The 57,671-nt window shown below is 53.8% G+C and carries 52 protein-coding genes and 1 pseudogene (2 of these 53 only partly in view); 35 read left to right on the forward strand and 18 right to left on the reverse strand.

Going from position 1 to position 57,671, the window contains the following annotated elements; genetic code table 11:
• Positions 1–450 carry the 3' portion of an IS21-like element helper ATPase IstB gene (istB, locus tag ERD84_RS04875; RefSeq protein WP_130038478.1) on the forward strand. It extends 321 nt beyond the left edge of the window, so only the last 450 of its 771 coding nucleotides appear in the window; the start codon falls outside the window, past its left edge; the stop codon is at positions 448–450.
• Between the two features lie 55 nt (positions 451–505).
• On the opposite strand, the gene ERD84_RS04880 is transcribed toward istB, so the two are convergent.
• Together ERD84_RS04880 and ERD84_RS04885 are read right to left on the reverse strand one after the other, a co-directional pair.
• Positions 506–1,711 (reverse strand): O-antigen ligase family protein, encoded by a 1,206-nt coding sequence (locus tag ERD84_RS04880; RefSeq protein ID WP_167667250.1) that lies wholly within the window; start codon positions 1,709–1,711, stop codon positions 506–508.
• A gap of 220 nt (positions 1,712–1,931) precedes the next feature.
• Positions 1,932–3,203 carry an exopolysaccharide biosynthesis polyprenyl glycosylphosphotransferase gene (locus ERD84_RS04885; protein ID WP_130038480.1) on the reverse strand — a complete coding sequence of 424 codons (1,272 nt, stop codon included), beginning with the start codon at positions 3,201–3,203 and terminating at the stop codon, positions 1,932–1,934.
• A 329-nt stretch (positions 3,204–3,532) separates the two neighbouring features.
• On the opposite strand from ERD84_RS04885, the gene ERD84_RS04890 reads away from it, so the two are divergent.
• The 22 genes from ERD84_RS04890 to ERD84_RS04995 all read left to right on the forward strand — a co-directional run bounded on the left by ERD84_RS04890 (position 3,533) and on the right by ERD84_RS04995 (position 28,843).
• A complete protein-coding gene (locus ERD84_RS04890) occupies positions 3,533–4,753 on the forward strand; it encodes a hypothetical protein (RefSeq protein WP_130038481.1) in 1,221 nt (406 codons plus the stop codon).
• Positions 4,753–6,030: an oligosaccharide flippase family protein gene (locus ERD84_RS04895; protein ID WP_130038482.1), complete on the forward strand. Its 1,278-nt coding sequence runs from the start codon at positions 4,753–4,755 to the stop codon at positions 6,028–6,030. Before ERD84_RS04890 ends, ERD84_RS04895 begins: the two co-directional genes overlap by 1 nt.
• A gap of 26 nt (positions 6,031–6,056) precedes the next feature.
• A complete protein-coding gene (locus ERD84_RS04900; RefSeq protein WP_280634394.1) occupies positions 6,057–7,142 on the forward strand; it encodes a glycosyltransferase in 1,086 nt (361 codons plus the stop codon).
• Positions 7,136–7,939: a glycosyltransferase family A protein gene (locus ERD84_RS04905; RefSeq protein ID WP_130038484.1), complete on the forward strand. Its 804-nt coding sequence runs from the start codon at positions 7,136–7,138 to the stop codon at positions 7,937–7,939. The genes ERD84_RS04900 and ERD84_RS04905 overlap by 7 nt, the downstream gene beginning before the upstream one ends.
• Before the next feature lie 3 nt (positions 7,940–7,942).
• A complete protein-coding gene (locus ERD84_RS04910) occupies positions 7,943–9,064 on the forward strand; it encodes a glycosyltransferase family 4 protein (RefSeq protein ID WP_130038485.1) in 1,122 nt (373 codons plus the stop codon).
• A gap of 264 nt (positions 9,065–9,328) precedes the next feature.
• Positions 9,329–9,685, forward strand: coding sequence for a MarR family EPS-associated transcriptional regulator (locus ERD84_RS04915; protein WP_130038486.1), 357 nt, complete (start codon positions 9,329–9,331; stop codon positions 9,683–9,685).
• A gap of 109 nt (positions 9,686–9,794) precedes the next feature.
• Complete coding sequence (wecB, locus tag ERD84_RS04920; protein WP_130038487.1) at positions 9,795–10,931, forward strand: non-hydrolyzing UDP-N-acetylglucosamine 2-epimerase; 1,137 nt, start codon at positions 9,795–9,797, stop codon at positions 10,929–10,931.
• A gap of 40 nt (positions 10,932–10,971) precedes the next feature.
• Entirely contained in the window at positions 10,972–12,243 is a 1,272-nt protein-coding gene (wecC, locus tag ERD84_RS04925; protein ID WP_130038488.1) for a UDP-N-acetyl-D-mannosamine dehydrogenase, read from the forward strand.
• Entirely contained in the window at positions 12,240–13,313 is a 1,074-nt protein-coding gene (gene rfbB / locus ERD84_RS04930) for a dTDP-glucose 4,6-dehydratase (protein ID WP_130038489.1), read from the forward strand. The genes wecC and rfbB overlap by 4 nt, the downstream gene beginning before the upstream one ends.
• The gene (rfbD, locus tag ERD84_RS04935; protein ID WP_130038490.1) at positions 13,310–14,203 is read left to right on the forward strand and encodes a dTDP-4-dehydrorhamnose reductase; all 894 of its coding nucleotides are present in this window, start codon (positions 13,310–13,312) and stop codon (positions 14,201–14,203) included. The genes rfbB and rfbD overlap by 4 nt, the downstream gene beginning before the upstream one ends.
• Positions 14,204–15,085 carry a glucose-1-phosphate thymidylyltransferase RfbA gene (gene rfbA, locus ERD84_RS04940; RefSeq protein ID WP_130038491.1) on the forward strand — a complete coding sequence of 294 codons (882 nt, stop codon included), beginning with the start codon at positions 14,204–14,206 and terminating at the stop codon, positions 15,083–15,085. It abuts the gene before it with no gap.
• The gene (gene rfbC, locus ERD84_RS04945; protein ID WP_130038492.1) at positions 15,082–15,648 is read left to right on the forward strand and encodes a dTDP-4-dehydrorhamnose 3,5-epimerase; all 567 of its coding nucleotides are present in this window, start codon (positions 15,082–15,084) and stop codon (positions 15,646–15,648) included. The genes rfbA and rfbC overlap by 4 nt, the downstream gene beginning before the upstream one ends.
• Before the next feature lie 102 nt (positions 15,649–15,750).
• A complete protein-coding gene (locus ERD84_RS04950; protein ID WP_130038493.1) occupies positions 15,751–17,013 on the forward strand; it encodes an oligosaccharide flippase family protein in 1,263 nt (420 codons plus the stop codon).
• Positions 17,006–18,340, forward strand: coding sequence for an O-antigen polymerase (locus ERD84_RS04955; protein WP_130038494.1), 1,335 nt, complete (start codon positions 17,006–17,008; stop codon positions 18,338–18,340). Before ERD84_RS04950 ends, ERD84_RS04955 begins: the two co-directional genes overlap by 8 nt.
• Positions 18,283–19,182 carry a glycosyltransferase family 2 protein gene (locus ERD84_RS04960; protein ID WP_180001912.1) on the forward strand — a complete coding sequence of 300 codons (900 nt, stop codon included), beginning with the start codon at positions 18,283–18,285 and terminating at the stop codon, positions 19,180–19,182. The genes ERD84_RS04955 and ERD84_RS04960 overlap by 58 nt, the downstream gene beginning before the upstream one ends.
• A 184-nt stretch (positions 19,183–19,366) precedes the next feature.
• Complete coding sequence (locus ERD84_RS04965) at positions 19,367–21,502, forward strand: bi-domain-containing oxidoreductase (RefSeq protein WP_130038495.1); 2,136 nt, start codon at positions 19,367–19,369, stop codon at positions 21,500–21,502.
• The gene (locus ERD84_RS04970) at positions 21,499–23,346 is read left to right on the forward strand and encodes a heparinase II/III family protein (RefSeq protein ID WP_130038496.1); all 1,848 of its coding nucleotides are present in this window, start codon (positions 21,499–21,501) and stop codon (positions 23,344–23,346) included. The genes ERD84_RS04965 and ERD84_RS04970 overlap by 4 nt, the downstream gene beginning before the upstream one ends.
• Positions 23,343–24,572 carry a glycosyltransferase family 4 protein gene (locus ERD84_RS04975; RefSeq protein WP_130038497.1) on the forward strand — a complete coding sequence of 410 codons (1,230 nt, stop codon included), beginning with the start codon at positions 23,343–23,345 and terminating at the stop codon, positions 24,570–24,572. Before ERD84_RS04970 ends, ERD84_RS04975 begins: the two co-directional genes overlap by 4 nt.
• A gap of 4 nt (positions 24,573–24,576) precedes the next feature.
• Entirely contained in the window at positions 24,577–25,173 is a 597-nt protein-coding gene (locus ERD84_RS04980) for a sugar transferase (protein ID WP_130038498.1), read from the forward strand.
• A complete protein-coding gene (locus tag ERD84_RS04985; protein WP_130038499.1) occupies positions 25,170–25,799 on the forward strand; it encodes an acetyltransferase in 630 nt (209 codons plus the stop codon). The genes ERD84_RS04980 and ERD84_RS04985 overlap by 4 nt, the downstream gene beginning before the upstream one ends.
• Complete coding sequence (locus tag ERD84_RS04990) at positions 25,800–26,975, forward strand: DegT/DnrJ/EryC1/StrS family aminotransferase (RefSeq protein WP_130038500.1); 1,176 nt, start codon at positions 25,800–25,802, stop codon at positions 26,973–26,975.
• A gap of 32 nt (positions 26,976–27,007) precedes the next feature.
• Positions 27,008–28,843, forward strand: coding sequence for a polysaccharide biosynthesis protein (locus ERD84_RS04995; RefSeq protein WP_130038501.1), 1,836 nt, complete (start codon positions 27,008–27,010; stop codon positions 28,841–28,843).
• A 32-nt stretch (positions 28,844–28,875) separates the two neighbouring features.
• Here ERD84_RS04995 and ERD84_RS05000 read toward each other — a convergent pair whose 3' ends face one another.
• From ERD84_RS05000 to ERD84_RS05020, 5 genes are all read right to left on the reverse strand, one after another.
• Positions 28,876–29,964, reverse strand: coding sequence for an LPS O-antigen chain length determinant protein WzzB (locus ERD84_RS05000; RefSeq protein WP_130038502.1), 1,089 nt, complete (start codon positions 29,962–29,964; stop codon positions 28,876–28,878).
• A gap of 128 nt (positions 29,965–30,092) precedes the next feature.
• Positions 30,093–31,160 (reverse strand): LPS O-antigen chain length determinant protein WzzB, encoded by a 1,068-nt coding sequence (locus ERD84_RS05005; protein ID WP_130038503.1) that lies wholly within the window; start codon positions 31,158–31,160, stop codon positions 30,093–30,095.
• A 726-nt stretch (positions 31,161–31,886) separates the two neighbouring features.
• The gene (locus ERD84_RS05010) at positions 31,887–32,867 is read right to left on the reverse strand and encodes a Bug family tripartite tricarboxylate transporter substrate binding protein (protein WP_130038504.1); all 981 of its coding nucleotides are present in this window, start codon (positions 32,865–32,867) and stop codon (positions 31,887–31,889) included.
• Positions 32,868–32,916: 49 nt separating this feature from the next.
• Positions 32,917–33,723, reverse strand: a complete 807-nt coding sequence (locus ERD84_RS05015) for an SDR family NAD(P)-dependent oxidoreductase (protein ID WP_130038505.1) — start codon at positions 33,721–33,723, stop codon at positions 32,917–32,919.
• 55 nt (positions 33,724–33,778) lie between these two features.
• Complete coding sequence (locus ERD84_RS05020; RefSeq protein ID WP_167667252.1) at positions 33,779–34,531, reverse strand: IclR family transcriptional regulator; 753 nt, start codon at positions 34,529–34,531, stop codon at positions 33,779–33,781.
• 171 nt (positions 34,532–34,702) lie between these two features.
• Between ERD84_RS05020 and ERD84_RS05025 the strand changes: the two genes are divergently transcribed.
• Positions 34,703–35,518, forward strand: a complete 816-nt coding sequence (locus ERD84_RS05025) for a hypothetical protein (protein WP_167667254.1) — start codon at positions 34,703–34,705, stop codon at positions 35,516–35,518.
• A 44-nt stretch (positions 35,519–35,562) separates the two neighbouring features.
• Positions 35,563–37,302: a thiamine pyrophosphate-binding protein gene (locus ERD84_RS05030; protein ID WP_130038508.1), complete on the forward strand. Its 1,740-nt coding sequence runs from the start codon at positions 35,563–35,565 to the stop codon at positions 37,300–37,302.
• A 214-nt stretch (positions 37,303–37,516) separates the two neighbouring features.
• Here ERD84_RS05030 and ERD84_RS05035 read toward each other — a convergent pair whose 3' ends face one another.
• On the reverse strand, positions 37,517–38,413 hold the full coding sequence (locus tag ERD84_RS05035) for a LysR family transcriptional regulator (RefSeq protein ID WP_130038509.1): 897 nt from the start codon (positions 38,411–38,413) through the stop codon (positions 37,517–37,519).
• Between the two features lie 124 nt (positions 38,414–38,537).
• Between ERD84_RS05035 and cuyA the strand changes: the two genes are divergently transcribed.
• Genes cuyA through ERD84_RS05055 form a run of 4 tightly spaced genes read left to right on the forward strand, consistent with a single transcriptional unit; the run spans position 38,538 to position 42,850 of the window.
• Positions 38,538–39,536, forward strand: a complete 999-nt coding sequence (cuyA, locus tag ERD84_RS05040; protein ID WP_167667327.1) for a D-cysteate sulfo-lyase — start codon at positions 38,538–38,540, stop codon at positions 39,534–39,536.
• A 23-nt stretch (positions 39,537–39,559) separates the two neighbouring features.
• Positions 39,560–40,558 carry a Bug family tripartite tricarboxylate transporter substrate binding protein gene (locus ERD84_RS05045; RefSeq protein WP_130038510.1) on the forward strand — a complete coding sequence of 333 codons (999 nt, stop codon included), beginning with the start codon at positions 39,560–39,562 and terminating at the stop codon, positions 40,556–40,558.
• A 20-nt stretch (positions 40,559–40,578) separates the two neighbouring features.
• Positions 40,579–41,538: a M14 family metallopeptidase gene (locus tag ERD84_RS05050; protein WP_167667329.1), complete on the forward strand. Its 960-nt coding sequence runs from the start codon at positions 40,579–40,581 to the stop codon at positions 41,536–41,538.
• A 31-nt stretch (positions 41,539–41,569) separates the two neighbouring features.
• Positions 41,570–42,850, forward strand: coding sequence for a Zn-dependent hydrolase (locus ERD84_RS05055; RefSeq protein WP_130038512.1), 1,281 nt, complete (start codon positions 41,570–41,572; stop codon positions 42,848–42,850).
• Positions 42,851–42,902: 52 nt separating this feature from the next.
• Here ERD84_RS05055 and ERD84_RS05060 read toward each other — a convergent pair whose 3' ends face one another.
• Complete coding sequence (locus tag ERD84_RS05060) at positions 42,903–45,059, reverse strand: autotransporter outer membrane beta-barrel domain-containing protein (RefSeq protein WP_130038513.1); 2,157 nt, start codon at positions 45,057–45,059, stop codon at positions 42,903–42,905.
• 137 nt (positions 45,060–45,196) lie between these two features.
• Here ERD84_RS05060 and ERD84_RS05065 point away from each other — a divergent pair, with 137 nt between their 5' ends.
• Entirely contained in the window at positions 45,197–45,718 is a 522-nt protein-coding gene (locus tag ERD84_RS05065; RefSeq protein WP_130038514.1) for a gamma carbonic anhydrase family protein, read from the forward strand.
• On the opposite strand, the gene ERD84_RS05070 is transcribed toward ERD84_RS05065, so the two are convergent.
• Positions 45,719–45,931, reverse strand: coding sequence for a hypothetical protein (locus ERD84_RS05070; RefSeq protein WP_130038515.1), 213 nt, complete (start codon positions 45,929–45,931; stop codon positions 45,719–45,721).
• 115 nt (positions 45,932–46,046) lie between these two features.
• Here ERD84_RS05070 and ERD84_RS05075 point away from each other — a divergent pair, with 115 nt between their 5' ends.
• The 4 genes from ERD84_RS05075 to ERD84_RS05090 all read left to right on the forward strand — a co-directional run bounded on the left by ERD84_RS05075 (position 46,047) and on the right by ERD84_RS05090 (position 51,454).
• Positions 46,047–46,973: a DMT family transporter gene (locus ERD84_RS05075; protein ID WP_130038881.1), complete on the forward strand. Its 927-nt coding sequence runs from the start codon at positions 46,047–46,049 to the stop codon at positions 46,971–46,973.
• 8 nt (positions 46,974–46,981) lie between these two features.
• Positions 46,982–47,980 (forward strand): lipopolysaccharide heptosyltransferase I, encoded by a 999-nt coding sequence (gene waaC / locus ERD84_RS05080; RefSeq protein ID WP_130038516.1) that lies wholly within the window; start codon positions 46,982–46,984, stop codon positions 47,978–47,980.
• A gap of 71 nt (positions 47,981–48,051) precedes the next feature.
• Positions 48,052–50,037 (forward strand): BCCT family transporter, encoded by a 1,986-nt coding sequence (locus tag ERD84_RS05085; protein WP_130038517.1) that lies wholly within the window; start codon positions 48,052–48,054, stop codon positions 50,035–50,037.
• Between the two features lie 88 nt (positions 50,038–50,125).
• The gene (locus ERD84_RS05090; protein ID WP_130038518.1) at positions 50,126–51,454 is read left to right on the forward strand and encodes a 3-deoxy-D-manno-octulosonic acid transferase; all 1,329 of its coding nucleotides are present in this window, start codon (positions 50,126–50,128) and stop codon (positions 51,452–51,454) included.
• Here ERD84_RS05090 and ERD84_RS05095 read toward each other — a convergent pair.
• The 4 genes from ERD84_RS05095 to ERD84_RS05110 are packed head-to-tail and all read right to left on the reverse strand — an operon-like array spanning position 51,438 to position 54,157.
• Positions 51,438–51,950 carry a DoxX family protein gene (locus ERD84_RS05095; protein ID WP_209019812.1) on the reverse strand — a complete coding sequence of 171 codons (513 nt, stop codon included), beginning with the start codon at positions 51,948–51,950 and terminating at the stop codon, positions 51,438–51,440. The genes ERD84_RS05090 and ERD84_RS05095 overlap by 17 nt on opposite strands.
• Before the next feature lie 12 nt (positions 51,951–51,962).
• A complete protein-coding gene (locus ERD84_RS05100) occupies positions 51,963–52,442 on the reverse strand; it encodes a DUF1097 domain-containing protein (protein ID WP_130038519.1) in 480 nt (159 codons plus the stop codon).
• Positions 52,435–53,358, reverse strand: a complete 924-nt coding sequence (locus tag ERD84_RS05105) for an SDR family oxidoreductase (protein WP_130038520.1) — start codon at positions 53,356–53,358, stop codon at positions 52,435–52,437. The genes ERD84_RS05100 and ERD84_RS05105 overlap by 8 nt, the downstream gene beginning before the upstream one ends.
• A gap of 34 nt (positions 53,359–53,392) precedes the next feature.
• Entirely contained in the window at positions 53,393–54,157 is a 765-nt protein-coding gene (locus ERD84_RS05110; RefSeq protein WP_130038521.1) for an SDR family oxidoreductase, read from the reverse strand.
• Positions 54,158–54,313: 156 nt separating this feature from the next.
• On the opposite strand from ERD84_RS05110, the gene ERD84_RS05115 reads away from it, so the two are divergent.
• A complete protein-coding gene (locus tag ERD84_RS05115) occupies positions 54,314–55,282 on the forward strand; it encodes a LysR family transcriptional regulator (protein WP_209019813.1) in 969 nt (322 codons plus the stop codon).
• On the opposite strand, the gene ERD84_RS05120 is transcribed toward ERD84_RS05115, so the two are convergent.
• The 4 genes and pseudogenes from ERD84_RS05120 to ERD84_RS05135 form a co-directional block, all read right to left on the reverse strand.
• Entirely contained in the window at positions 55,260–55,997 is a 738-nt protein-coding gene (locus ERD84_RS05120) for a sulfite exporter TauE/SafE family protein (protein ID WP_130038522.1), read from the reverse strand. The two genes, ERD84_RS05115 and ERD84_RS05120, sit on opposite strands and share 23 nt — an antisense overlap.
• A 9-nt stretch (positions 55,998–56,006) precedes the next feature.
• Positions 56,007–56,174, reverse strand: a pseudogene (locus tag ERD84_RS05125) (VOC family protein); the annotation flags it as partial.
• A gap of 6 nt (positions 56,175–56,180) precedes the next feature.
• Positions 56,181–57,359 (reverse strand): FAD-dependent monooxygenase, encoded by a 1,179-nt coding sequence (locus ERD84_RS05130; protein WP_130038523.1) that lies wholly within the window; start codon positions 57,357–57,359, stop codon positions 56,181–56,183.
• Positions 57,360–57,362: 3 nt separating this feature from the next.
• On the reverse strand, positions 57,363–57,671 hold the end of the coding sequence (locus tag ERD84_RS05135) for a LodA/GoxA family CTQ-dependent oxidase (protein ID WP_130038524.1). The gene runs 1,692 nt beyond the window's last position; the window shows 309 of its 2,001 coding nt (coding positions 1,693–2,001); its start codon lies beyond the right edge, outside the window; it ends in the stop codon at positions 57,363–57,365.

The following is a 57,671-nucleotide window of genomic DNA, read 5'->3' on the forward strand; positions in this document are numbered from 1 at the left end:
GGCCCGAGCGGGGTGGGCAAGAGCCACCTGGCGCAGGCCTTGGCCTACCGAGCTGTGATGGCGGGCATTAAAACCCGCTTCTTGACTGCCGCCGACCTGATGATGCAACTGGCCACGGCGCATAAACAAGATCGGCTCCAGCAGTACTTCAATCGCGCCATCATAGGGCCGCGACTGTTGGTCATTGATGAAATCGGCTATTTGCCCTTTGGGCGGGAGGAGGCAAACCTCTTCTTCAACGTGGTGGCTCAGCGCTATGAGCGAACCAGCATCATCGTCACCAGCAATCTGCCCTTTAGCCAATGGTCGTCATGCTTTGCGGAAGACCAAACCCTCACCGCCGCCTTGCTTGATCGGTTGCTGCACCACGCCCATATCGTGCAAATTGCCGGCGAAAGCTACCGGCTTAAAGACAAACGAAAGGCTGGGAACATCAAGGTAAGAAACTAAATTTCGGGATGCCGGGGTGGGTCAGATTTACTCCGACGATTCCGACGAAAGTGGGTCAGATTTCAACCGGCGTTGACACTAAAGCCTCTTCCCGTTTCATGCATGCCCACACTACCATCAATGTAATAAAGAAGAACAGCAAGGTGTCATTGCGGTACAGCACGGTATGCGACAAGCCTAATATGCCAAACACGGTCAGATGGCTAGTGCCGGCAATAGCCAGAATGCGTACGTTCCTGGTGCGCGATCTTAGCCGCTTACAGAAGAACCAAAAAGGGAATATGAATAGCGCCAGGATGGGGACCAAACCCGCAATGCCTTGGTACCGCAAGGTTTCTGTATACAGGTTGTGTGTGTGCGGGATTGTCAGAACGATAGGTTCGAGTTCTTTGGCTGCTACCTGCTGTTCAAGTCGCGCTTTGTAGTCTTTAACGCTCCACCCCAATATAGGTTTCTCTGGAAAGTTGATGAAGACCGCGCGCCATGCCTCGAGGCGCCCAGCTATTGATCCGCTGGTATTGCGATGAACAAAGTATTGGCTAACGTCTTCGGTGGCGCGTTCGTAACCCGCCCGGATTGGATTGTTCGGTACGGCGACATACCAAGTGCTGACTGCTACCAACAGCGCCACAGCTAGGGTACAGCCGAGGTACATATTACGTTTGCTTAGTAAGCCTGCGCAGAACAATATAAACACCACAGGTACAGAAATCCAGGCGCCGCGCGTTCCCGAAGCAATGGCTCCATAGGCAGCCGCCAGCGCGCCTGAAGCTAGGAGTAGCCTCCACAGCCATATGCGTCGCACATTGCTGCGTTGTGCCCAAAGCAGACCAGCCACGCACAGCACACTTAAAATGGTGCAAATGCCCCCATAGCGGACTCCGTTGCTTAAGCCGTCAACATCGGTCCATCCGTATACATTCTGCTGCCACAGAGCCACGCCAAAAGCGGAATACGCGCCGATCGCCACTCCTGCCCACAACCAGGATTGTCTTGGCGGATACTTAATCAGCAGCAAGAAAATGGGTATGGCAAGCAAAAAACGGCTTGGGGAGTCGAGCGTAGGCAAAGGGTTGTCGTGCAATATAAACACCAAAGCAGCCACGGCAAAAAAGCATGCTAGAGCATAAACAATGGCTTTGTCTTCTGCGCTTAATCGCAGTGCTGGACGTTCTGCCAAGTAGTGCAAGCTGGTTAGCAGCAAAAGCGCCGAACCATAGGAAGAGCCCGACGGTACCGACTGATTTATAGCGTAAAACAAAAAAACACTAAAAGAAATAATTAGTGTATATCGGTTACTTTTAATATCCACGGCAAGTATCAAGCTGTTGTTGGGGTTTTTTGAGGAGCAGGGCGCTATTGTAGTCTGTGCTGGATAGTGCGTTCGAATCCCTCTTCCTGAATTGTTACGCCAGGTGACCCCTGCGGTCTTTTAGTGCAAAGCATTTCGTCAATAGCCAGAGTCAGGGAGATGCCTCTTGCTATCGTGCTCCAAAACCCGTACACATGGTGCGGATGGTCAAGAGTAATATAAAAATGTCCAGAAACAATGAGCAGTGTTTGATGTAGTAAAAGTCATGCTCGATCTTCTCACGCGTTTGGTCAACATTGTCGGCGTAACCATGTAGCACCTGTGCCCAACCTGTAATCCCAGGCTTGACCACGTGCCGATAAACGTAAAAAGGCAGCTCCTGATCAAAATACTGCACAAAGGCGGGCTGCTCTGGCCGTGGGCCAATCAGGCTCATGTCACCCTTTAGCACATTAAAGAATTGGGGTAACTCGTCTATACGATATTTGCGAATAACGCGTCCTATTCGGGTAATCCGCGGATCTTCTTCACCAGCAAACTGCGTGGAGGCGTTTTGATCGAACCGCATGCTGCGCAGTTTGTAAATGGTAAAAGGCCGGTTGCCGCGCCCAATTCGGGTTTGGGTGAAGAATGCAGGCCCGGGGCTTTCCAGCTTAATCAACAAGGCTGCAACGGCGACAATCAGCAAGGTAACAGGGAGCGAGGCTAGAATCAGGCTCCAATCCATAACAATCTTGGTCAGCCCGTACAAGCGTGAGGGTAATAAAGAGCCTAGATCATTTTCCGACATTCGGTTGATACGGACGCGCCCCGTCACGGATTCGTACACGGACAGGGCGTTATGCACGGGTATACGATTTAAGGCACATTGAGCAAGAAATCGTTCCCATTCCGGTGTCAGACATTCAAAATCGGCGACGACAGCATCGTAGCGTACACCTTGTAGATCAGGCTCGGTTAATGCCCGAGCATCCACGTGGCGCAGACTCAAGAGCTCGCCCGCGTGGCCCGTATCTACAACAGCCAACTTAGGTCTTCGATAGCGCTCAGTTAATATAATTTCAATTTGAAACCATAAAATAGCCATCAGCGCGCTGAAACCCAGCAAAAATCGTGATACTTCAGTGTGAAAAATCAGTGGGATTAGCGCAGCTAGCAGGTAGATAGCAACCACTTGCGGGACGACCAAACCAACACTGCGCGCGCCTGGAAAGCGCGCCATAATGCGCGAAATACTAAAATTGGCAATCACTAGCGCACTGCTAGATACAATAAGGGCTTGTTTTTGTCCATTATTCGGATTCAGAAATACGTCGCTTCCCCAGTATGCGAACGAAGGCAAGGCGACTGTTAAAACCCAGCCGATCACGACTAGAAAAAAAGGCGATAGCAGTAAAAGTTCGTAAGGTTTGTCGTGCCGACGGTGACGTAGTCTAGCCATGGGATCCGGTTTAGTTAATGCGGTAATTCAAGAACCGAAAATGCTCTTGAAGATGTGAGAATTTTAGGAAGCCATGTTTTTCAAGTAGTGGCCGTAAGCATAGATGCGCGTTCTCAGGGTGTTAATTGTATCAATTTGTGTGGTTCGTTTCTGACAAAAGCTTAGCGGAACGATCCACCATGCTAGAATTTTCAACTCATTTCGTGGGCGTTCTATGTGCTAACCGTAATAAAGCATCTCAACGGTATTCCTTAGCATCTGAGTAACGTAATGGATTCCAGAATATATGCCAAGTAAGTTGTGCCATGGTTAGGTCATGGTTCTCTACCATGTTGTTGGTGGTACCGCTAGCGTTAATGGCTGCAGGTAGTTTAAGGGATTTAATTACACCGCTCGGCTATTGGGCGGCGTGGTTGCTGTGGGCGGCCGTTACTGCAGTCTTGATGCGCCCGCAGGCGGGCTCCTGGGCTAAATCATGGCCACCATTAATAATCTCTGTATCGTACGGTGTCTTACTACTGGGCATGGTGATTGCAGGGGTAGTCAACTACGATGGTGCGACTATCTATCAAGCACTAAAGATCATCGTGATTGCGGGGATATTTGTCGCAATGTGGTGGATGGTGCTGCGTGCGCAATGGCGGCAGCTTATGACAGCACTCTATTGGGTTGTGGGTTTAATGGCTGTAAGCCTGGCCCTGACGGTGGATGTAAATCGGGTGCTTGCGATAGGCAGTCGTCACGGTTCCAGTCTGGCGGCTTATGGGGTCCTTTGGAAGGTCGGGGCGCTGTTTCTACCCCTCTTTGTATCTGACTTCATAGTGCGCCCGAAAGCTCGGAAGATCAACGCACTGATGGCTACGCTATGCGCTTGCTTCGTGATGCTTGACGGCAGCCGGACGGCTCAGCTTGTTGTGTTGGCTACGTTGACTGGGTTGTTGGTTTTTTTGGGGTGGGGCCATGGTTGGTGGTCATTGTTCAAAAAATCTCGTTGGTGGTTACTGCTCCTAATAGCTGCTGCAATGCTGATACTAAGCATTGGAGAGAATCAATTTTCAAAAGAGCGGCCCACCAACCAAGCGGTGACCGGAGCAGCGTCTTTAATTAACAAAATCGAAGGTGGCTTCACAAAGACCTTCAGAACACGGTTTGGCAAAGGTGATCCAGCGCGCATCAAACTGCTGCGGGTAGGGGTTCAGCAATCAATTGCATGCTTGCCTGTAGGCTGTGGCTTTGGCAAAACAGCAACGGAAGTTAAGGGTGGCACGATTATGCCAGTACATAATGCCTACCTGGCAGCGCTAGGTGATTTTGGCGTACTCGGGCTGCTGGGTATGCTGGGTTTTGTGTTAGCTGCTTGTTTGCCCATCCGTAGGGTCATGCGACGTGCCGTTGACTCGAAGCAAGACTATTATGTAGTGGCGGTAGCCGGTTCGGCCTTGGGTTATGTCATGGCACTTATGTTGAACACTTTTACAACTGAAATGTCTGAGTGGGGCTACCTAATGGTGATGCTGGCCTTTGCTTGGGCGCCAGCCAAGGCCGCGTAATGCCAACTGCCTCAGCCAAAGCGGGGGTGGCGCGTAATGCAAGTGCCATGTACGCCGTTCAGTTGGTGTCTTACTTGGTACCCATTTTTGAAATCCCCATCTTGGCCCGTGCACTGGGGGTGGAGCAGTATGGCCAAATTCTTTTTTGTCAGGCTCTGGCGTTGACGTGTTCCCTGTTGGTTGAGTACGGTTTTAATATCAATGCGGCGCAGCAGGTGGCGGTGGCCGACCAACGTCCAGAGGAACTGAATAAACTATTTTCTCAGGTGGTGCTGGCCAAGCTGCTGCTAGCAGGACCAGTGGTGGCTCTCATGCTGCTGGTTTGGGCTACAGGCATGGCGAATGCCTATCTGGGCCACACCGGGCTGGTAGCTTTCGTTCTAGCCTATTTCTTTGCTTTCGGCTTTAGCCCCATGTGGTATTTTCAGGGTCAAGAGCGTATGGTGCGGCCAGCCCTATTGGACGTCGTGTTGCGTTTGTGTGGTTTGGCGTTGTTGGCGGTATGGGTGCGCGGCCCTCAAGACTTTGCCTTGGCTTTGCCACTTTTGGCCATTCCGCCATTGCTTAATACCAGCCTGACAATGTGGTGGTGTCGATGCGAAGTCGGTGCCGTATCGTGGGATATTAGTGGTGCATGGCGCCAAATTCGAGATGGTTTTCATTTTTTTGTCTATCGTAGCGCCAGCAATCTAGTCATGTCGGCCGTGCCGGTGTTGTTGGGGTTAAGCTCGGGTAAGCGTGCGGTAGGCGAGTTCGGCCCGCCTGAAAAACTGATCAAAGGCATGACTAGTCTGGCCATGCCTTTTTTGATGGCGGTATTCCCGATATTTTCGAGGCGCTTGGCGGTTGGGAGCGATGCGGTATCTTTGCGTGCACCACTGATCACGATTACGGCCATTGCCGTGCTGGCAGTATTGGGAACTGGTCTGGGTATTTGGCTGGGACCCTGGGCGTTAAGTGTACTGCTTGGTAGTGGGTTCGCGGGATCGCAACTGATTTACGATATGCTGATTGGCGTAGTGCCCCTACGCATCGTTAACCAAAGCATCACGCTCATTCTGTTGATACCGACGGGGCATGCCAAGCCCGCTAGTTATGCGATATCGATCATGTCCATTTTGGCGGTATTGGTAGGTGCCGGACTATCGGTACCGTACGGCGGCTTAGGTATGGCGGTGGGTTTACTGGTTGTCGAGGCCATATTATTAGTGGTGTTGACGGGCATGTTGATACGCGTAGTCAAAAAAGGTCGGGCAACCGATCAGCAAGAAATATAGCAGGGGTGATATTGAGAATTTTGCTGGTGGCAACGGGTTTGCGGTTGGGGGGGGCAGAACGGCAGGTGGTTGACCTGGCAGACCGTTTGGCCGTGCGTGGTTATCAGGTTGCCATTGCCTATTTTGTGGATAATGCCACGCAGTTTCCGAAAGAGGCGGCGGTGGGATTGTACCCTTTGTACTTCCGAAAATCGTTCCTGGGAATGCTGGGTGGTTGCCTGCGCCTTCGGCGTCTGATTAAGCAGTGGCGGCCCGATGTGGTGCATAGCCATATGGTGCATGCCAATCTTGTCACTCGGCTGCTCCGTCTGGTGACCTTCATGCCACGCCTAGTTTGCACGGCACATAATACGGTAGAGGGTGGACGGGGTGTAACCTGGGCGTACCGCCTGACCGATAGGTTGGCTAGTATTTCCACCAACGTCAGTCGCGAAGCTGTCCAAGCCTTCGAGCATATAGGGGCCGTCCCGAAAGGGCGAATGCTACCAGTACTGAACGGAATTGATACGCAGCAGTTTTCTAACGATCCTGATTTACGGAAAAACGCTCGCCAGCGTTTGTTTCCCAAGCCGGAAGCAAAATTGGTGTTGTCCGTAGGGCGACTGGCTGAGCAGAAAGATCATGCTGCTTTATTGAGGGTTTTTGCTGGGCTGGCGACCGACTTTCCGCAGGCCGAGCTGTGGATCGCGGGCGATGGTCCCTTGCGTGAGCAGTTGATGCAACAAAGGGCTGTGTTGGGACTGGATGAGCGCGTAACGCTATTGGGAGCGCGGCATGATGTGCCCGATTTGATGCATGCGGCAGATGTCTTTGCGTTATCGTCTCGCTTTGAAGGCTTTGGTCTAGTGGTAGCTGAAGCTATGGCGTCCGGGACTCCAGTGGTGGCAACAGATGCTGGTGGTGTAGCCGAAGTCATGGGTGGCATCGGGTTTTTAGTGCCAGTAGGCGACGAAGCGGCACTCAGACAAGGTTTGATCCAAGCATTGTCTATGGCGCCACACCAAGCACAGGCCATGGTTACCGCAGCAAGGCGTCACGTTGAAAACACGTTGAATATTGACCAGGTCATTGACAGATGGTTGAAGATTTACAGTGGTGATTACACATGTTGACCATTTTGACGCCAACCTATAACCGAATTGATACATTACCCAGGCTTTATCAAAGCCTGCTGGCGCAGCGTAACCGGAATTTCGAATGGCTGATTGTCGATGACGGCAGCACCGACGATACGGCAAGCTGGGTTGCCGCGTTGGAGCATGAAGCCGACTTCCCCATTCGCCTGATCAGGCAGGATAACGGTGGCAAGCACGTTGCACTGAACACCGGTGTTGTCGCGGCACATGGTGATTGGGTGTTTATTGTGGATAGCGACGATCTGTTGACCAACGACGCCACCCAGGTTGTGGCCGACGCTTTGGGCAACATAGCCGGACAGCAGTCGGTGGTAGGCCTGTGTTTTCGCAGGGGAGATCTGAATGGACGCCTGTTGGGGCGAGAATGCCACGATATGCCAATGCCGTTCGCTAGCACGCCGACTCGGGTGGGTCGTATGGTGCAAGGGGATTTGGCCTATATCTTTCATCGCGACACCATGGCATTACTGCCGTTCCCCGTGATAAGCGGTGAAAAATTCGTACCTGAGCTCTATATCTGGAACAAGATCAGCGATCAGGGGCAGATTTGGTTCTATCTGGATCGCATAGTGTATTGGTGCGAATACCTGGACGACGGCTACACCCGGAACTTTGCTCAACATTTGAAGCGGCACCCACGCGGATTTTTATTATTCTATTGGGCGCAGATTGCCCGGGAACCGCACTGGCTGGGTAAGATCAAGGCTATGGTACGCAGCACCCAATGCTTGATTTATTGTCTATGCAAGACATCGCATGGAGGGCGTGAATAGCCCATGCAAACTATCGTGATAATTGCGCATCACGCAGTGTCGCTCTTGAATTTTCGCGGCCTTCTTATCCGCGATTTGGTGAAGGCGGGAAATCGAGTGTATTGCCTAGCACCCGATTACGATGCAGTTACTCGCCGTGCGCTACAAGCGCGGGGTGCTACACCGGTGGATTATGGCTTGCAGCGCACGGGTATGAACCCCCTACGAGATGTCAGGGATGTAGCTCGCTTAACACGAACCTTACGACGACTGCGTCCAGATGTGGTGTTTTCATTTTCAACCAAACCCATGGTGTATGGTACGGTGGCTGCATGGCTGGCCCGTGTGCCCAGACGCGTGGCCATGGTGGAAGGTGCAGGCTATGTCTTTACAACAACTACGAGCAGGCAAACATGGCGCCGCCGAGCATTGCGTGGCATGGTCGAGAAGCTATATCGGTTTGCGCTTCAGCGTGCGCATCGGGTCATTTTTTTGAATCCTGATGATCTGGGTGAGTTCGTTGGATTGGGCCTGGTGCCGGCTGGGCGCGCTGCCTTGCTGGGAGGTATTGGCGTAGACCTGGACGCGTGGCGGCTTGCGCCGCCCGTGGTTGCACCCATTCGCTTTCTGCTGGTGGCGCGTTTGCTGCGCGAAAAAGGCATTTTTGAATATGTGGCCGCTGCCCGACAGATATTGCAGCAGTATCCGCAATCGGAATTCGTGCTGTTGGGCGGCTTGGATACGAATCCAGGCGGCTTGAGTCGGCTAGAGGTGCAGGCGTGGGTGGACGAGGGGGTGCTGCAGTGGCCTGGGCATGTACCTGTGCGATCCTGGATAGAGCAAGCGAGTGTTTTTGTACTACCGTCCTACCGTGAAGGGGTCCCACTAAGTACCCAAGAGGCGATGGCCATGGGCCGCCCGGTGATTACCACCGATGTGCCGGGCTGTCGGCAGACGGTTGAAGAGGGCGTTAATGGCTATATTGTGCCTGTGTGTGACGTTGATGCTTTGGCGTCGGCCATGTGTCGATTTATTGACGCGCCAGAACAGATTTCTGTCATGGGGCAAGCCAGCAGAGAAATAGCCGAGCGCGATTTTGATGTACGAAGCATTAACAAGACATTAATGGGGTATCTACTGAAATAGTATGGCCTTGGCTGGTTTCCAAGTACAGTGTGAGAGTGGCGAGTTCGTGTTAGCGGATCACAAAAATAACAGAACATAACATTCAAAATTAGAGTTAACTTTGACTTTTAACGCTACTATTTAGCAGTATGCTATAGTCCGTTCAACCATTGAACGTCAGGTGGCTCACCAGCACCTTACGCTTGCTTAATAGGTTTTCCGTGTCTGCTGAGCGCCATATAGTTTATCGGTGGCATCGGAAAAAGCACAACGAGCCTAGAAACAATGCCTGAACCGCACCTACACGAAGAAAGCCATTTGAAGGTATTACGCTTGTTGGAGTCTAACCCTGGTCTAAGCCAGCGTGATCTTGCTGATGAGTTGGGTGTAAGCCTGGGTAAAACCAACTACTGCATCAAGGCTCTTCTGAATAAGGGCTTGCTAAAAATGCAGAACTTTCGTAATAGTCAGAACAAGCTGGCTTATGCATATTTGCTGACCCCAGCTGGCATTGCCGCCAAGGCGGAACTTACTGCCCGGTTCTTGAAGTACAAGGTCATAGAATACGAAAATCTGCATAAAGAAATAGAGACCTTGAGGCGCGAGCTAGCACAAACAGCAGTAGATAATCGTTGTCCATGAGGAATGCTTAATTCGTCCGGGCATATGTCATTATGGTTCCGGTACGTGGTTTGGCTATTAAGCCAAAAATAACCAGAGGGTAAAGCCCTACACAATGAACGATCATCGTATGAAACATCTGAAAACCCTCTGCGTATTTGGTACTAGGCCGGAAGCCATCAAAATGGCCCCTTTGGCAATTCAACTGGCGGAGGATGAAAGGTTCGACGCAAAGATATGCGTAACCGGCCAGCACAGAGAGATGCTCGACCAAGTGTTGGACCTGTTTAAACTGAAGCCCGACTATGATCTGAACATTATGAAACCCGGGCAGGATCTCACCGATATCACAACGGGGATACTGCAGGGACTCAAGCCGCTGTTAAATGAATTCAAACCCGATATTGTGCTGGTGCACGGCGACACCGCAACAACCTTTGCCGCGACTTTGGCGGCCTATTATCAACAGATATCCGTGGGGCATGTGGAAGCCGGACTGCGTACTGGCAATATCTACTCGCCATGGCCGGAAGAGGGAAACCGTAAACTTACTGGTTCGCTGGCCACACTGCACTTCGCACCTACTGCTACGTCAAAGCGGAACTTACTTAATGAAGGAGTCCAGGACAGCAGCATTGCTGTTACAGGCAATACAGTGATTGATGCTCTGCTGGATGTGGTCGCCAAACTCGACAACAGTCAGGAGCTGCAACGGGCTTTCAGTGAGCAGTTCAGCTTTCTTGATGCAGAGAAAAAACTGATTCTAGTTACTGGCCACCGCAGAGAAAGCTTCGGTGGCGGATTCGAACGTATTTGCCAAGCGCTGGTTAATACCGCCAAGGCGCACCCAGATACTGAAATACTTTATCCAGTGCACCTCAACCCCAACGTACGCGAGCCGGTAAACCGCCTTTTGCAGGGCATTAACAATGTCCACTTGATCGAGCCGCTGGACTATTTACCCTTCGTTTACCTGATGAATCGAGCTCACATCATCCTTACCGATTCGGGTGGGATTCAGGAGGAGGCGCCTTCACTGGGTAAGCCTGTACTGGTAATGCGGGACACTACCGAACGCCCTGAAGCAGTTGACGCCGGAACGGTGAAGCTAGTGGGCACGCAGGCGTCAGCCATCTGTGACAACCTAGCCGTACTGCTGACTGACGAACACGCTTATACAGCTATGTCACGCGCCCATAACCCTTACGGGGACGGCCAGGCATGCAAACGCATTCTTGAAAAACTACTGGCGTGGCACGCCAATTAATTTCTGGCTTACGACTTAATCGGATTTAAGGATTTATACAATGCAATTCAACACCATTTCGATAGTTGGTCTTGGCTATATTGGTTTGCCCACCGCCGCTGTGTTTGCGTCACGTAAGGTCAAGGTTATCGGTGTGGATGTCAATCAAAGGGCGGTTGACACCATCAACCGTGGCGAGATTCATATCGTAGAGCCTGATCTGGATGTGGTGGTTCGTACAGCAGTAAAGGAAGGGTATTTGCGCGCTACTACAGTACCTGAGCCGGCAGATGCTTTCTTGATTGCGGTCCCGACTCCATTCAAGGGCGATAGGCATGATCCAGATCTGAGCTATATCGAATCTGCAGCCAAGGTAGTCGCACCAGTGCTCAAGAAAGGTGATCTGGTAATCCTTGAATCTACCTCGCCGGTTGGTGCTACCGAGCAGATGGCGGAATGGTTGGCTGAAGCCCGCTCTGATCTGACCTTTCCCCAGACCAATGGTGAAGAGTCTGATATTCGTATCGCACACTGTCCTGAACGTGTACTGCCCGGCCAAGTTTTGCGCGAGTTGGTACAGAACGACCGTATTATTGGCGGGATGACCCCTAAGTGTTCTGAGGCAGCACGTGCTCTCTACAAAACCTTTGTAGAAGGGGAGTGCGTTACTACAAACGCCCGTACAGCCGAAATGTGTAAGCTGACTGAGAACAGCTTTCGTGACGTTAATATCGCCTTTGCCAATGAGTTGTCGATTATCTGCGATAAGCTGGATATAAGTGTCTGGGAACTGATCCGCTTGGCTAATCGGCATCCTCGAGTGAATATCCTTCAGCCTGGGCCGGGGGTTGGTGGGCATTGTATCGCTGTCGACCCGTGGTTTATCGTCAGTAAAACACCTGAACAGGCACGGCTTATTCGTACCGCTCGGGATGTAAATGACAGTAAGCCAGAATGGGTATTGAATAAAGTCAAACTAGCCGTTGCTGAATATCTGCAGGCGAACACCGACAAGACGGCCAAGGATGTGACTATTGCTTGCTTTGGGTTAGCCTTCAAGCCGGACATCGATGACCTGCGTGAAAGCCCTGCCTTGAATATTACCCAGCAAATTGTGGATATACATCCTGGCCCAGTCCTAGCGGTGGAGCCAAATATTGACGAGTTACCGGACACATTGGCTAGCAAACTGAGTCTGCGTAGTATTAAGGCTGCTCTGGCTGCGGCTGATGTGATTGTGCTATTGGTGGACCACAAACCATTTCGTGAGTTGCTCCCTAGCGAGCTAGAGAACCGAAAGGTTGTTGATACTCGTGGAGTCTGGTGTAAATGAAAATATTAATAACAGGCGGGGCTGGCTTTATCGGCTCGGCAGTCATACGCCATATTATCCGTAACACCGGTGATAGAGTAGTCAACATCGACAAACTTACCTATGCTGGCAATCTAGAATCTTTGGCTGAAACGAGTGAAAGCCCACGCTATGCGTTTGAGCAGGTTGATATCTGTGACCGCGTGGAGGTTGAGCGAGTATTCCGTGATCATCAGCCGGACGTAGTAATGCATTTGGCTGCTGAGTCGCACGTTGATCGTTCCATTGATGGGCCAGCAGCATTTATAGAAACCAATATTGTCGGCACCTATGCCCTGCTGGAAGCGGCCCGACAATATTGGCAGGGTCTAGACGAGGCACGCAAGAGTGCCTTCCGATTCCACCATATCTCTACCGATGAAGTATATGGGGATTTAGACGGACCAGAAGACTTGTTTACTGAAACTACATCGTACGATCCCAGCAGCCCTTACAGTGCTAGCAAGGCCAGTTCCGATCACTTGGTACGCGCTTGGCATCGTACCTACGGTCTGCCAACCCTGATTACCAATTGCTCTAATAACTACGGTCCCTATCATTTTCCGGAAAAGCTGATTCCGCTAATTATTCTCAACGCTCTGGAAAGCAAACCGCTGCCAGTATATGGTAAGGGTAATCAGGTACGCGACTGGCTTTATGTAGAAGACCATGCTCGTGCATTGTATAAGGTGGTTACCGCGGGCAAGGTTGGCGAAACCTACAATATCGGTGGTTATAACGAAAAGCAGAATATTGAAGTGGTGCATACTCTTTGTGACCTACTTGACGAGCTTAGTCCGAGTCCGGGTGGTCGTTCTTACCGAACATTGATTGTCCATGTTGAGGATCGCCCGGGCCATGATCTGCGCTACGCCATCGATGCCAGCAAGATTCAGCATGAGTTAGATTGGGTCCCAGAGGAAACTTTCGAATCTGGCATTCGAAAGACCGTCGAGTGGTATCTGAACAACCCTGAATGGGTCACCCACGTAAAATGCGGAGCCTACCAGCAGTGGCTGGAAAAAAACTACAGCGTACGGACAGCCCAATGAAAATCTTGCTTCTAGGCAAAAACGGCCAAGTTGGCTGGGAATTGCAACGCGCCCTGCAGCCATTAGGCCAAGTCGTCGCCCTGAGCAGGTTCGGGAAGGGTGATCTGGTCGGTGATCTCACTGACTTATCCGGCTTATACCGTACTCTGAGCAACTACAAACCAGACGTAGTCGTCAACGCCGCTGCGTATACTGCCGTGGACAAGGCAGAGAGCGAACCTGCCTTAGCTCGACGGATCAATGCTGAAGCGCCACAAGTTTTAGCTGAATGCATGGCAAAGTTGGGTGGCTGGTTGGTACATTACTCCACTGACTACGTATTCGATGGGAGCGGCGATCATCGATGGTGCGAAGATCAGTCTACCGCACCGCTGAACGTCTACGGGCAAACCAAGCTAGCAGGTGAACAAGCGATCCAGGCCAGCGGCTGCCAGCATCTAATCTTTCGTACCAGTTGGGTATACGCGGCACGAGGTGGCAATTTTGCTAAGACGATGTTGCGCTTGGCGGCTGAGCGCGAGCAGCTCAAGGTTATAGATGACCAAATTGGCTCCCCGACCGGAGCAGAGTTGATTGCCGATATTACTGCGCACAGTCTGCGCATCGCAGACTGTAAGCCTAAAGTAAGCGGCTTGTATCACTTAGCCGCTGATGGCGAAGTCTCTTGGTATGGCTATGCGAGCTTCGTGATAGAGCAGGCACGCCAAGCAGGGAAAGTATTGGCAATGCAAAAAATTGCAGCAATCACTACTGCTGATTATCCAACTCCGGCTCAACGGCCACTGAACTCACGACTTGACTGCAGTAAGTTACGCAATATTTTTGGCCTGCACTTACCCCATTGGCAAAACGGTGTGCGGCGTTTGCTATCGGAATACAAGGAATATTAAATGAATCGCAAAGGCATCATTCTCGCTGGTGGCTCAGGCACCCGTCTACATCCGATTACTCTGGGTGTCTCTAAGCAACTGCTGCCGATTTATGACAAACCGATGATTTATTATCCGCTATCGGTGCTGATGTTGGCTGGGATCCGTGAGATTTTGATTATTAGCACTCCGGAAGACTTGCCAGCGTATCGCAAATTGTTGGGCAGTGGCAATCAGTTTGGTGTTCATCTGAGCTTCGCAGTACAACCTTCACCGGATGGTCTTGCCCAGGCATTCATTATTGGTGAGGAATTCATTGGCAGCGATGATTGTTGTTTGATTCTCGGGGACAACATATTCTATGGTCAGCACTTCAGCGACAAACTCAAAGGGGCTGCGGCGCGTGAACACGGTGCAACTATCTTTGGTTATCACGTAACCGACCCTGAACGTTTCGGAGTCGTAGAGTTTGACGACGAGGGGCGTGCCGTTAGCATTGAAGAGAAGCCGCGAAAGCCAAAATCCAGTTACGCCGTAACTGGTTTGTATTTCTACGATAATCGTGTTGTCGAGGTAGCCAAAACCATTCAGCCATCAGCCCGTGGCGAACTGGAGATTTCTGACATCAACCGGATTTACCTGGAAGAGCAGAGCCTTAATGTGGAAATGCTCGGTCGAGGTTTTGCATGGCTAGACACCGGCACTCACGAATCGCTGTTGGAGGCCGGCCAGTTTGTACACACCCTAGAAAAACGTCAAGGCTTCAAAGTTGCCTGTTTGGAAGAAATCGCCTTTCATAATGGCTGGATCAGTGTTGAGCAGGTCCAAGCTCAGGGAGAGTATTTGAAAAAAACTGGATATGGCCAATACCTGCTGGCGCTGCTGAAAGAGTCTCTCTCATGAAAATGATTCAAACAGACCTCCCTGGCGTAGTGCTGCTCGAACCTACAGTGTATGAAGATGAGCGCGGCTGGTTCATGGAAAGCTTCAACGAACAGCGTTTCCATGCTGAGTTGCATAAGTTAAGCTTACCTATCCCGCGACCATTTGTGCAGGATAATCATTCCAGCTCAAAAAAAGGGGTGTTGCGAGGCCTGCATTACCAGCGTGAACCCCATGCCCAGGGCAAATTAGTCCGTGTGATGAACGGTGTTGCATTTGATGTGGCTGTGGATATTCGCCCGGACTCACTAACGTTTGGCAATTGGGTGGGAGAAACGCTCAGCGCGAAAAACAAGCGTATGTTGTGGATTCCGGAAGGCTTCGCTCATGGCTTTCTCGCCTTGGAGGATAATACTCAGTTTATGTATAAAACGACGGACTACTATGCGAAAGACTACGAGGCTGCGATTCGTTGGGATGATCCGAGCCTAGATATCAAATGGCCTATAAGAACTCAGATCGTAATATCTGAAAAAGACCAGCAAGCGAATTACCTGAACACCGTCAAGCTTGGTGGAATATAAGCTGCAAATTTGCAGTTATCGTCGTGGATATATTGCCGATTTCTGGCACCCTGTGGCCAAGAATTAGTAGCTGTGGTAGAGAGAGTTGTATGAAGGGTCCTAATGAGACTTAATTCACACATAATTAATGGTTTATCCTTGATGGTGATACAGGGCGCCAATGCTTTGTTTCCATTATTGATATTTCCTTATTTACTGAGTGTTTTGGGTAAGGACGCCTTTGCCGAAATGGTCGTAGCAGAGACGTTGGCCTTCTATGTACTTACGGTATGTCTTTATAGCTTTGATATCAGCGGTGTGCAGGCGATAATTGATGCTAGAAGTCAGAGTGAAAAAGCAAGAGAAGCTGAATGTTTTATTAATATTCTTAGCGTGCGAATAGTTTTATTCCTTATTTCTTCTCTTATAGTGGTAAGCCTCTACTACGTATTTACCGATGGTAATGTATTGATTCTACTTGGATGGCTGGCTTTTTCGCTAGGATTGATTCTTCAGTGCAACTACTATTTTCAGGCAATTGAAAATAATCTACTGCTAGCCGTTTTTGTTCTGATTGCACGCTTGGCCGGAGTGGTGGCAGTATATGTTTTTATCCATAGCGAAGCAGATGTTGTTTTGACATCACTGATATTGGGAGCTAGCTTTTTATTATCGGGCGTTGCAGCAATCATTGTCTTATTTAACCACTTTACCCTTAATTGCGTGAGGTTGGCTAGCATCAACGCGATGATCTCGCTGATTTACGAAGGACGCCATTTGTTTTTCGGTAATGTCTCAGTTACGCTCTTTCGTGGTGCAAACGTACTGATTTTGGCTGGCGTCTCAAATAGCACAGCAGTTTCCTCCTACGCGTTGGCAGAGAAGGTGATTAAAAGTATTCAGGCTCTAGCGCGACCGCTTAATCAGCTCTTCGTGCCTAGAGTTGTAAAAGCTTGGTCGCTCTTAAGCATCAAACAGAGGAATAATTTACAAGCTTTTCACCTGGTTTGGAGGAATACACGTGTTCAAGTATTTCTCATGGCTTTTGTACTGCCAATCGGGGTGGTGTCTATCTATATCGCTCATACTTGGGGAATAGTACCTGGTTTTAGTGATCAGACGATTTTGCTCATTGCATTAATGGCACCGGCAGTTATTTTTGGTGTAGCTAATGCTATGTTTGGTGCTGTAGGCTTGAATCTAATCGGCGCACAATCCTACTTTGCTTCCGTGGTATTTATTGTAGGGGCATGTATTTTTCTATTCTCGATGATTATGTCTCGCTATTATGCTGCATTCGGTGCGGCATCTGCTTTTATATTAGCGGAGATGTTGCTTTTAACGTCATTCACCTGGAAATATCTGAGGACACCTACCCATGGATGATTTCTGGTTTTTAAAAATAATTAATATATTTTTAGCATCTCTATTTTTTTCTTGGGCTTGGTGTATAAAAAAAGTTGTTGGTGTTTGGCTAAATCCAGCCTCTATATTTTTATTGTTCTGGTTTTTCTTTACGGCATTTCCATTAATAATTGCTTTTGAGGTTCCTGTTGATCCATGGGCAATAATTTATATTTTTTTATTCTGTTTTTTCTTTTCTCTCCCCAGTTTTTTATTTCATTGGTCATATGCACTTACGCGTAATGAATGTAAGTTATCGGCTGAGCACTATTTTGACACACCGGTGATGGCTAGTGCCTTGTATTTTTTTGCTGCATTTTCAGTATCAATGGTTTTTTTGAGTGTGCTACAGCAAGGTATTTCAATCACTCAGCTATTGGAAGACCCTGTCGCTGTAGGCGGTATTTATGCAGGGAAGCGCTATTCAGGTGAAATTGTACCGAGCTTATATGCACAGCTTGGCTTGCAATGTAGCTATTACACGGCAGCGCTTGGGGGACTTGTTTACGGTTCAAGAAGAAAGGTACGTGGTAAAACTATATTGCTCATTTTAGTTTTTTTGCCTGCTCTTCTTGTCATGTTTTTGCAAAGTGCTAAGGGGCTATTTTTCTTTTCTATGTTCCTGTTTCTTGGCGGAATTTTAGTATCCAAAATTTATAATAAAGACTTGACTTTAATTGATTTATCGGGCATCCGAAAAATATTTCTCTATGGGTTTCTATTTTTACCTATTTTGCTTGTTTCTTTTTTGTCTCGTGGAATATATCAACTTAATGATACTGTTTTAATTATTAATCGACTCCGATTTTATTTGATTAGCTATTCCTCAGTTCATTTACCAGCTTTTTCAGACTGGTTTTCCGAGCGTTATTTAAGTGGATCGTTGTTGCAATACAAACAAGAGTTTCTAACAACGGGATTTTATACTTTCATGTCTTTTTTTCAATTGGCTGGCGATAATCGTAGTGTGCCAATGGGAGTATATGATGAGTATTTTACCTATGGAGACTATATAAAAGGCAATCTTTTTACCGTATTTCGTGGGTTAATTACTGATTTTGGCCTGATGGGGAGTATGGTTTTTGCCCTTATTGTAGGAAGTATTAGCTGTATTGGCTATTGGCTCCTGTTAACTCAACGTAAAAGTGCTTTTGCGATAGTATTTTTTGTGTATTTTGTTGCAATAAGCTATCAGACATTTGTCATTAGCTCATTAACATGGTTGACTATTCCTTTTGTTTTTTTGATTCAATGGACCATGTTGTTTTTTATGATGAAAGTGAAAATTTATTCGAGAATCGAAAAATGAAAGTTTGCTTGGTTCCTGTTTGCTTTAATGCGTATGATGATGCGTTTCGTTTTCTCGAATCAATTGATCATGCATTCAATAATTGTTCCAATCTTACGCTCAATATTATATTTGCGGATAACTCTACGATATCCCCAAATATTGATATTTCGCGTCGGGAATGCGCCTATTCATTCCATTATATGAAGAACGATAACGTTGGCTATTTTCCTGCCTTTAATAAGGCGTTATGTAATTTATCCGAAGGGATCGATAACTATGACTATGTGATTGTGTGTAACGTGGATCTGGTGGTTGCAGAAGATTTTTTTTCGTCGCTTCTTATCAATCAACCGAGTGATCAAATAGGTTTACTGGCACCTGGGATCTTCTCGGATAAGGATGGCCGTAATTTGAATCCAAAGATGATGCACCGTCCTAGTAAACGCAAAATTGAGATGATGCACTTGATTTGTTCAAGTGTTATGTTGTTTTTCTGGTATGGAAAACTAGCCAGTGTGAGGCAGCAGGTGCGTGCTTGGAGACAGCAGTGGAACCGGAGAATACCAACATCAACGACACACATGCAAGAGTGCGAAATGTACGGGGCGCATGGCTCATTTATGATCTTTACTCGCAGCTACTTTGCGCAGGGTGCGCATGTTTTTTATCCAAGATTTCTTTTTGGCGAAGAGGTTTTTGTGGCTGAACAATTGCGCATGCACGGCTTAAAAATTAAAAACGCTCCAAATATTCAAATTTTTGATAAAGAGCATGCCTCAACTTCGCGAGTAAAATTGAATTTTATTTGTTCGGAACATAAGAAATCTTACGATTATCTTAAGGAGCATTTTTTTTCATAGTAAATTTAAAACGTGACCAATGTTGGTTTTTTTGATGTAGAAATTTAATGATCTCTTTGCGATTTTGAAATTATACTTACCGAATTAAAACCTCGCTCTCTAATTCAGATGGTAAAAAGGCTGATGATCTTTCAATTAAAGCAAACTGCTTGGATAATAACTGGTTTTTCACATTGAGGGTGCTATGAAGCAGGTTCTTCAAGATATGGCTAACGGTGGTACTAACGTTACGGTTTCTCCTTCGCCGCAAGTATCACCTGAACACATAATCATTAATAGCAGTGTTTCGCTGATTTCGGCGGGAACCGAGCGGATGCTCGTGGATTTCGGCAAAGCTTCGTATTTGGCAAAGGCTAGACAGCAACCAGAAAAGGTCAGATTGGTATTGGAAAAAGTCGGCACCGATGGCTTGATGACGACTATTGAGGCGGTCCAGTCTAAACTAGCTCAGCCATTGCCTTTAGGGTACTGCAATGTTGGTGTGGTTGCAGAAGTGGGTAGAGGCGCCGACTCCTTCAAGGTCGGGGACCGGGTTGTGTCCAACGGCCCACATGCGGATGTGGTTCGTGTATCCAAGAACCTTGCAGCCAAGATACCTGACACAGTCAGTGATGAAGAGGCTTCTTTTGTTGTGGTTGCTAGCATCGGATTGCAGGGCATTCGCCTTGCGAAACCTACTCTTGGTGAAGCTTTTGTCGTTACCGGAGTAGGTCTGATTGGTTTACTTACTGTGCAATTGTTGCGCGCACATGGCTGTCGTGTGCTGGCAATTGACTTTGACCAGGCAAAACTTGATATCGCACGCCAGTTTGGGGCGGAAATATGCAACCCCGCCCGTGGAGAAGACCCCGTTGCAGCAGGTATGGCGTTCAGTCGTGGGGTTGGTGTCGACGGCGTGATTATTACGGCGTCCACCAAGACAAGTGATCCTGTTTTGCAGGCAGCTCAGATGAGCCGTAAGCGTGGACGTATTATCTTAGTTGGGGTGACTGGTCTCGAGCTTAACCGGGCAGACTTCTATGAAAAGGAGTTGTCTTTCCAGGTTTCCTGTTCTTATGGCCCTGGTCGTTATGACCCAGACTACGAAGAGAAGGGGTGGGACTACCCCGTAGGCTTTGTTCGCTGGACTGAGCAGCGTAACTTTGAAGCGGTGCTCGATATGATGGCGTCGGGGCGGTTGGATGTTAAGCCGCTGATCACTCATCGGTTCGATTTTGAAGACGCTCCTAAGGCTTATGATTTACTGACTACAGACAAGTCGGCCCTAGGTATCTTGCTGCTGTATAAAAGTGAGTCAGTTGCGCGGCATGTTTCCACTGTGAAACTGAAGGGCGATACTGCCATCAACCCTGGGAAACCAGTTGTGGGATTCGTTGGGGCAGGTAATTACGCGTCTCGTATCCTGATCCCTGCCTTCAGAGCTGCAGGCGCTCAGATGTATTCGATTTCCACCTCGGGGGGAATCAATGGTGTCGTTCATGGTGAAAAGGCCGGCTTTGCCGAGGTGACGACCGATACCCAGGCAATGATTGAGAACACTTCCATCAATACCATTGCCGTGGTAACTCGACACAACAGTCATGCTCGTTTTGTTTCTGCTGCATTGCAGGCTGGTAAACATGTGTTTGTCGAAAAGCCTCTGGCAATCACTTTGGATGAATTGGCGGAGGTTGAGCAGGCTTACACCGTAGCTCAAGAAAGAGGCGGGGCGTATTTGATGGTTGGCTTCAACCGTCGTTTTTCGCCTCAGGTACAGAAGATGAAAGCTTTGCTCGCTTCGGTCAATGAGCCAAAGTCTTTCATTATGACCATGAACGCAGGTGCGATCCCCGCTGATCACTGGACGCAGAATAAGGAGTTAGGTGGTGGGCGCATTATCGGCGAGGCTTGCCACTTCATTGATCTGATGCGATTCTTGGCGGGTTCCGAGATTGTGTCGGTCCAGGCGCGTCGGATGGGGGACAGCCCCGGGGTAGCGGTGAGTGAAGACAAGGCATCTATTACTCTTGGCTTTGCCGATGGCTCTTTCGGTACGATTCTCTACCTGGCCAACGGGGCAGCAAGCTTTCCGAAAGAGCGCGTCGAAGTTTTTGCTGTTGGGCGGGTTCTGCAGCTGGATAACTTCCGCAAGCTTAAGGGCTTCGGTTGGCCGGGGTTCAAGAAAATGAATCTGTGGAAGCAAGACAAGGGCCAGAGTGCTTGTGCGGCTGCTTTTCTGGGGGCTATCGAAAAAGGTGAGCCTACGCCTATTCCGTCAGAGGAAATCTTCGAAGTTGCCCGGGTAACTATCGAGGCGACGGATATATTGCGTAATCAATGAATAGTCTATTGGTTAAAGCGAGCACTGCACTGCGTCTTGGTGTACCCAATCTTGGGCGTGTAGCGTTATATAGATTTGGCCTTAAATCGGGCCTTAATCCTGTTCAACACTTGAGTGCAGTGTTGCCTGCAGGACCCTTTTTCAGTTTGCCAGTGCAGTTCGCTAATGAGCGAGCGATGCCGCGCGCTGGCTGGTACCGATACAGCGAGGCTTTTGGACAGTTTTTGAGTGATCTGGGCCAAACTCCGCCGCTGTGGGTGGCCAGCTGTTTGAGTAACAAGCCTGTTGAGGGAGCGGAGCGGGATTGGTGGCAAATTCCAGACTTTGACCGTCTTGTTGGGGACATCAAGACGGTCTGGGAGTTCTCGCGTTTTGATTGGATGCTGGCATGCGCCCAGCATGCCGCTAAAGGTGACGAGAACGCTTTGCTGCGCCTTAATGACTGGCTTGTCGACTGGTTGCAGACAAACCCACCCTACAAGGGCCCGAACTGGAAGTGTGGGCAGGAAGCATCGATACGGATTATGCATTTGGCCATGGCTGCTCAATTGCTAGGCCAGGTTACGGGTAGTGCGTCGGGCTTACTGGATCTTGTCGAGGCACATATGCAACGTATCGCACCTACGGTGTTGTATGCAATGGCGCAGGACAACAACCACGGCACATCCGAGGCGGCAGCTTTGTTCATCGGCGGTTCGTGGCTGGAAGCCAATAACAGGACAGCTGGATACAGGTTTACCAGAGTAGGCCGCAAGTGGCTGGAGAATCGTGCCCGTCGACTGATCGAGAAGGACGGTAGCTTTAGCCAGTATTCGCTCAATTATCATCGCGTAATGCTGGATAGCTTCAGCATGGTAGAGTTATGGCGGCGGCAACTGGCTTTGCCAGCTTTCAGTCAGGAGTTTTATACGCGGGTAGCGGCGGCGAGTGAGTGGCTGCGTTGCATAACCCAATCAATTAATGGTGATGGCCCAAACCTGGGCGCCAATGATGGGGCTCGATTGCTCCCATTGACTGATACCGATTATCGGGACTATCGACCCTCCATCCAATTGGCCTCCGTGCTGTTTCACTCGGCCCGTGCTTATTCAGAAAGTGGTGATTGGAATCAGCCCCTCTACTGGCTAGGGCTTACTTTGCCTGAAGCACAACTTCCTGAACCAACCGGTGTTCAGTTTGATAGTGGTGGTTATTTTGTACTGAGGCAGGGGCCAGCAGTGACTTTGCTGCGCTATCCGCGTTTTCGGTTTCGCCCGAGCCAAGCAGATGCCTTACATATTGATCTCTGGCTTGGCGGGGAAAATTGGCTCCGCGATGCAGGTACCTTCAGTTACAACACCGAGCAACGTTGGCTTGATTATTTCCCTGGTACTGTGGCGCACAATACGGTGCAGTTTGATGGCCGCGACCAGATGCCTCGCTTAAGTCGCTTTCTATTTGGTGCTTGGCTCAAGTCACGGAATGTTGAGCCGCTCGTTGTCTCTAACGGCAAGCAGAGTGGTGGTGCTGGCTACCGGGATTGGAAAGGAGCCAAGCACCACAGGCGCGTTGTGTTGTCAGGCCATACCTTGAAGGTGACGGATCTGGTAAGCGGTTTTGCTTGCAAAGCCGTGTTGAGGTGGCGGCTTAAGCCGGGTAACTGGTCAATTGATGCCGATGCACAGTGCGTGCAAACTGATGGTTTCAGCTTGGTGGTAAGTTCGGCAGTGCCGCTTAAGCGATTTGAACTGGTTGACGGCTGGGAGTCGCGCTATTACTTAAAAAAGACACCTCTTCCAGTTCTGGAGGTAGAAATCGATCAGCCTGGTGAGCTAATCACAAATATCGAATGGGTGAGGCAGTGAAAGTTCTTTATTTTCATCAGCATTTTGTGACACCAAAGGGAGCGGGAGCAATTCGGTCCTACGCCATGGCGCGCAAGCTGATTGAACGTGGCCATAGCGTTACCCTGGTTTGCGGCAGTGCGCAGGGTGGCACTACTGGCCTGGTTGGTAACTTCGTTAACGGTCAGCGCCGGGGGGTAGTCGACGGAATTGATGTGCTGGAGTTGAACCTCGAGTATTCCAACAGCGATGGGTTTGCTAAGCGAGTAAGAACCTTTCTTAGTTTTGCTTTGCGTAGTGTTAAGGTTGCTTTGACCGAACAATACGATCTGGTCTTTGCTACAACAACACCCTTAACGGCGGGTATACCCGGCATTCTTGCGCGCTGGCTGCGTAGCAAGCCATTTGTTTTCGAAGTGCGAGATCTCTGGCCAGAGCTGCCAAAGGCAATGGGTGTGGTCACGAATCCCGTGCTGTTGTCGGCGATGAGCCTACTTGAATGGGTAAGCTATCGCTCTGCGCACAGCTTGATTGGGCTGTCGCCTGGTATCGTTGAGGGTATCAAGAAGCGTGGTGTACCGGCTGAGCGCATCACCATGATACCTAACGGATGCGACCTGGATATTTTTGCAACAGAAGCCGAGCCGTGGCGACCGGAAGAGATTGCCGATACCGATTTGATGGCGATCTTTGCAGGTACGCACGGAATAGCGAACGGCTTGGATGCAGTTCTGGATGCCGCCGCCGAACTCAAGCGACGAGGTATCAGTGATATCAAACTGCTGCTGATCGGTAATGGAAAGCTCAAGCCTGCACTTCAGGAGCGTGCACGCAGAGAAGGGCTGGACAATGTCGTGTTTCATGACCCGGTGATCAAAACCCGTCTTGCCGGGCTGATGCAGTCCACCGACCTAGGTATGCAAATTCTGGCGAATGTGCCTGCCTTCTATTATGGAACCTCGCCCAATAAATTTTTTGACTACATCTCCGCCGGTTTGCCTGTGCTAAGCAACTACCCTGGCTGGCTCGCGGGGATGATCGAAAACGAACAGTGTGGTTATGTCGTTCCGCCAGCAGATCCAAAAGCGTTTGCTGATGCACTGGAGCGCGCTGCCGCTAATCGCGGAGGGTTGAAGGTCATGAGTGCCAACAGCAGGACGTTGGCCAAGCGCGAGTTTGATCGGCGTCAGCTGTCTGATCAGTGGGTGGTGTGGGTGGAAGACACATTCCGGAAGAGGGGGCGCTAGCGTTATGTTGAAGCGTATTTTTGATATGCTTGCTTCGGCAACCACTCTGATGCTGTTGTCTCCGGTCATGGCCATTGTCGCTTGGCAAATCAGTCGTAAGATGGGATCTCCGGTTCTGTTTCGTCAGATCCGGCCTGGATTGAACGGCAGGCCCTTTCAGATGGTGAAGTTTCGCACTATGAAGGACGCGGAAGATGCTGATGGTAACCCTCTGCCTGATTCCGAGCGATTGACTCCCTTTGGTCAGTTCCTGCGCTCATCGAGCCTGGATGAGTTGCCGGAGCTGTGGAATGTGCTTAAGGGTGACATGAGCCTGGTTGGGCCGCGCCCGCTGTTGATGGAGTATTTGCCGCTATATTCGGCTGAGCAGTATCGCCGTCACGAGGTGCGCCCGGGAGTGACAGGTTGGGCGCAGGTCAATGGCCGTAATACCCTCAGTTGGGATGAGAAGTTCAAGCTGGATGTATGGTACGTTGATAATCGGTCGTTTTGGCTGGATATTAAAATTCTGCTTTTGACGGTTAAAAAGGTGCTGGTGCGTGATGGTATCAGCGCAGACGGTGAGGCAACCATGTCTAAGTTCACAGGTAATGGCTCATGAAGCGCCTAGCAGTTCTGGGTGCTAGTGGGCATGGCAAGGTAGTGGCCGATTGCGCTGAGCTGTGCGGCTGGAATGCAGTTAGTTTCTTTGATGATGCCTGGCCTGCTTTGCAACAAAATGGTGCGTGGCCGGTAAAGGGCAATACAGAAGATTTGCTTGCTGGTCTGTCGAGTTACGATGGTGTGGTGGTGGGTATAGGTAATAATAAAATTCGCCAAGTCAAGCTTAAGCAGTTATTTGACGTTGGGGCGCCAATTGTAAGCCTTGTGCACCCCACAGCGGTAGTCAGCCAGCATGCCAGTCTAGGGCTGGGGTGCGTAGTTTTTGCAAATGCAGTAATCAATGTTGATGCCTGTATAGGGGCCGGGTCTATTCTGAATACAGCTTGCAGCGTGGATCATGACTGCGTAGTGGGTGATTGTGTGCACATTAGTCCCGGTGCCAGGCTTGCCGGCGGCGTAAAGGTTGGTAACCTGACTTGGGTAGGTATAGGCGCAAGTGTTCGGCAATTGGTTAATATTGAGTCTGGCGCTATGGTGGCAGCCGGGGCGGTGGTGGTTCAAGATGTACCGCAGGGCGTTACTGTGGCTGGGGTGCCAGCCCATATCTTGCATAGAAAAGAATAAATGTTAAACACACCGTTTTCCCCTTGGCCTTCTTTTACTGAAGAAGAGGCAAATGCTGTTCGTGACGTCGTGCTGTCCAACAAGGTAAATTACTGGACGGGGCAAGAGGGCCGGGAATTCGAGAAAGAGTTTGCCGCGTGGTCGCAGTCTGAATATGCGATTGCCTTGGCTAATGGTACCGTAGCACTGGACCTTGCCCTGCACGCGCTGCAAATTGGCCCGGGTGACGAAGTCATCGTAACGTCACGCACATTTCTGGCTTCAGCCTCCTGTATTGTGAATGCGGGCGCCGTGCCGGTGTTTGTGGATGTTGACCGAGATAGCCAGAATATTACTGCGGCCACGATTGCTCCGGCTATTACAGCACGTACCAAAGCTATTTTGGCGGTGCACCTTGCTGGTTGGCCTTGCGATATGGATAGCATTATGGCGTTGGCTGGCAAACATGATTTGTGGGTAATAGAAGATTGCGCTCAGGCTCATGGTGCTCTGTACAAGGATAAGCCCGTGGGTACCATAGGCCATATAGGCGCGTGGTCATTCTGCCAAGACAAGATCATGACTACAGGTGGTGAAGGCGGGATGGTCACTACTAACGACCAGGCTTTGTGGAAGCGCATGTGGGCCTACAAAGACCATGGCAAATCATGGGATGCCGTCTACAACACGCAGCACCCGCCGGGCTTCCGCTGGTTGCATGAAAGCTTTGGCACCAATTGGCGCATGACGGAAATGCAGGCGGCAATTGGGCGTATACAACTCAAGCGTATGCCTGCTTGGCACACTGGCCGTGTAGAAAATGCGCGTCGTATTTGGGGGACGGCCAGCGTGTTGAAGGGCTTGCGTGTGCCCGTTGTGCCAGATCATATTGAACATGCAGCATACAAATGTTATGTGTTTATCAAGCCGCAGTTGCTGAAACCGGATTGGTCGCGCGATAGAATCTTGCATGAATTGAACAGCCAGGGGGTGCCAGCCTACTCGGGTTCCTGTTCTGAGGTTTACCTTGAGAAAGCCTTTGATAACACTGATTGGCGGCCAGCAAGCCGTTTGCCAGTAGCAAAAGAATTGGGCGAAACCAGCCTGATGTTTCTAGTGCACCCCACTTTAACCGATGAGGAAGTGCATCAGACTTGTGCTGCCTTATCTGGCATTATGGCGCAGGCGGTTGCGTAAAGCGTCGTGGTCAGAGTCAAGGTAAGAAACGCATGATGGTAAAAACAAGTATACGGCTGCTGCTGGTCTTCGCATTCGACCTATTGGCGGTCGTGGTCGCATGGCTGGGCGGCTTTTCTATACGTTTTAACTTCACGTGGCCCTATGGGTATGGGTCTGAAATGGCTTATGGCCTGCTGTTATTGCTGTGCGCGCAGGTGCTGGCATGCCGCTGGGCCGGGCTATATCGGGGTATGTGGCGTTTTGCCAGCCTGTCGGATTTAAAGCGCGTGCTGAAGGCGGTTTCGGTTTCCACCTTCGTATTGCTGGTGGTGATGTTGTTCTCCAAGCCACATCTGCATATTCCCCGTTCATTGGTCGTGCTTTACCCCATACTGCTGCTACTGCTAATGAGCGGTGGGCGGGTCGCATGGCGCATGTGGAAAGAATACAGCTTGTATGGCAGGCTGGACGGTCAGGGTAAACCGGTGGTAATCGTGGGCGCCGGTACGGCGGGCGCCATGTTATTGCGCGAATTGGAACGTACGCCGGAATGGGATGTGGTCGCACTGGTGGATGACGACCAAGCCAAGCAGGGCTTGGAGCTATCCGGCTGCCGGGTGGAAGGCCGCATCCAGGACCTTACCAAGGTCTTGAAGCGACATGACGCCAAGCATGTCATTTTGGCCATGCCGTCGGCACGTTCGCCGGTGTTGCGTAGCATTAGCGAGGCGGCCTCTAAGGTTGGCGCATTGCTGTTTACCATTCCTGCGTTGGATGAGCTGATGTCTGGCCGCGTTGCCATTAATGTGATGCGGCCCGTAAAGATCGAAGACTTGCTTGGCCGTCAGCCGGTGCGCATTGATACGGACAACGTCAAGACTATGCTCACAGGTAAGACTGTGCTGGTGACGGGTGCGGGTGGGTCCATAGGCAGCGAGTTATGTCGTCAGTTGGCAAAGTTTGCGCCCAGCAAGGTAGTGCTGGTCGAGGCCAATGAGTTTGCGCTGTACATGATCGAGCAATGGTTCCGTGAAGAGGCGGCCAGCGTGGAAATCGTTCCCCTGGCTGGGGATGTGCGCGATGAAGATCGCATGAACGAGATCTTTGGCGTGTGGCAGCCGCAAGTGGTCTTTCACGCAGCGGCGTACAAACACGTGCCGTTGATGGAAGTAGGCAATGCCTGGCAGGCGGTGCGCAACAATGTATTTGGCACCTTGGTGGTGGGGCGCTGTGCCCAGCGCCATGGAGCAAAGCGTTTTGTGCTGATTTCAACCGATAAGGCAGTCAACCCCACCAACGTAATGGGCGCCACCAAGCGCATGGCCGAAATGATTTGTGAAGTCCTGCATTGTCAGAACCAGGGCACCTTGTTCCAGATGGTGCGTTTTGGCAATGTATTGGGCAGTACGGGCAGTGTTATTCCCAAGTTTCAGGCGCAAATTGCGCGTGGCGGGCCGGTAACCGTCACCCACCCAGACATCAATCGCTATTTTATGTCTATCCCCGAAGCGGCCCAACTGGTGCTGCAGGCAGCGGCCATGGGAAAAGGGGGAGAGATCTTTGTATTGGACATGGGTGAACCGGTAAAAATCGTAGATTTGGCGCGCAACATGATTCGACTGTCTGGCTATTCTGAAGACGAAATTCGTATCAAGTTCACCGGCCTGCGTCCGGGTGAAAAGCTGTACGAAGAGCTATTGGCCGATGCCGAGGAAACAGTAGAAACGCCCCACGAAAAGCTAAGAATTGCCCGTTCGCGATCCGTGCCCGACGACTTCTTTGCTTATGTACAGGCCTGGCAGGCCAATAAGGACGTCGTCGACGACAATGCCGTGCGGACTGAGTTGAAGCGCTGGATACCTGAATACACGCCGATGAAGCAGTAGGCTGCAGCTTATTGCTTGGGTCGTGAAGGCGGTTAAGCCGTTTTCCGAAACAGGCCGCGCAGCAGCGCGGCCAATATACCCAGCATGCCACCCACCACAACACCTAGCACCAATACCAACGCTTTGCGGGGTTTGATGGGATCAATAGGGGCGGTTGCCGACTCGTCTATGGTAGCTACAGATACCGAGGGGTGCGTATCGATGCTTTTAAGTAGTGTTTGGGTACGGAGCAAGTTGGGCAGTTCGCTGAGGTAAGGGTCGTGGTCCTGCCGTGACGTGATCAGCGCCAGCTCTGCCCGTAACGCTTTGGCGCCGCGTAAATAGCTGGTGCTGCCGGTGTACGAGGTGATCAGATTACCGCTAGGGGGTGGGTCTTCCAGACCGATGGATTCGGCCAGTTCCAGGGCTTCTTTGAGTTGGGCCATATTACTTTGCTGGTCAATCAGGGCGACCTCGCGCAGCGTATCGATTTGAGCTTGTGTGCTGTCCAGGCGCAGTTGCACGGCACTTTGCAGGTTTTGTAAAAGCTCATGTTGGGCGGCACTGATGGCCATATTCACATATTGGTTGGCCCATTGGGCGATTAACTGCGGGTCGGCGCCCTGCCAGCTTAACGTTAGCAAAGATGCATCGGTGGGTTTCTGTGGCCGCTTAATATTCAGGGATTTGTTGAAGTCCTTCCATAGCTGTTGCCGTTGGCCTTCGTCGCTGGGGCTGCCATATTCAGCCAGGTAGGTATTTTTAAAGAAGGCCTGTCGCAGGCTGCTTGAGTCTGCATGGCGCAGAAAAACCTTGTAGGCGTCTTTCGTGCTCAGTGCTTCGATGGCATTATCGGGTGTTTGTTCTTGCTGTGGCTGCTGGGTTAGCGCGTTAACGGCCGAACCCGATAGCTGGTTGGCCATATTGTAGGCGGCCAGTCCCCCTTGCGTGGGCGGCAGGGCTTGTACATGTGCTTCATAGATAGGAGTGCTTAAAAAGACATAGACAGCCGCAGCACAGGTGGTCAGTAGCGTTACAGCAATAATCAGAACTTTTGCTGACCACAACGTCAGCAAAAGTTCACGTAAATCAATTTCGTCAGACGTATTGATATTTTTATTGTTTTCTTGTGTGGACTGCATTGCCGCTCCGGTTATAAATGGCCAAATTCAAGGCACTAAGCCGGAGGGTATTGTACTCAATATTACAAAATCGTAACTTTATGCGTCGATCATTTTGTGTTGTTAGTTGGTAATAATAAGAATCGTTATTATTTAAACATTTGTCGAATCAGGGCGGTGAATATGCCCAGCATACCGCCCAGAATAATGCCTAGCGCCAGTATCAGCATTTTTCTGGGCTTGATGGGTTCCTGCGGCACGGTGGCAGCCTGGTCTATGGTAGCAACAGCTACGTGCTGTGGGGCCAGGTCTATTTTTTGCAGCAGCGACTGCTTTTTTAGCAGATTGGGCAGCTCTTCTATATAGGGGTCGTCGCTTTGCCGCTGTTCCAGCAACTTGAGCTCGGCGCGCAAGGCCTTGGAGCCACGCAGATAGGTTGTGGCCCCGGTATATGAGGTAATCAGGTTGCCGGTATCGGGCGGGGTGCTCAGTCCGATGGATTCGGCCAGGGTCAGGGCTTCTTTCAAGCGGGCAATGCTGTCTTGTCGGGTGGTTTCGGCCACTTTGCGCAAGGTGGCAATTTGGTCTTGGGTGCTCTGCAGCCGCAGCTGTATGGCGCTGCTTAAGGTCTCCAGTAGTTCTTTTTGCGATATGGTAATGGCCGCCTGCACATAGCGGTTGGCCCAGTCGGCAATGGTTGCTGGGTCTTCACCTTGCAGAGCTAGCGTCATCAACTCGTCGTCGTCTTTTTGCTGGGGAAGTTTGATGTTCAGTTCTTTGTTGAAACGCTTCCATAGCCTGTCTTGGCTGGCAGGGGTGTCGCTGCCGGGGTGCGCAGGTAGATAAATCTTGGTAAAAAACTGTTGCCGCAGGGTGACCGAATTCAGGTTGCGTAAAAAGGTATTGTAGGCGTCGTCGGGCGTAATGGCGGCGACGGCATTGTCGCTGCCGTTGATGCCTACCCCACTAATAGCCGGACCTGACAGCTGGTTGGCCATGTTGTAACTGGCCAATCCACTGGGGGTAGGCGGCAGGGTTTGCAGTCGGGTTTCGTAAATGGGGGGGCTAAGAAAAGTGTAAGCTGCCGCCGCGCCGGCTACAACCAATGTGGTGGCAACAATCAGCCACTTTGCTTTCCATAGCGTACAAAGCAGTTCACGCAGGTCGATTTCGTCTGATGGCGCTGTAGCATTGCGGTGCTGACCCTGTTGTTCCACACATAACTCCAAGAATTGTTTGGTGCGAGTATGCCAGATGATTGTATCGGCAATCTTTAGCTGAACATATAAGTCATACGAGATGTTACGCTTGGCGCAGGCAAGCGAAGGTGCATTAGCTCCTTCTACGGCACAGTCTGATCTGGCCAGACAATGCCTCTTCGTCGCGTGCGACGTTCGGAGTATGTCTAGTATGTAGGTTTTCGCGCTGGGTCAATGCTGAGAGGCTATTTATTAGATTTGGAGCGCCTAAGCAATGGTAAATAGGAGGCAGTTGTAGATCACTGATTGCGCTATTTGAAAGCATCGACCGTATTTTGTACAACACTCATATACCAGGGTACCTCTATCGATTCTCCCGGCTTGCACGCATATTGCTTGTCTGGCGTGAAGATGCATTGCTGGACTTCGCCGGTCCAGTGGTTGGTAATGATCGCCTTGTGGTTATTAAGGTAATTCACATCTTCGGATAGTCTAAGATACATATAAACTAGCCCTAGACAAACGACTACCAGGGCGTAGGGAAAATACTTTCTTAGCGTAACAGGCAAAACCATATGCGGCCCGTGCGAAAGGTGATTCTTGCACGGTAAACAGCAGCCGCTTCAATCGTCAAGCGCCGTAACTTCAAGTTTCTTGATTTGCCTGTTTTATGTTGTTTTGATGCCAGCCTGTACTGGGCTGACATCAAAAAAGCATCTACGTGCCGTGGCCTTCATTCTGCTATTAGTTAAGCGAGATATTCGCCTCTTTGGCCACCTTGGTCCATTTCTCTACATCAACTTCGATCACCTTCTTGAACTCTTCCGGTGTGTTGGCAATCACGCGGGATGCCAGGCTCTCGTATTTGGCGATGACTTCGGGATCGGACAGGGCGGCGACGGATGCTGTATGCAGTTTCTTCAAGACATCGGCGGGCAGGCCGGCGGGTGCCAGCACGCCATTCCACATTTCTGCTTCGTAGTCTGGCAGGCCAAGCTCAGCAAAGGTGGGTACATTGGGTAGGTCCTTGACTCGATCTTTGCCGGCGATGCCCACAGCGACCAGATTGCCTGCCTTGATATGTGGCAGTGAGGAAACCAGGGTGTCCCAGATCATGGGGACTTGTCCACCAATGACGTCATTCAGGGCGGGGCCGGTGCCACGGTAGGGCACGTGTGTCACTTTAAGATTGTCCATGGATTTCAGGTATTCCATAGCCAAGTTGGTGGCACCGCCAGCACCGGATGATGCGTAGCTGTATTTGTCCGGGCTGTCTTGAATGAGTTTTTTCAGTGATGGATAGTCTTTCGCGGCGAAGTCTTTGTTCACGCTTAGCACGCCAGGCACGCGTATGATTTCGGTAATGGGTGTGAAGCCATTGATGGCATCGTAAGGCAGCGATTTATACACGGCGGGGTTGGTGCCGTTGGTGCTGGAGGTGCCCAACAGCAAAGTGTAGCCATCGGGTTTGGCGCTGGCAACGTAGCGGGCACCAATCGAGCCGCCGGCGCCGGCCTTGTTTTCGACAACGACGGACACGCCTAGTTCTTTAGCCAGCGCATTGGCATAAATTCGACCAACGGTGTCAGATGTGCCGCCAGGAGGAAAGGGCACCACCAGGGTCACGGGTTGGTCGGGGTAGGTGGCGGCCGATGCGGGTGCAAGGCCAAATCCTAATGCAGAAAGCATTAGCGTCGCACTTAGAAGTCGGGTGCTTGTTTTCATGTCATCTCCATATAGTTATAAAGAAGTTGTGTCGTGGTTCTGTCTGGCCTTAACAGCCTGCGCAGCTTTTGCCTCCATCCACGGGCAGACACACGCCCGTAATGTAGTTGGACTCATCCGACGCCAAAAAGAGTGATGCATAGGCGATGTCCCAGGCGTTGCCCATGCGCCCCATGGGGCTGGCGGCATTGCGCGCCTTGATCATGGCTTCTTGGCTTTCGAACTGATCCGAGATCTGTTTATAGATTAAGGGGGTGTCCATGACGCCCGGCAGCACGGCATTGACTCGTATGTTGTTTGGGGCGTATTGCACGGCCATGGCGCGGGTAAGGTGATTAAGCCCCGACTTGGCAGCGTAGTAGGACATGTAGGGGTAATGGTTGACTTGTATGGATGCCAGTGACGAGATATTGACAATGGCGCCACTGCCTTGTTCAAGCATGATGGGAATGACGTGTTTGCAGGTAAGGAATACGCTGGTCAAGTTGGTGTCCAGCACCAGCTGCCAATCGGCCTCGCTCATGTCGACGACAGAACCCATGCGCGTAATGCCGACGTTGTTATGCAATATGTCGATACCGCCGAAGGCGGCCTGGGTTTGCGCCACCACTTTAGCGATTTGCTCGCCAGAGGTTACGTCCGCCTGGTAGGCCTCGCAGGCATATCCTTCGCTTTCGATCAGCCGGCGGGTTTCATTGGCGGCGTCCATATCGATATCGACCACTGCCACGCGAGCCCCTTCGCGGGCATACAAAACGGCAGCAGCCTTCCCGTTGCCCCAGCCGGGGCCTGATGATCCGGCGCCAAATACCAGGGCACTGCGGCCCTTCAGTCTGTCGTAGCTTTTGTGTTGCATTGTGCGCTCTCTGATGTTCATCGTTGCTCTAGTAGAGTCAAAGCGGGCGTCGTGTTTAGCCCGCGCCTAGCGTGGAAAAATCCACCGAGGCCTGCAGGCGAGAGTGGATATCTTTGACTGCATTACTCAGCAAGTTGGCAACTTCTAGACGTCGGGTGCCTCCTAGCCTGGATGAGATTGCCGCCACACTGACCGCAGCAACGGGGCGTCCGTCTGAGGCGCGGATGGGCACGCCGACTGCGCTCATACCGCTGACGAGCATGCCGTCATTCATGGCGTAGCCTTGGCTGCGGGCATCGGCCACCAGCGCATGTAGGGTGGCATCGCTGATCTGGTAGCGGGCGCGTGCATCGGCGTTGCGTCCCAGCAGTTGCGCCACCACTGCGTCATCCTGAAAGGCAAGCAAGGCCAGACTGCCGGCACCGACGCCTAGTGGGCGGCGCTCTCCTACGGACAGTGTGAGCGTCTTGACGGGAAAATCGCCTTCGTAGCGGGCAACGCATACGGCGTCGGCACTGGAACGCAAGCTCAGGTAAACCGTGTCTCCGGTGACGTCGGCAATATGCTGAAGCGCCGAAGCGGAGAGGCGTGACAAGCTGTACCGATCAACGGCTGCCAAGGCGAGAGTTAGTGGCCTAAACCCCAGTACATAGCTACCGTCGTCTTCGGCCTGGTCGACCCAGCCCAGCTCTACTAGGCCAGACAGCAGGCGGTGCACCGTTGTTTTGCCAAGCTGTGTTTGTGTGGCAATGTCGGCCAGCCGCAGGCCACCGGGCGCTCTGGCCAGCACATCTAATGTAAGGCTCATGCGGCGTAGGTTTTGGTGCTCGCCACCGCGTTCAGCCGCCCCTTTTTTGTTTGCGCTTGTCTGTGTGTGCATGTTGTGCGATCTGCCTTCTGTCACGTTTGCTCCGCTTGAAATTATCACATAGCGAGCCGTATAATGAAAGTAATCAGAATAAATATTCCGTTTAACGGTATGAAATTAGAGACGCTCATCCTCGACAGCATTACCAAGCTGCCTTCTTCAGCCAGGCATATCGTGGCGTATTGCGCATCGCATGGAGGCCGTTTTTCGGGGGCGTTGGCCCTGCAAACCGGAATTCGCGCGGTCATTTTGTGTGATGCTGGAGTGGGCCTGCGCCAAGCAGGTATTGCATCGCTGGCCATGCTTCAAGACCATGGGGTAGCCGCAGCCACTGTTGGGCACAACACTGCGTGTATTGGTAACGGACAAGATGGCTATGCTCGAGGGCGAATCTCTTATCTAAACGCTGCCGCCGCCGCTTTAGGTGTAGAGGCAGGTGAGCCATGCAGCCAGGCTATGGAAAAGCTGGCCGGGCAAGTGCCTGCAAACGACATGCATGGTGCGTCAGCGACGGCTGTAGCGGAGCAACGCAATATCGTTCATTTGCCTGGGGCGGGGCAGGTCGTATTGGCAGACTCCAATTCATTGGTCACGCAAGATGATGTTGGGCAAATCGTGGTCTGCGGTTCGCATGGCGGATTGCTGGGCAACGATCCACTTTCTGCTGTGCGTTTTGACGTACGCGCCATAGTCTTCAACGATGCGGACCGGGGCATGGATGACGCAGGTCTATCCCGTTTGCCAGCGCTAGACCAGCGCGGTATTCCAGCTGCCTGCGTCAGCGCCTGGACGGCGAGCATAGGCGATGCCCAGTCTAGCTATCAAACCGGCATTATCTCTGCCCTGAACAACACGGCGAAGAACTGCGGTGCACTGTTAGGGATGAGTACGCAGGAATTTGTGTTGCAGCTATCGGCCCAGGCATAGCACATAGCGCCTTTGAATGAAATGTTTGAGAAAGGAAATCCGTAATGACTACACACCAGAAACATTTGCTGAGTGGCGGCGCTGCCGTGGCAGAAATGCTCAGGCGTTACGAAGTGGGCCCGTTGTTTGGCATGGGCGGCTTCCAGTTACTGCCCTTCTATGAAGCTTGCCGCAAGCTGGGCTTGCGCCATACATTGATCAATGACGAACGCTGCGGCGTCTTTGCAGCTGATGCCTATGCGCGAGTAAGTAACCGCGTTGGTGTGGTTGATGCCACCTTGGGGCCAGGGGCGACCAATCTGGTCACGGGTCTGGCCGAGTCATTCAATGCCGGCATACCCATTGTGGCCATTGTGGCTGATGCACACCGTGACCACGCCTGGAAAAACATGACCCAAGAAGCGCGGCAACTGGAAGTGCTGCGGCCGGTATGCAAGGAAGTCATTCGCGTCGAAGCCATTCAGCGCATCCCCGAGCATGTGCGCCGCGCTTTTGCGGTCGCCACGTCCGGCCGTCCTGGTCCAGTTGTCATTGCCATTCCCGAAGACATATCGCATGGCGAACATGAGTTTGACGACGCCGATCTGTTCACGGATCCGGCGACGGCAGTTTTTCAGTCACGGCGTACCCGCCCAGATGGCCGCGATGTCGCGCAGGCTGCCGCCCTGATTGCTGGCGCTGAACGTCCCTTGTTGTTGGTAGGAGGCGGCATCCATATTTCACAAGCGTCCGATGCATTGCTTGCGCTGGCGCGCCAGGAAGGCGTACCCGTGGCTCATAGCATGAGCGGCAAGGGAGCGATTGCTTGTACTGACCCCTTGTCAGCGGGCGTGTTTGGTCGCTATGACCGTATTGCCAATGACCTGATCGCTGCGTCAGACTGTTTGATTGTCGTAGGATGTAAATTGGGCGAAGTAGCCACCAAGCGCTTTACCGTCATTCCCCCAGCCACACCTCTTATTCATATTGATGTACAAGCCGAAGAAATTGGACGCACCACCAAAGCAGACATTGCTTTGGTGGGCGACGCCCGGCTAGCATTGGAAGACATTGCTGCGGCGCTTGGCGATGGCCGTCAGCGCCTGGCGGCACGCGCCGACTACCTGGCGGAAATTCCGGTAAAAATGGCCAAATGGAATGAAACCGCCAAAGACCGGACCACCTCGAAGGAAACGCCAGTAAATATCGGCCGCATCATGGGTGAGCTCAATCGCTCGCTGCCCGACGACGCGGTACTGGTTGCTGACGGCGGGTTCGCGGCGCATTGGGGCGCATTGCTGTTCGACACCAAAAAAGCAGGCCGACATTTTGTGGCAGACCGAGGTTTTGCCTCGATTGGCTATGGCCTGCCAGGCGGCATGGGCGCCAAGATCGGCGTGGGTTCCGACCGTGTGGTGGTGGCCCTGACGGGCGATGGCGGTTTCAACATGACCATGGGCGAACTGGAGACCGCCAAACGCCTGGGTGTTAGCTTTGTGCTGTGCATCTTCAATAATGCGGCGTCGGGCTATGTTAAGGCCTTGCAGCATTCAGTGTACGGCGCGGGCAACTATCAGTCGTCCGACCTGCACGAAATGAACTATGCCAACATCGCCAATAACATGGGCTGCCTGGGCATACGTGTAGAAGACCCTGAAGACTTGGCAGCGGCCTTTGAGAAAGGTTTTGCCAACAAGGTCAGCCCTACTGTGCTTGATATTGTTGTCACCCGGGATCCGGCGCGTATGCTGCCTGCAGTAGACAACCGTATTCTCAAGGTCAATAAGGGGGATAGGCCAGTTTGAGGTGGCGGCTACTTTCCATTCAAAGATCGCTGTAATCGATGCTTCATTTCCTTGGCTGTTTCTATTACTTGTTCAACGAACTGAGTCACTATTAGTGATCGCGGCTTATTGGAAATCAAGATGGTTAAAGGAAAATGCGGAAGCGTTTTTGGGACTGTAGGTCGCTACCATACTCATACTGTTCTGAGTGATTAGCAAGGGTTTGGGAGTGCTGTCACTCTGACAGCGCCTCCCACACCCGCAACGTAGCCGCCGACCCCAACACCTGCGGATGCGCATACAAAGCAATAGGCAGTGATATTGATCTGAGCTCACCTTTCAGTAATACCAACTGGCCGGTATCGATTTCACGGCGCACCATGCTTTCTGGCAGCCAGGCCGCGCCCAGGCCGGCTATGGCCATTTCTTTGATGCCCGCCAGAAAGTGGGATTCATTCACGATTTGAATGCGGTGCTCGTGGTACAGGCAGTTCAACCCGCGCCTGTACAGGCTGCGGCCCACAAAGCTATCTGCGGGAAAAGCCAATAGCCTGAATGGGTCTTTGCCGCCAAGCTTGTGCAGTGGCTTACCGCCAGGGCCGGCGACGCTGATGGGTACGAATTTCTCCTCACCCAAATACAGTCTTTCTGCGCCGGGTAGTTCTATGCTTGTCGATCCGTCCTGATCTTCCATGCACATTAGTAGGTCGGCTTCGCCGCGCAAAAACGCCGACAGGCATTGCTCGTAGTCTTCCGATAGCACGCGCAGGTCTACGTTAAGGCTGGGCACGCGGCTTAGTTTTTCAAAGAGGTGGGGCAGGCGGGTAATCGTCAAGGAGTGCTGCGTGGCAAGCACGAGTCGCGTGGCGCCGCGGTTTTCCGACTGCATGCGTATGCGTATCTGCTCTGCGTCGGACGTCAGGGCTTGCAGTTGCGGCAGGAAGCGGCGGGCCACTGGTGTCAGGCGTATGGGGTTGGCGGATCTATCGATCAGGCCTACGTCCAGCCATTGTTCAAAGGCCTGGATGCGTCTGGATAGGGCAGACTGGCTGCTGTGCCTAAGGGTTGCAGCTTTGGATAAAGAGCCTGTCTCGGCGACGGCGAGCAGGTCTTGTAGCCAGACTAGCTTCATGGGAGTTTTACTCTAGCGAAGGTTATGCGTTTTTTGCATGCGGCCAGGAAAATATAGCGCTGGCCGCTCTGTATGACGGGGCGTAGGATGGATGTCATTCATTAACCAGGAGCCCGCTGCCGTGTTGCACTTAGCCAAGTACCCCCGTGTTCGTTTAGGCCATTTTCCTACTCCTTTGGAGTTTATGCCGAATCTGACTCGTCTTCTAGGCGGGCCCAATATCTATATCAAGCGCGATGATTGCACGGGCTTGGCGACGGGCGGGAATAAAACACGAAAGCTGGAGTTCTTGGTGGCGCAGGCCATGGAGCAAGGTGCCGATACCTTGATCACGCAAGGTGCGGTGCAATCCAACCATGTGCGGCAGACCATTGCCGCCGGTGCGCGCTTTGGTTTGCAGACAAAAGCCTTGCTTGAAGAACGGGTAACCGATGCCTCCGACGACTACGACCATTCAGGCAATGTGATGCTTGATAGCCTCATGGGAGGCGAAATTGTCGCGCGGGTGCCGGCTGGCACCGACATGAACGAGGCCATGGGCAATCTGGCCAAAGAGCTGACGGCGCAAGGCCGCAAGCCTTATGTCATTCCCGGTGGCGGGTCCAATCCTGTGGGTGCCCTGGGTTATGTGGCCTGCGCTCAAGAACTGCTTACTCAGTCTTTCGAGATGGGTCTGCGTATTGATCACGTTGTGCACGCAACAGGTAGCACGGGCACCCAGGCGGGTTTGCTGGTGGGCTTGGGTGCAAGCAATAGCGGTATTCCTGTCTATGGCGTGAGTGTTCGAGCCGCCAAGCAGGCCCAGCAAGACAATGTCTGGAAGCTGGTACAGGCCACGCTTGATTTCATGGGGCTACCCGAAGGCAGTGTTACTCGGGAGCAGGTGGTGGCCAATTCTGACTACGTCGGCGACGGCTACGGCATTCCTACCGAGTCCATGATCGAAGCGGTGCGTATGTTGGCTCAGCAAGAGGCCATTTTGCTGGATCCGGTCTATTCCGGAAAAGGCATGGCCGGCCTGATCGACCTGATCCGCAAGGGGCATTTCAAGGCCGGAGAGAACGTGGTGTTCGTTCACACGGGGGGCGCGGTCGGTCTGTATGGATACCGCTCGATTTTCTGAACATTAACATCAAGGAGGTGACAATGACGATAAGAACAAATTTGGTGCAAACGGTGGCTTTTAGCCTGGTGGCCATGACGGTAGGCGCTTCGTCGGCTTATGCGGCCGACGACGGATCGGACTTTCCGAAACAGCAGCCCATCAAGCTGATTGTGGGCTATCCGGCGGGTGGCAGCACCGACCTTAACGGGCGCTTGCTGGGCAAGGCATTGGCCGAGCGCTTGGGCCAGACCGTGGTGGTTGAAAACCTGGGCGGTGCGGGCGGTGCCATTGCCGCGCAAAAGGTCGTGAACGAACCCGCCAATGGCTATTCTTTGCTGGTGGGTGCGGTCAATGAGGTTGTGATTGCACAGCTGGTGAATCCCAGCGTCAAGTATGACGGCTTGAAGGATTTCACGGCTATTGGCTTGATTGGCTCCCAGCCATTGTTGCTGGCTGCATCAAAAGACTCGAAGATTGGCGGCATGGATGACTACATCAACATGACCAAGCAGGGTGATTCGGCATCATACAATTTTGGCTCTTCCGGGGTGGGCACTGCTCTGCACTTAACCGGCGAAATGATCAATACCGCCACCAAAGCCGAGGTGCAGCACATCCCTTACCGGGGCGTCTCGCCTTTGGTAACCGATATGCTGAGCGGGCAGCTTGATTTTGGGGTGTTTGGTCTATCGTCCGGGCTTCCGCATGTTCAGTCAGGTGCCATTAGCGCTATTGGCATTACGTCGGATGAGCGTTCATCTATCGCCCCGGACATCCCTGCGCTATCCGAGAATCCAATATTCAAAGACCTGAACGTAAGTTTGTGGTTCGGCCTGTTTGGCCCGGCCAATATGCCCGAGGCGGTTGTAGCCAAGCTTAAAACTGCCCTGAACGATGTTGTACAGGATCAGGCCTTTCAAGAAGAGTACAAGCGTACCGGCGGCACGGTTATTTCCAATCCCGTTAATATGAAGGAGTTCCTTCAGCAAGAACAGGCAACCTACAAGCAAGCTGTTCAGCAAGCCAATATTGGAAGATAGACTTCATGAAAGATGACCGTATGGCGTTCAATGTAGAAGTGCCCGATCTTAGCCAGGAGCGCGTGGGTAACGTGGGCCTGCCGGGTGTGTGGCATTTTGACTCGGGCAAGCCCGGCCCCAGCGTGCTGATCACGGCGCTGGTTCATGGCAATGAGCTATGCGGCGCATGGGCCCTGAAGGAACTGCTGGCGCATGGCGTCGATGTTCAGAACGGCAAACTCACCCTCATGTTCTGCAACCTGGCGGCATTCGATACCTTCGATATCAGCAAGCACGATGCTTCGCGATTTGTGGATATTGATTTCAACCGAGTGTGGACCGAAGCGCGTTTGGGCAATACCTCTTTAGTTGAAACACAACGCGCGGCGGCTTTGCGGCCCTGGGTGGAGCAGGCCGACTACCTGCTTGATATCCACTCCATGCACGAGCCGGCGCCGCCGGTGCTGGTGGTGGGCACCCTGCCCAGGAATATCGAACTGGGCGTCGAGGCCGGTATTGCGGAATACGTCATTGTGGATCCCGGTCATCCCGACGGGGTGCGTATGCGTGATTTCGCACAGTTCGGCGAGCCTTCGGGTGATGCGCGCGCCTTGTTGATCGAATGCGGTTATCACGGCGATCTGTCTTCCATCGATATTGCGCGCTTTGCGGTACAGCGCATACTTGCCCTGAGCGGCATCATGGACACTGACCGCCTGCCTGCACAATGGCTGGAACAGCAGCGGCAGCCGGTGGCTCAACCCACCGTGCTGACGGTAACTGAGCCAGTCGTGGCCGCCTCCATGGACTTTACGTTTACCGAGCCATGGCAAGGCATGGAAATGATCAAGCAGCAAGGAACGGTTATTGGTCACAACAATGGTCAGCCCGTCACGACGCCTTACGACAATTGCACCCTGGTCATGCCTTCGTTAAGGCAGCTGATTCCGGGTGTGACCGTTGTGCGGCTGGCGCGTACCGAACTCGCTCAGAACGACTAAGGCATACGCCCCTGCGCCGGACATTGCCACTATGAATAAGACTACCGCCAGCTCCACCCAGGTCGCCATCAACGCCGAACGGCTGTGGCGCAACATCGAAGCCTTGTCGTCCTACACCGATCCGGCGCTGCCCTGGACTCGCCGGGCCTTTACCGAGCTGCACCAGCAAGGCCGCGAGTGGCTCAAGGCGCAGATGGAGCTTGCCGGGCTGAAGGTAGAGGTGGATGGCGCGGGCAATATGATAGGGCGCCGCCAAGGCCGAAACCCCGATGCGCTGCCATTGGTGACGGGCTCGCATACCGACACGGTGATGGCTGGCGGCCGATTCGATGGGATTCTTGGGGTGCTGGCAGGCATCGAAGTGGCTCATGCGCTCAAAGACCATGCGCTTGAGCTGGACCACCCGCTGGAGGTCATCGATTTCATGTCGGAAGAGCCCAGCGATTACGGCATATCTTGCGTAGGAAGCCGCGCCATGGCGGGCAAGCTGGACGCCACCATGCTGGCCGCCCGCGACCACAAGGGTGAGACCCTGACCCAAGGCCTGGCCCGCATGGGCGCGCAGTCTACGGATATTCCTGGCGTCCAGCGCGCTCAACACTCTACAGCGGCCTATCTTGAGCTTCATATCGAGCAAGGCCCTGTGCTCGAACAGAATGGCTTGCCCATAGGCGTCGTGACGCACATCGTAGGCGGGCGTCGGATGGCGCTGACATTCCTGGGCACTGCCGGGCACTCCGGCACCACGCCCATGGCGCTCAGGTCTGACGCGCTGGTGGCGGCCAGCCTGGTGGTTGCCGAAGCTTCGCGGCGCGCCAGCCGCTTGAATAGCCCGGACCGTTATGTGGTGGCAACGGTGGGGCGCCTTTTGGTGGAACCCAATATGGCCAACGCCATACCGGGCAAAGTGGATTTGGTGCTGGAAGTGCGCAGCGACAGCGACGCCTTGCTGGACAGCTTTCCTGAAGCGCTTTTAGCTGGGCTGAATGCCGAGTTGGCGGCACTGAAGGTGCAGGTTTCCATGAAAGAACTGACACGCTCTTACGTGACGCAGTGCGATCCGGTATTGATGGATGCCATCGAGACGGCCGCATCGGGGCTCGGTTATTCCACCATGAAGTTGCCCAGCGGTGCCGGTCACGATGGCGTGTATTTCAGCGCAACCGGCCCCATAGGCATGATTTTTGTGCCTTGCCTGGATGGCCGTAGCCATTGCCCGGAAGAGTGGGCCAGCCCTGAAGCAGTTGGCGCGGGTACGCAGGTGCTGCTTCAGGCTTTGTTGGGGCTGGATGGTGGGTTGGGGAAGACGTAAGCGCTAACATCTGCCGCCCAGGCCGTTTTGCTGGTAACGGCTTGAAGCCGGCCTAAAACGCCCAACTCACGTTCACCCTTGCGCCATGATCCTGGCGCCCGGATGCGTACTGCCCCGCATAGCTAAAGCCCAGTCTGCCGTGCTTGGCCAGACTGGCTTCCACACCCAACTGCAGCGACCAGGCATGTCTCGCCAGCGCCAACCCTTCAGATGTAAACACCGTTTGTTTGGGGCTGTCGCGAAAGCTTTGTCGGCTATAGCTGCGTACATCGCCGCTGGCGTGATGCCATGCCAGTTCACCTCGCAGTTGAGCCTGACCATTGGGTATATGCAGGGTATGCACCGCCTTGAGCCCCAGACTTGAAAACAAAACTGTCTGGTCGGACGATTCGACTGTCAGCGCGGCCATGTCGCCTTGTTCGCTATAGCCGCGGGTTTGTTGCCTTACCCATGCAAAGCGGATGAAGGGGATCAGGCGTGATAGCGGTGCGGTGAACTCGGTAAATAGCTGCAGGGTCTTGCCTCGATAGCGACCCGTTGGGCTGTCGTTCAGACCGGCTGTGCTCAGGCTGCGTCGGGAGTTGACGGCATGCCAGCCGTGCGTGGCGCCCAGTATCCATTTCAGGCCGCGCCAACCACGCGCCAGGGTCAGTCCTACATACTGGCTGTCTATGTTGGCGTGGGTATCGAGCGCTGTGCGCCACATGCGGCTTTGTTGTACCCCCAGGTAGGCACTTGCGCTAAGGTTGTCACTGATGTGCTGCGTACCGCCCAGCACCAGGCCGCCGGTGTCGCGATTGTCGCCGGGTGTGCCTTGCGCGGCGTTGCGGCGCGCCGATGAGTACCAGGCGTGTTGCCAGGCATGACTGGTTGTATGGGTAGCACTCGCGTGCTGCAATGCGGCTTCGCGAACGAAACGGCTGTCATCCAGCATGCGGGATGCAATCGACGCTGCCCAGCTGCCTGACAGTTGCTGAAAGGCCTGGCGTGCCTTGGGCTTGTCCAGGGTAATGATGTGGTCTTGCAGGGCGGGGTTGCTGCCGCCTTCTTGGTCTATGACTTGTGCCACCTCGTCTTCGGTCGGTGTTTCGCCGGCTTCCTCCAGTGGGGTTTCGTTGCGGACCAGGCTCAGGTAAACGTGCTGGGTGTCATAACTGAGCTCGGGTTTCAGAAAAGGCATATTGGCGGCGTCGGCAATCGTGGTGGCGCGGGCAAAGCGCGTGTCGCCCAGGCCCTGGTCGGCTTGCAATATGGTGTAGTGTGTGCGGGGCTGCCAGTCGCCGTCTTGTGCCCGAACCAGCACTTGCCCGGCCAGCTCGGCCGTTTCCAGCACTTGTACCTTGTCCGACTGGCCGTCGGCCTGCACATTGATTTCCAGGGTGGCATCAGCTTCGAGCTGCAGCCGGCGCATGACTATCATGGCGGGCGCGCTCGATAGGCCGGGGGCCAGGGTGCCACCGCCTTGAATCAGGACCGAATCGATGGCGCCGCTGCCTTCCAGGCGTGCGCCTCGTCTGACGTGTATGGGGCCGGCAAAGAAGCCGCCTATGGCCAGGCTGCCTTGCTCGACCACGGCGAGCGTAGGCGTAGTGACGTAAGCAGGTAAATAGAGTCTGCCGGCACCCTGCTTGCTGATGGGCACAGAGCCCACTACGGCTCCGTACTGTGTGGCGGTGCCCTGATCCACCCGCCACGTTACGGCTTCATTGGGCTGTGTACCAGGCTGCAGCTGTATGACGTTGTACACAGCGGCGTCTGCGGCATAGTTCAAGCTTGTGCCCGAGTACATGTGCAGCGTTCTGTTGGTGGTGCCCAGGGCGTTGTTGCCCTGTACGCCCAGTGTGCCTTCGTGCAGCAGGGTATTGCCGTTGTACTGGTTCTGGCCCGACAGCACTAGCGTGCCGCCGCCATACTTGGCCAGGCTTTGTGTTGAACCTGCCACGCTGGAAACCGGTCCCGATATATGCAGGGTGGTATTCGCGTCGGTATGGATGGCTGCTTCGTGCTGGTCGATGTGAAATGCGCGAGATGATTCAAAGCTGGCGGCGGTGTACAGACCGTCTTTTGAAAAAACAAAAGGCACATTGGGTAAACCCAATTGTGCCTCGGTGTGTACCCAGTCGCTGCCAGGAGGTGGAGGTGTAGCCGATACGGATGCGCACATTGCAACTGAAGTGATGGTGAGCAGCAGTACGTGTTTATACGTCATAGTGTTCTCCGAAGGATGAATGTGTCACTTTTGCGACCGGCGCATTATGAAACATTTGGAACACTTTAGATATATATTTGGCCCTATGCTACGATCTTTATACGATTTAGTTAACACACATCAAGAAAAGGCACGCCATGACCTGCTACGCGCTGGGAGACCTGACGCCCGAGATTCACGAGTCTGCTTTTGTGGCAAACGAAGCCACGATTATTGGGCAGGCCATCATGCATGAAGGCACCAGCATTTGGCCGGGCGCGGTCATCCGGGCTGACAACGAGCCCATTGTGCTCGGCAAAGACTCCAATGTGCAGGAAGGGGCAGTACTGCACGTAGACCCGGGCTGCCCGCTGGTCATCGGCGAGGGCGTAACCATTGGGCATCAGGCCATGCTGCATGGCTGCACGGTCGAGGACGGCTGTCTGATTGGTATTCAGGCTGTTGTCATGAACGGGGCAGTCATTGGCAAAAACAGTCTGGTGGGGGCGGGCGCCGTGGTCACCGAGGGCAAGGTATTTCCCGAGCGCTCCCTGATTCTGGGCGCGCCGGCCAAGGCGGTGCGCACGCTCACCGACGAACAGCTGGTCGGTTTGCGCAACAATGCCGTCACCTACCGGGATCGTGCCCAGGACTATAAAAAGAATCTGAAGGCGCTGTAGTCAGGTCAGGTTGTCGCGCAGCCATTGCTCGCCTTCGGCGGCAAGGTCCATCATGCGCTTGATGATCAGGGCATCGGCCTGGCCATGGGCGCGCATGGCGTCGGTAAACGCTTCCATGCTGGCCGTGGTGGGGAACCAGTCTTTTTCGGGCTGTAATTCCAGGCCCTCTATATGCTTGATGTTGCCGTTGGGCAGTAAATACCAATTATTCATGCCGTCATGGTAAATCAATTATGATATTGAGCCTTTGCCATGGCGGTATTTTTGTCGTCTGGCCGTCCCCAGCCGAAGGCGCGACGCGACGGCTTTATATCGTTGGAGTTTCATGATGGGTCGGGTCAGCCCCACATCAGTTTCCACACCTGCTTACGGCGCGACGCGCCCGGTGGCTGGTATAACCGTCCTGGTTTTATCGACATGGGCGCTCTCTACGCTCGATGCCAGCGGCAAATGGGTCATGAATGCCGGGGTGTCGCTGCTGATGCTGTGCTGGGTGCGCTATGTGCTGCATCTGGTATTGGTGCTGGCCCTGGTACTGCCCACGCGCGGCCTGTCGGTGTTGCGCACGATACGGCCTCGGGCGCAGATCGTGCGCGGTTCGGTCATGTTGCTGTCCACCATGTCGTTCTTTACGACCCTGCATTATTTGCCGCAGGCCGAAGCGACCGCCATTAATTTCCTGGCGCCACTGATTGTCCTGGCGGTCGCGCCCTGGGTGCTGAAAGAGCCGGCACGTCTGTCGCGCTGGGTCGCGGCCGGGGTGGGTTTTCTGGGGGTGCTGGTCATTATCCGGCCCGATGCGGGCCTGGATACCGCCGGCACAATGTTCGGCTTGCTGACGGCCTGTCTGTTTGCCTGTCAATTCATTGCCACGCGGCGCGTGGCGGTCGATGGTCCCTTCACTACGCTGATCTGGAGCGGTGCGGTGGGCAGTGTGGCGCTGACTGCGGCCTTGCCGTTTGTGCTGCCGGCGGCGCTGCCTGTGCTGTCGTCCCTGAGCCCCTTGCAGTGGGTGGTACTGGCCTCTACCGGTTTTTGGGGGGCGCTCGGACACTTGCTGCAAATACAGGCGTATCGCAATGCGCCGGCCTCGATGCTGGCGCCTTTTGTGTATTTGCAGATTATCAGTGCTGCGGGTCTGGGTTGGCTGATATGGGGACAGTTCCCTGATCCGCTGACCTGGCTGGGTATTGCCGTGGTGTGCGCCAGTGGTATTACCATAGGCGTAGTGGAATGGCGCAGACGTAAATTATAATCGGCCCCATGAGCAAAAAAATACTGATAGTCCGCACGTCTTCGCTGGGTGACCTGGTGCACATGCTGCCGGCTATTTCAGATATTGCCCAGCACGTGCCTGGTGCGCAAATCGACTGGGTCGTCGAAGAAAGTTTCGCCGAAATTCCTGGCTGGCATCCGGCTGTGCACGAAGTCATTCCCGTTGCGCATCGTCGCTGGCGCAAGCACTGGTGGGCGCAGCAAACGCGCAACGAGCGCGCAGCGCTACGCAAAAACCTGGGTGCCCGCCAATACGATGTCGTGCTCGACATGCAGGCCCTCATGAAGTCGGTATGGCTGGTGCGCCAAACACACGGGAAGCGCCACGGACTTGACCGCAAATCGGCACGCGAACCGTTGGCCTCTTTTTTTTACGACGTCAAGCATACGGTTAAATTCTGGCAGCCAGCCGTCACGCGCCAGCGCGAACTGGCCGCGGCTGCGTTTGGCTATCAGTACGAAGGCGAGGCCGATTTTGGCCTTGACAGCATTACCGATGGTGTTCAGGTTGAGCCTTATGCAGTGATCATGCCCTCGGCCAGCCGCGACGACAAACTCTGGCCCGAAGAAGACTGGCAAAAGGTGTTCACGCGTTTGCATGAACACAATCTCGATTTGAAGCTGCTGTCGGGCAGCCCCGCCGAAACCGAAAGGGCCCGCCAGTTGGTCGAGGGTAATCCGCGCGCACAGGTCTTGCCGCGCATGAGCCTGACCGACGTAGCCAAGGTGCTGGCTGCGGCGCGCATGATGGTGGGGCTTGATAGTGGCCTGACTCACCTGTCGGCCGGTCTGGGCCGGCCCACCATAGGTTTGTACAAGGCTTCCACCCCTGTACGTACGCCCCTTGAGGGCCCGGCCTACACGGCCAGCCTGGGCGAGCGCGGCAGTGCACCTTCAGCTGAAACCGTCCTGAGTGCGATCGATCAGGCGCTCGATTTTGACGACTCGGCACATGCTGATTTGACCGGCGGCAACGAGCCAGACTGATACGGCTGTGGGTTGACTCACCTGTTCGACTATCGTACTTTGCCCCATAGTCACATAAGGGGAAGCCGTAAATGAGAACAACCTTAAATCCTCCGGTATTTTTTACGTCAGCTATTTTCATCCTGCTTATTGTGGTGCTGACGATCATCGCCCCCGAGGCCTCGGGCAATTTGTTCAGTGCGACGCAGTCTTGGATACTCGGTCACGCAAGTTGGTTTTACATTCTTGTTGTAGCCATTATTCTGCTTACCGTGATATTTCTGGCCCTGAGCCGGTACGGCGACATCAAGCTGGGACCTGATCACAGTCAGCCTGATTATCGCGATGTGACCTGGTTCGCCATGCTGTTTTCAGCCGGCATGGGTATAGGGCTGATGTTCTTCGGTGTTGCCGAGCCTGTCATGCATTTTGTCAGCCCACCGGTAGGTGATGCTGAAACTGTGGCGGCCGCGCGCGAGGCTATGAACATCACCTTCTTTCATTGGGGCTTGCACGCGTGGTCTATTTACGCCATTGTCGGATTGACCCTGGCATTTTTCAGCTATAGGCATGGGCTGCCACTTACGCTGCGCTCAGCACTCTATCCACTGATTGGTGAACGGATCTACGGCCCGATCGGGCATGCGGTCGATATCTTTGCCATTATTGGCACAGTGTTCGGTATTGCGACGTCTCTCGGTCTGGGGGTGGCGCAGATCAATAGCGGTCTGCATCACTTGTTCGGTCTTCCGGTCAGCATACCGACGCAAGTCGTCCTGATTGTTATCGCCACTTCGCTGGCGACTATTTCCGTAGCCAGCGGCCTTGATCGCGGCATACGGATTCTCTCGGAAACCAATCTTGGCCTGGCGGTTATGTTGCTGCTATTTGTGCTGGTATTGGGCCCCACGGTGTTTATATTGCAGACTTTTGTGCAGAACACGGGTGGGTATATTTCTGACCTGGTCAACAAAACGTTCAACCTGTACGCCTACCAGCCCAACGACTGGATAGGCGGCTGGACGCTGTTTTACTGGGGTTGGTGGATAGCCTGGTCGCCATTTGTCGGGCTATTCATTGCCCGTATCTCCCGGGGCCGCAGCATACGTGAATTCGTGCGCGGAGTATTGCTTGTCCCGACTGGCTTTACCCTGATGTGGATGACGGTGTTTGGCGATACGGCCCTGCATATGATTGTGGTCGATGGCCTGACAGATCTTGCCCAGGTCGTGGCCCAGGACAGTTCACTGGCGCTGTTTGCCTTTCTTGAGCAACTACCCTTAGCCAGCGTTACTTCCTCGGTTGCCATTGCCATGGTGGTCGTTTTCTTTGTGACATCGGCCGATTCGGGCGCATTAGTCGTCGATTTGCTGGCGTCGAGCGGTGCCGAAAACTCCCCGGTATGGCAGCGTATTTTCTGGTCGTCGCTTATGGGCGTGGTGGCCATAGCCTTGTTGCTGGCTGACGGTCTGACGGCATTGCAGACCGCTACCATTGCCAGTGCCTTGCCATTTTCGGTGATTTTACTGCTGGCAATATGGGGGTTGTTCAAGGCACTCAAGCTTGACGCAACCAAGCGGCGTATACGCTACCAGACGGTGACCCGGGCACAGCCCGGCAGCATAGGCCAACCCTGGCAACGGCGTTTACGTAATATCGTACTGATGCCCAAGCACGAACATGTGCTGCGCTTTATCCAGGAAGTGGCGCTGCCATCCATACGCTTAGTAGCAGAAGAGCTCAAGGGGCAAGGCTACGATGTCGAAGTCACCGAAGACGGCGAGACCAATGCGGTCAATCTTGAGGTGAGGCACCATGGCCAATACATGGACTTTTCCTATGCCGTGCGGCCGCTGGAGCAAGAGCGCCCTGTGCTGACGCCCGACGATGTCCGTGATAAGGACGAGCGCCGCTACTTCCGCGCCGAAGTTTTCCTGCGCGAGGGTGGGCAAGACTATGACATCATGGGCTGGAGCAACGAAGCGGTCATCAGCGACATTCTGGATCAGTACGAACGCCATCGCCAATATTTGCATATGGTGCATGCCAGTCCTGCGGCAGAGGTGCAGGAGGGCTAAGAACCACGATAGCGGTCACGTCTCTGCGCATGGGCCGCTATCTGGCTTAAAATAGGCCATCTCTACAGCAGGTGCCACGGGCATATTCTTGAATCGTTTCTTTTATACCGCTCTGATCAGAATCTTGACGCCAGGCTTGTTGGGCTGGATGGCGTTGCGTGCCCGGCGTACACCAGGCAACTGGGGGGTATGTTCGGGTGCGCGCTTTGGTCACTACGGCAGTGCAAGCCCTCTTAAAAAACCCGTCTGGGTGCATGCCGTCAGCCTGGGTGAAATGCGTGCCGCGCAGCCGCTGGTGCAAGCCCTGCTCGATCAAGGCGACACCGTCCTGCTTACGCACATGACCGTTACCGGACGGGCTGAAGGCGCACGCGCCTTCGGGCAAGACATACGTCATGGTCGCTTGCTGCAGCAATGGCTGCCCTACGATTTTCCGGGTGCTACCACTCGCTTCATGGAGCATTACCAGCCGTGCGCGGGCATTCTCATCGAGCGCGAGGTCTGGCCCAATTTACTGGCGGCAGCCCGCCGGCATCACATACCCGTCATGCTGGCCAGTGCGCGGTTTTCCGATCATGCCTTGCGCCAAAGCCTGCGCCTGGGCAGCGTCATGCGCCAGGCCTACGCCAGCTTCGATGCTGTCTATGCGCAGACGTTGCATGACGCCCAGCGCCTGGAGCAGGCCGGGGCGTCTGCCGTGCGGGTGTCCGGCAACTTCAAATTCGATGTGGCGCTTGCGGCTGACAAGATCAAGCGGGGCAAAGGCTTTGCCAGCGATCTGCCGCGCAAAGTCATTGCCATCGCCAGCACGCGCGAAGGCGAAGATGAGCTCTTCATCCGCGCCATAGGCCGACAGATCAAGCGTGCTCGCGGACAGGGTCGCAACCTGTCCGAGAAAGTCCTGTTCTGCCTCATACCGCGCCACCCACAGCGCTTTGACGAGGCCGCCGAACAACTCAGCAAGGCAGGCTTGTCGTATGTGCGCCGCTCGCAGCTGATTGCGTCGGGCGACTGCAGTTCAACCGCCTTGCAGGAGTGCAGCCAGGCTGCCGTCCTGCTGGGCGATACCCTGGGCGAGATGCCCTGGTACTACGCCCTGAGCCAGGTTGCTATTGTGGCAGGCAGCTTCCAGCCTTTGGGCGGACAAAATCTTATAGAAGCCTGCGCCATAGGCGTGCCGGTGCTGGTGGGGCCGCATACCCGCAACTTCGAGCAGGCAGTGGTAGACGCCATGGACGAAGGCGCCGCGCTGCGCGCCTCAGACCCCGATGCAGCCCTGCACATGGCGCTGCAATTGTTGAATGACCCGCAACGCATGGCCCGCATGGGCGAGGCCGGTGCGCATTGGGTGCAAAAGCACACGGGCGCCGTGGCCCGTGTGGTGGCGGGGCTGAACGAGCTCAAATCGCGTACTTGAACTGGCGATCTGCCGCATAGCGGCCACCGCCGCGCACAGCGATATAGAGCGCAAGAAACCCCATCAATACCGGAAACTCGATGCCGCGATCAATCCAGGGCCAGGTAGGACCCAGCGCATAGCTGATGCCTGCCATTTCCAGCGCGATGATGAGCGCGACCGGGCGCGTCCATAGTCCTATTGCCAGCATGATGGCGCCGGCGGTTTCTAGCAGCATGACCAGGAAAGCCAATTGAGGCGCGAATGGCAAGCCCATGACGTTCTGGATCAGGTTGATGGAGCCGGCCATCGGGTCGGCCATGGATCCATGGGAGGTTTCCAGAGCCTTGGGAAGGCCATGGGTCAGCATGATGAAACCGAAGGCGGCACGCAGCACGGCATACAAGATGGGTTCTGCGCGGGTGTATAGCACCTCCATCGTTGGAAACAGCAGCCGCTCATGGGATGCGCTTGTGTCGTTTGATGCAATCTTGGATTGGGCTATTGTGGTGTCCATCTTGAATCCCCCTTAAGAGTAAATGCTCTTTTGCAGAGCATGAGCAAGAAAGGCTGCTGTCGCGCCCAGCGTCGCAGCCAGTGCCAGCATCCCGAATGTCGTTATGGACGGGGGCTGGTGCGAAGCAAAGTAGGCCACCAGGCCTAGAAAGAAACCGAGCAGATTGTTGAATACCGGCGCCTTGGCCAAAGACAGTGCCAGCACAGTGATGGCGAACACGACGGCGCTGATGGCATAGCCGCCCAGCATGGGTGTCAGCGCCACCACGACATGGGTCGCAGCAATACCAAGGGTGACCCCTATGAATACGCAGGTCAGGTTGATGACTCCCTGCTTCAAGTTCAGTCCTCGGGTGAAGTATGAAATCCAGCCAACAAACATGGCCCACACGGGAACCTCGAATGCCACGACGCTCAAGGTGGCGGCCGATGATGCAATGACCGATTCGCCAAGCACCACTTTCAGGTGGGTGGAAAAATTGTTATCAGCCATGGCTTGCCTCCTGGAGGGGGGACATGCGTTGTGGTGACAGCAGGTCGGACAATCCAATACGGTTCAGGAACTCGGCGCGAATGCGGTCAGCCACCGCATTGACCACTTCGCAACCATCGTTTGAGGGGTCTACATGCACGCGGAATGGACGATGCCCGTAGGGACTGTCGACGATATCCACAATCGCTTGCGCCACGTTGAACACGTCGGCGTCTTCGGGTTCGCAGGAGGCCAGGCCACCCAGAACTTCTTGTTCGAATCCGGCGTAGGCGCCTCGCGCATAGACCTGCACACGTTCATCATCGTCAGGCCGGCCGCTGTGCGCAAAATGATTGGTGCCTTTGGTGAAGGCTCCGGGAACCACGATCGAGGTTTCGATCCCCCAGCGCGCCAGTTCACCCGCATAGCTGACCGCCAAGGCATCCATTGCCGCTTTGGCAGCGAAGTACGGACCAAGATAGGGCGGTGTACCGCCACGATGGCTGCTGCTACCTACCCACAGCACCAGCCCCTGTCCCTGCTTGCGCAGCTGCGGCAGTGCGGCGCGATTGACGCGTTGCGTGCCGATGACATTCACATCATAGAGTTGTGCATACTGTTCGGACGTAAAGGCTTCCGCAGGTCCGAACACCATGTGCCCCGCATTGTGGACCAGCACATCGAGCCGTTCCTCAGTCGCAACGACGTAAGTGACGGCTGCTTGCACTGAAGCTTCGGACTGCACGTCCAGCTTAATTGCATGCAGTGCCACCTTGTGGCGGGCGGCGTAGGATTGCAGGGCTTCCACTTGCGGGGCATTTCGCCCTTGGGTTTCCCGCATGCCGGCATAAACTGTATGGCCGGCCAATGCCAGCGCTCTTGCACTTAGCGCACCAATACCGCTGGACGCTCCGGTGATCAAAATAGTATGTGGCATGAATTTCCTCCTGTTGGATTGAGACGGCGTAGGTTCAGGCAAATCCGCCGTTGGCACGCACGGTTTGGGCATTGACCCAGCCTCCATCGGCGCCCACCAGGAACGACACCACGCGCGCGATGTCTTCTGGTTGTCCCAGGCGTTCAAGGGGGGCAAGCTTGCCGAGCTGGGCAATCTGTTCGTCGGTCTTGCCATCGAAAAACAGTTCGGTGGCGACGGGGCCGGGCGCGACCGCGTTCACTGTGATGTTTCGGCCGCGCAACTCGTTGGCCAGCACGCGCACCAGGCCCTCGACCCCCGCCTTGGCCGCTATGTAGGGGCCGTACTGGGGGAAGGATTTGGCAATGACGCTGGTCGATAACGCGACAATGCGGCCACCGGCCTCCAGGTATTCTGCCGCTTGTCCCAGCACCAGAAAGGCGCCGCGAAGATTGATCTGGACGGCATGGTCGAATGTTTCGATGCCGTCGGGCGTAATGGGGGCGAGTGGCATGACGCCTGCGCTATGCACCACGGCGCTGATCGTGCCGAAAGCTTCCTTGGTCGTGGCAAAAAGCCGCCGTACGTCCTCGACTTGCGACACATCTGCCTGCACGGCTATCGCAGCGCCACCCGCCGCTTCGATGGCTGCGACCACTTCCTGGGCCTTGCCGGCATTGCCCGAGTAATTGACGGCAACCTGGAAGCCGTCCGCCGCCAGGCGTAGGGCAATGTCACGACCGATCCCCCGGGAAGCACCGGTGACGATGGCCGTTCTGACGGGAGCTGCGGTGGTGGACGGATTGCTATTGATGCTCATGATGGTTTCCTTGTAAACGAGGGGAATAGGGGGGTGTGCACCCGCCAAACGATCTCGCGGCGAGTGCTATGGAAGCTATGATGCCAATTGACCGTGAATGGATAAATGGGATTAAATTGGCTATTTAATTCAAGACGCATCAACAATTGGATGGTTATGGACCGTTTTGATGCCTTGCAGCTTTTCACGCGTATCGTCGAACTGGGCAGCTTCACCGAAGCTGCGAGCGTGCTGGATATCCCGCGCGCTACGGCAACGCATGCAATCAAACAGCTGGAAAAACGCCTGGGTGCCCGCCTGCTGGATCGAACTACACGGCAAGTGAAACCCACCCTTGATGGGCAGGCCTTCTACGAACGCTGCAAGCGTGTATTGGCTGAACTGGAAGACGCGGAAACCTCCCTGAGCACTCAGGTGACCCATCCCCATGGGACGCTGCGTTTGGATATCCATGGGGCACACGCGACGAACATCATCCTCCCGCGCATTGGCGAGTTCAGGGAACGTTACCCGCAAATCAATGTTGTGCTCAGCAGTGGCGACCGTCTGGTGAATCTGGTCAAAGAAGGCATAGACTGCGTGGTGCGGGCTGGTCATCCACGCGACTCGTCGCTGGTGGTCAGGAAATTAGCCGAGATACCCGAGATCATTTGCGCCAGCCCCGAATACCTGGCGCGGCATGGCACGCCCACACACCCGCGCGAATTGACCGAGCATCAGGGCATAGGTTTTTTTTCCCGGGGCAATGACAGCCGCTATCCTTTCACCGTCATTATTGATGGAGACGTGACGGAGTTCGAGGCCAGCGGCTGGATGTCAGTCAGTGATGCCGAGTGCTACACGAGCGCGGCGCTAGCTGGCTGCGGACTAATTCAGGTGCCTCGTTTCCGCCTGGAAGAGCATCTTCGTAGCGGTCGGCTGGTTCAGGTATTGCCTGAATGGCGTTGCCCAGATCTGCCCGTCTGTGCACTTTATCCGTTCCACCGCCAGCTTTCTCCGAGAGTGCGCGTGTTCATTGATTGGGTACGCGATCTGTATACCGAAAAATTCGGCGGCCGGATGCCCCATGTCGTTGACGATTCCTTGACCTCATCTGGGAAATCTAGGAAAAAAGCAGGTAGCTAAACCAGGCGCCAATCAGCAACAGCAATACTGAAAGTGCCTTTTGCAGAAGGGGGACCTGGATTCGGCGTGTTGTCCATTGGCCGGCCACCGATGCGATCAACAGCAGCAAGCCCAGGGTGCCGCCCAATACCCAATCCAGACTGCCGGCGCGCGCGTGCACAAGGATCGCCGACAAGGCGATAGGTAGTTGCACCGCTTGTCCCACCATGATCGCCAGGCGGATGGGTTGATGGAACAACAACAGCACAGGAATCAACAATACCGGACCGCCTGTACCGGTCAGTGCGGAACCGAGACCGGCAAGAAGACCGATGCCGGCCAGTGCGCTTCGGGCAAGAAGCTTCTGGGTGGTTTCTTCGGTGGTTATTCTTTTGGCCAGCAGGCCGCGAAGGCCGGCAAAGCAAATGGTGACAATGACCAATATAAGTACGATACGGCTGTCCAGTCCATGCACCAGCACGGCGCCCAATGCGGCACCTGGCATGGCACCAATCACCACCGGCATGGTCTTGCGCATGTGGTCCCGATTGCGATTGAGATACCACAAGGCGGCGAGCCCGGGAAACCCGAAGGCCATGGAAGACGCCGCGATCGCTTGAGCGGGGGCGAGTCCTTCAATGCTGGTTAGAACGGGCACCAGCAGCACGCCGCCGATACCTGTGGCACCAATCAAAAAACCGGCCAGTATGACGGCGAGTAAGCTGGTAAGGGCCATTCAATTGCAGGGGTCTCTGTTCAAGCCCAGGCAAGGAATGCCCATGACGGTGAACTCGACGGTCAGGACGTCACCTTGCTTGCCGGACGGATAGTCACCGGGAGCATTATGGACCGCGATCACGGCACTATTGGGAAATGTTGCAGCATAGAAGGTTGCCGCGTCCAATTCTGTCATGCTTGCTTAGCGCCGACGTTGCCAGAACGGCTGGTTGGGCCAGCGGGGCTGGCTGCGGTAGTAGTGGTTTCGTTGCGTCAAGTATGTTTGCCAAAGCTGGTGTTGTTGCTCGTTGTATTGCTGGACATAAGCGCTGCGCATGCCCAGGCCCTCTGCGCCTTGCGGGCAGTCAGTGAGGGCGTAGTGGATCATGTGTCCGGCATGGCTGCCTGTCCTGAGCGCTTTGTCTATGCCTTGCGATGATAGCGGATCGTAGGCTTGTGCGGCGTCGCCTACCGCCATCCAGGCATCTCCGCAGAATTGGCCCAGTCGTTGGCTGTTGGCCGGGGCGCCCCGAATTTCTCCACAAGGCCGATACCCTTTGGTCTGAAGCAAGGGGCCGATATGGATGGATGAGCCCAGCAGTTGGTCGAAGCCAGACTGGCGCGCAGCCAGTCTGGCCTCCGGCAAGTCTTTGTCGGAATGTAAAACCACCAAGCGCCTGCTGTCAGCGCATTTGCTGCCGGGCAAGCGATTGCTATACCACCAGCCCTGCGGCGCGGCTTCTATCCGGGTATAGCGGTCATCGTCGTCCTGGGCGCAGGAAAACCATTGCGCATAGGCAAACAGGCGGTCGTTGTCGTGGTCGAGCTGAACGGCTAAGGTCCTGGCCACAGCCGCTCGTCGGCCCGAGCAGTCGACCAAGTAGCGTGCACGATGCTGCGTATTGCCGGTTTCCGAGCTTAGATTGACTTGCCAATTGAAGGGCGGCGCGGTGATGCGCGAGCAGGATTCGAAGCGGACACCCTTGAACACGCTTGCACCGGCCTGCATGGCGCTCGACCTCAGGGCTGCGTCGAAAGCCAGGCGTTCGACGCACAGGCCAAAGCCGGTCAGTGTGAAGAAAAAGTCAGTGACTTCAGCTTGGTCGTTGGTCCACAGGGAAATGTTGCCTGCGGTTTTGAACAGGCCAGGCAGATTCTGTTCCGGACTTTCAAGGTCGCCCAGGAAATGCCTGACGAGGCCGACGGCGGTTGGCGGTAGTGATTCGCCCAGCTTGAAGCTGGGCGATGCGCGTTCTTCGACCAACAGTACTCGCTGGCCGAACCGCGCCAGCGTGATAGCGGTGGCCGCACCCGCCGGGCCGGCCCCGACAATCACAACATCCCATATTGCATCGACGAGCTGGCGCCCGGACAGCGTCACCCTTTACTTACCTTTGGTGGGCGGGCGGTTCAGGGCCGGGTCGCGTTCTTGTTCGACAAATACGGTGGAACCCTGGTCGGTTACTAAACTGCCGTCGTTGGCCTTGATGGGGAGCACCATGCCCAGTTTGGGCCAGGCGAATGCCATTTGATGGTAACCATCGGTGGACGATAGCGGTTCGCCGTCGGCGTCGTAACCACGGAACCATTCTTTATGGGTTCTGGTCTGGGTTTTCTGGTCGTACTCGAAAACGATGTCGGGCCGTTGTGTGGGCCACCATGCCACGTTGCACGACCAGAAGTCGCCCTGCCA

The organism is Pollutimonas harenae, assembly GCF_004153685.1.
Taxonomy (GTDB): Bacteria; Pseudomonadota; Gammaproteobacteria; order Burkholderiales; family Burkholderiaceae_B; genus Pusillimonas_C; species Pusillimonas_C harenae.

Coding starts and splice junctions, on each gene's coding strand:
- ERD84_RS04915 (WP_130038486.1), top strand. CDS start 9,329: ATGCCTGAACCGCACCTACACGAAGAAAGCCATTTGAAGGTATTACGC.
- ERD84_RS04990 (WP_130038500.1), top strand. CDS start 25,800: ATGTTAAACACACCGTTTTCCCCTTGGCCTTCTTTTACTGAAGAAGAG.
- ERD84_RS05045 (WP_130038510.1), top strand. CDS start 39,560: ATGACGATAAGAACAAATTTGGTGCAAACGGTGGCTTTTAGCCTGGTG.
- rfbC (WP_130038492.1), top strand. CDS start 15,082: ATGAAAATGATTCAAACAGACCTCCCTGGCGTAGTGCTGCTCGAACCT.
- ERD84_RS04965 (WP_130038495.1), top strand. CDS start 19,367: ATGAAGCAGGTTCTTCAAGATATGGCTAACGGTGGTACTAACGTTACG.
- wecC (WP_130038488.1), top strand. CDS start 10,972: ATGCAATTCAACACCATTTCGATAGTTGGTCTTGGCTATATTGGTTTG.
- ERD84_RS05015 (WP_130038505.1), bottom strand. CDS start 33,723: ATGCAACACAAAAGCTACGACAGACTGAAGGGCCGCAGTGCCCTGGTA.
- ERD84_RS05075 (WP_130038881.1), top strand. CDS start 46,047: ATGGGTCGGGTCAGCCCCACATCAGTTTCCACACCTGCTTACGGCGCG.
- ERD84_RS04985 (WP_130038499.1), top strand. CDS start 25,170: ATGAAGCGCCTAGCAGTTCTGGGTGCTAGTGGGCATGGCAAGGTAGTG.
- ERD84_RS04980 (WP_130038498.1), top strand. CDS start 24,577: ATGTTGAAGCGTATTTTTGATATGCTTGCTTCGGCAACCACTCTGATG.
- ERD84_RS05000 (WP_130038502.1), bottom strand. CDS start 29,964: ATGCAGTCCACACAAGAAAACAATAAAAATATCAATACGTCTGACGAA.
- ERD84_RS05070 (WP_130038515.1), bottom strand. CDS start 45,931: ATGAATAATTGGTATTTACTGCCCAACGGCAACATCAAGCATATAGAG.
- ERD84_RS05100 (WP_130038519.1), bottom strand. CDS start 52,442: ATGGCTGATAACAATTTTTCCACCCACCTGAAAGTGGTGCTTGGCGAA.
- ERD84_RS05030 (WP_130038508.1), top strand. CDS start 35,563: ATGACTACACACCAGAAACATTTGCTGAGTGGCGGCGCTGCCGTGGCA.
- ERD84_RS05115 (WP_209019813.1), top strand. CDS start 54,314: ATGGACCGTTTTGATGCCTTGCAGCTTTTCACGCGTATCGTCGAACTG.
- rfbB (WP_130038489.1), top strand. CDS start 12,240: ATGAAAATATTAATAACAGGCGGGGCTGGCTTTATCGGCTCGGCAGTC.
- rfbA (WP_130038491.1), top strand. CDS start 14,204: ATGAATCGCAAAGGCATCATTCTCGCTGGTGGCTCAGGCACCCGTCTA.
- ERD84_RS04995 (WP_130038501.1), top strand. CDS start 27,008: ATGATGGTAAAAACAAGTATACGGCTGCTGCTGGTCTTCGCATTCGAC.
- ERD84_RS04885 (WP_130038480.1), bottom strand. CDS start 3,203: ATGGCTAGACTACGTCACCGTCGGCACGACAAACCTTACGAACTTTTA.
- ERD84_RS05035 (WP_130038509.1), bottom strand. CDS start 38,413: ATGAAGCTAGTCTGGCTACAAGACCTGCTCGCCGTCGCCGAGACAGGC.
- ERD84_RS04950 (WP_130038493.1), top strand. CDS start 15,751: ATGAGACTTAATTCACACATAATTAATGGTTTATCCTTGATGGTGATA.
- ERD84_RS05060 (WP_130038513.1), bottom strand. CDS start 45,059: ATGACGTATAAACACGTACTGCTGCTCACCATCACTTCAGTTGCAATG.
- ERD84_RS04905 (WP_130038484.1), top strand. CDS start 7,136: ATGTTGACCATTTTGACGCCAACCTATAACCGAATTGATACATTACCC.
- ERD84_RS05025 (WP_167667254.1), top strand. CDS start 34,703: ATGAAATTAGAGACGCTCATCCTCGACAGCATTACCAAGCTGCCTTCT.
- ERD84_RS04890 (WP_130038481.1), top strand. CDS start 3,533: ATGTTGTTGGTGGTACCGCTAGCGTTAATGGCTGCAGGTAGTTTAAGG.
- ERD84_RS05055 (WP_130038512.1), top strand. CDS start 41,570: ATGAATAAGACTACCGCCAGCTCCACCCAGGTCGCCATCAACGCCGAA.
- ERD84_RS05010 (WP_130038504.1), bottom strand. CDS start 32,867: ATGAAAACAAGCACCCGACTTCTAAGTGCGACGCTAATGCTTTCTGCA.
- wecB (WP_130038487.1), top strand. CDS start 9,795: ATGAAACATCTGAAAACCCTCTGCGTATTTGGTACTAGGCCGGAAGCC.
- ERD84_RS05020 (WP_167667252.1), bottom strand. CDS start 34,531: ATGAGCCTTACATTAGATGTGCTGGCCAGAGCGCCCGGTGGCCTGCGG.
- ERD84_RS05085 (WP_130038517.1), top strand. CDS start 48,052: ATGAGAACAACCTTAAATCCTCCGGTATTTTTTACGTCAGCTATTTTC.
- ERD84_RS04955 (WP_130038494.1), top strand. CDS start 17,006: ATGGATGATTTCTGGTTTTTAAAAATAATTAATATATTTTTAGCATCT.
- ERD84_RS04970 (WP_130038496.1), top strand. CDS start 21,499: ATGAATAGTCTATTGGTTAAAGCGAGCACTGCACTGCGTCTTGGTGTA.
- waaC (WP_130038516.1), top strand. CDS start 46,982: ATGAGCAAAAAAATACTGATAGTCCGCACGTCTTCGCTGGGTGACCTG.
- ERD84_RS05120 (WP_130038522.1), bottom strand. CDS start 55,997: ATGGCCCTTACCAGCTTACTCGCCGTCATACTGGCCGGTTTTTTGATT.
- ERD84_RS05105 (WP_130038520.1), bottom strand. CDS start 53,358: ATGCCACATACTATTTTGATCACCGGAGCGTCCAGCGGTATTGGTGCG.
- ERD84_RS04910 (WP_130038485.1), top strand. CDS start 7,943: ATGCAAACTATCGTGATAATTGCGCATCACGCAGTGTCGCTCTTGAAT.
- ERD84_RS05110 (WP_130038521.1), bottom strand. CDS start 54,157: ATGAGCATCAATAGCAATCCGTCCACCACCGCAGCTCCCGTCAGAACG.
- ERD84_RS04895 (WP_130038482.1), top strand. CDS start 4,753: ATGCCAACTGCCTCAGCCAAAGCGGGGGTGGCGCGTAATGCAAGTGCC.
- ERD84_RS04960 (WP_180001912.1), top strand. CDS start 18,283: ATGGACCATGTTGTTTTTTATGATGAAAGTGAAAATTTATTCGAGAAT.
- ERD84_RS05050 (WP_167667329.1), top strand. CDS start 40,579: ATGGCGTTCAATGTAGAAGTGCCCGATCTTAGCCAGGAGCGCGTGGGT.
- ERD84_RS05095 (WP_209019812.1), bottom strand. CDS start 51,950: ATGGACACCACAATAGCCCAATCCAAGATTGCATCAAACGACACAAGC.
- rfbD (WP_130038490.1), top strand. CDS start 13,310: ATGAAAATCTTGCTTCTAGGCAAAAACGGCCAAGTTGGCTGGGAATTG.
- ERD84_RS05065 (WP_130038514.1), top strand. CDS start 45,197: ATGACCTGCTACGCGCTGGGAGACCTGACGCCCGAGATTCACGAGTCT.